General features: G+C 63.3%; 58 protein-coding genes (1 of these 58 only partly in view). 24 read left to right on the top strand and 34 right to left on the bottom strand.

Annotated elements, in window-relative coordinates; translation table 11 throughout:
- The 7 genes from L630_RS0112285 to rpsF all read right to left on the bottom strand — a co-directional run.
- Window positions 1-206 carry the start of a CvpA family protein gene (locus L630_RS0112285; RefSeq protein ID WP_024848553.1) on the bottom strand. 334 nt of this gene lie to the left of the window's left edge, so only the first 206 of its 540 coding nucleotides appear in the window; it begins with the start codon at window positions 204-206; its stop codon lies off the left edge, out of view.
- 42 nt (window positions 207-248) lie between these two features.
- Entirely contained in the window at window positions 249-1646 is a 1398-nt protein-coding gene (radA, locus tag L630_RS0112280) for a DNA repair protein RadA (protein ID WP_024848552.1), read from the bottom strand.
- Between the two features lie 38 nt (window positions 1647-1684).
- Window positions 1685-3175 (bottom strand): replicative DNA helicase, encoded by a 1491-nt coding sequence (locus L630_RS0112275; RefSeq protein ID WP_024848551.1) that lies wholly within the window; start codon window positions 3173-3175, stop codon window positions 1685-1687.
- A 240-nt stretch (window positions 3176-3415) separates the two neighbouring features.
- Window positions 3416-4711 (bottom strand): cyclopropane-fatty-acyl-phospholipid synthase family protein, encoded by a 1296-nt coding sequence (locus L630_RS0112270; RefSeq protein ID WP_024848550.1) that lies wholly within the window; start codon window positions 4709-4711, stop codon window positions 3416-3418.
- A gap of 123 nt (window positions 4712-4834) precedes the next feature.
- On the bottom strand, window positions 4835-5413 hold the full coding sequence (rplI, locus tag L630_RS0112265) for a 50S ribosomal protein L9 (protein ID WP_024848549.1): 579 nt from the start codon (window positions 5411-5413) through the stop codon (window positions 4835-4837).
- 190 nt (window positions 5414-5603) lie between these two features.
- Window positions 5604-5852 (bottom strand): 30S ribosomal protein S18, encoded by a 249-nt coding sequence (gene rpsR, locus L630_RS0112260; protein ID WP_019170551.1) that lies wholly within the window; start codon window positions 5850-5852, stop codon window positions 5604-5606.
- Window positions 5852-6277 (bottom strand): 30S ribosomal protein S6, encoded by a 426-nt coding sequence (gene rpsF, locus L630_RS0112255; RefSeq protein WP_024848548.1) that lies wholly within the window; start codon window positions 6275-6277, stop codon window positions 5852-5854. Before rpsF ends, rpsR begins: the two co-directional genes overlap by 1 nt.
- Window positions 6278-6699: 422 nt before the next feature.
- On the opposite strand from rpsF, the gene fabD reads away from it, so the two are divergent.
- From fabD to gmk, 7 genes are all read left to right on the top strand, one after another.
- On the top strand, window positions 6700-7641 hold the full coding sequence (gene fabD, locus L630_RS0112250; protein ID WP_024848547.1) for an ACP S-malonyltransferase: 942 nt from the start codon (window positions 6700-6702) through the stop codon (window positions 7639-7641).
- 59 nt (window positions 7642-7700) lie between these two features.
- Window positions 7701-8438 (top strand): 3-oxoacyl-[acyl-carrier-protein] reductase, encoded by a 738-nt coding sequence (fabG, locus tag L630_RS0112245; RefSeq protein WP_024848546.1) that lies wholly within the window; start codon window positions 7701-7703, stop codon window positions 8436-8438.
- 237 nt (window positions 8439-8675) lie between these two features.
- Window positions 8676-8912: an acyl carrier protein gene (locus L630_RS0112240; RefSeq protein WP_024848545.1), complete on the top strand. Its 237-nt coding sequence runs from the start codon at window positions 8676-8678 to the stop codon at window positions 8910-8912.
- Between the two features lie 43 nt (window positions 8913-8955).
- On the top strand, window positions 8956-10215 hold the full coding sequence (gene fabF, locus L630_RS0112235) for a beta-ketoacyl-ACP synthase II (protein ID WP_024848544.1): 1260 nt from the start codon (window positions 8956-8958) through the stop codon (window positions 10213-10215).
- Window positions 10216-10314: 99 nt separating this feature from the next.
- Entirely contained in the window at window positions 10315-11490 is a 1176-nt protein-coding gene (gene mltG / locus L630_RS0112230) for an endolytic transglycosylase MltG (protein ID WP_024848543.1), read from the top strand.
- 29 nt (window positions 11491-11519) lie between these two features.
- Window positions 11520-12407 (top strand): YicC/YloC family endoribonuclease, encoded by an 888-nt coding sequence (locus L630_RS0112225; RefSeq protein ID WP_024848542.1) that lies wholly within the window; start codon window positions 11520-11522, stop codon window positions 12405-12407.
- A 3-nt stretch (window positions 12408-12410) separates the two neighbouring features.
- Window positions 12411-13067 carry a guanylate kinase gene (gene gmk / locus L630_RS0112220; RefSeq protein WP_024848541.1) on the top strand — a complete coding sequence of 219 codons (657 nt, stop codon included), beginning with the start codon at window positions 12411-12413 and terminating at the stop codon, window positions 13065-13067.
- 19 nt (window positions 13068-13086) lie between these two features.
- Here the strand turns inward: gmk and blaOXA are convergent, their stop codons facing one another.
- From blaOXA to lptF, 7 genes are all read right to left on the bottom strand, one after another.
- Window positions 13087-13896, bottom strand: a complete 810-nt coding sequence (gene blaOXA, locus L630_RS0112215; protein ID WP_024848540.1) for a class D beta-lactamase — start codon at window positions 13894-13896, stop codon at window positions 13087-13089.
- Entirely contained in the window at window positions 13893-14738 is an 846-nt protein-coding gene (gene rsmA, locus L630_RS0112210) for a 16S rRNA (adenine(1518)-N(6)/adenine(1519)-N(6))-dimethyltransferase RsmA (RefSeq protein WP_024848539.1), read from the bottom strand. The genes blaOXA and rsmA overlap by 4 nt, the downstream gene beginning before the upstream one ends.
- Window positions 14735-15730, bottom strand: coding sequence for a 4-hydroxythreonine-4-phosphate dehydrogenase PdxA (gene pdxA / locus L630_RS0112205; RefSeq protein WP_024848538.1), 996 nt, complete (start codon window positions 15728-15730; stop codon window positions 14735-14737). The genes rsmA and pdxA overlap by 4 nt, the downstream gene beginning before the upstream one ends.
- Before the next feature lie 36 nt (window positions 15731-15766).
- Window positions 15767-16699, bottom strand: a complete 933-nt coding sequence (locus L630_RS0112200; protein WP_024848537.1) for a peptidylprolyl isomerase — start codon at window positions 16697-16699, stop codon at window positions 15767-15769.
- A gap of 92 nt (window positions 16700-16791) precedes the next feature.
- A complete protein-coding gene (locus L630_RS0112195) occupies window positions 16792-19137 on the bottom strand; it encodes an LPS-assembly protein LptD (RefSeq protein ID WP_084465969.1) in 2346 nt (781 codons plus the stop codon).
- Window positions 19138-19214: 77 nt separating this feature from the next.
- Complete coding sequence (gene lptG / locus L630_RS0112190) at window positions 19215-20297, bottom strand: LPS export ABC transporter permease LptG (protein ID WP_024848535.1); 1083 nt, start codon at window positions 20295-20297, stop codon at window positions 19215-19217.
- Entirely contained in the window at window positions 20294-21490 is a 1197-nt protein-coding gene (lptF, locus tag L630_RS0112185) for an LPS export ABC transporter permease LptF (protein WP_024848534.1), read from the bottom strand. Before lptF ends, lptG begins: the two co-directional genes overlap by 4 nt.
- Before the next feature lie 294 nt (window positions 21491-21784).
- Here lptF and L630_RS0112180 point away from each other — a divergent pair, with 294 nt between their 5' ends.
- Genes L630_RS0112180 through L630_RS22210 form a run of 3 tightly spaced genes read left to right on the top strand, consistent with a single transcriptional unit; the run spans window position 21785 to window position 24343 of the window.
- The gene (locus tag L630_RS0112180) at window positions 21785-23275 is read left to right on the top strand and encodes a leucyl aminopeptidase (protein ID WP_024848533.1); all 1491 of its coding nucleotides are present in this window, start codon (window positions 21785-21787) and stop codon (window positions 23273-23275) included.
- A 16-nt stretch (window positions 23276-23291) separates the two neighbouring features.
- Complete coding sequence (locus L630_RS0112175; RefSeq protein ID WP_024848532.1) at window positions 23292-23741, top strand: DNA polymerase III subunit chi; 450 nt, start codon at window positions 23292-23294, stop codon at window positions 23739-23741.
- Window positions 23738-24343, top strand: a complete 606-nt coding sequence (locus L630_RS22210) for a hypothetical protein (protein WP_024848531.1) — start codon at window positions 23738-23740, stop codon at window positions 24341-24343. Before L630_RS0112175 ends, L630_RS22210 begins: the two co-directional genes overlap by 4 nt.
- A gap of 23 nt (window positions 24344-24366) precedes the next feature.
- Here L630_RS22210 and L630_RS0112165 read toward each other — a convergent pair whose 3' ends face one another.
- Both L630_RS0112165 and L630_RS0112160 read right to left on the bottom strand, forming a co-directional pair.
- Window positions 24367-26253 (bottom strand): ABC-F family ATP-binding cassette domain-containing protein, encoded by a 1887-nt coding sequence (locus L630_RS0112165; RefSeq protein ID WP_024848530.1) that lies wholly within the window; start codon window positions 26251-26253, stop codon window positions 24367-24369.
- A 42-nt stretch (window positions 26254-26295) separates the two neighbouring features.
- The gene (locus tag L630_RS0112160) at window positions 26296-26763 is read right to left on the bottom strand and encodes a MarR family winged helix-turn-helix transcriptional regulator (protein ID WP_024848529.1); all 468 of its coding nucleotides are present in this window, start codon (window positions 26761-26763) and stop codon (window positions 26296-26298) included.
- Between the two features lie 93 nt (window positions 26764-26856).
- Here L630_RS0112160 and L630_RS0112155 point away from each other — a divergent pair, with 93 nt between their 5' ends.
- Together L630_RS0112155 and L630_RS0112150 are read left to right on the top strand one after the other, a co-directional pair.
- On the top strand, window positions 26857-27939 hold the full coding sequence (locus L630_RS0112155; RefSeq protein WP_024848528.1) for a sialidase family protein: 1083 nt from the start codon (window positions 26857-26859) through the stop codon (window positions 27937-27939).
- Window positions 27939-28205: a MoaD/ThiS family protein gene (locus tag L630_RS0112150; RefSeq protein ID WP_024848527.1), complete on the top strand. Its 267-nt coding sequence runs from the start codon at window positions 27939-27941 to the stop codon at window positions 28203-28205. The genes L630_RS0112155 and L630_RS0112150 overlap by 1 nt, the downstream gene beginning before the upstream one ends.
- A gap of 4 nt (window positions 28206-28209) precedes the next feature.
- Here the strand turns inward: L630_RS0112150 and L630_RS0112145 are convergent, their stop codons facing one another.
- On the bottom strand, window positions 28210-28722 hold the full coding sequence (locus L630_RS0112145) for a DinB family protein (protein ID WP_024848526.1): 513 nt from the start codon (window positions 28720-28722) through the stop codon (window positions 28210-28212).
- A gap of 117 nt (window positions 28723-28839) precedes the next feature.
- Between L630_RS0112145 and ndk the strand changes: the two genes are divergently transcribed.
- Window positions 28840-29262, top strand: coding sequence for a nucleoside-diphosphate kinase (gene ndk / locus L630_RS0112140; RefSeq protein WP_024848525.1), 423 nt, complete (start codon window positions 28840-28842; stop codon window positions 29260-29262).
- Window positions 29263-29396: 134 nt separating this feature from the next.
- Here ndk and L630_RS0112135 read toward each other — a convergent pair whose 3' ends face one another.
- The 4 genes from L630_RS0112135 to uvrC form a co-directional block, all read right to left on the bottom strand.
- Window positions 29397-29864 carry a molybdenum cofactor biosynthesis protein MoaE gene (locus L630_RS0112135; RefSeq protein ID WP_024848524.1) on the bottom strand — a complete coding sequence of 156 codons (468 nt, stop codon included), beginning with the start codon at window positions 29862-29864 and terminating at the stop codon, window positions 29397-29399.
- A 1-nt stretch (window position 29865) separates the two neighbouring features.
- Window positions 29866-30120, bottom strand: coding sequence for a molybdopterin converting factor subunit 1 (gene moaD, locus L630_RS0112130; RefSeq protein WP_024848523.1), 255 nt, complete (start codon window positions 30118-30120; stop codon window positions 29866-29868).
- Window positions 30121-30122: 2 nt separating this feature from the next.
- The gene (gene pgsA, locus L630_RS0112125) at window positions 30123-30704 is read right to left on the bottom strand and encodes a CDP-diacylglycerol--glycerol-3-phosphate 3-phosphatidyltransferase (RefSeq protein WP_024848522.1); all 582 of its coding nucleotides are present in this window, start codon (window positions 30702-30704) and stop codon (window positions 30123-30125) included.
- A 95-nt stretch (window positions 30705-30799) separates the two neighbouring features.
- Complete coding sequence (gene uvrC / locus L630_RS0112120) at window positions 30800-32830, bottom strand: excinuclease ABC subunit UvrC (protein ID WP_034330194.1); 2031 nt, start codon at window positions 32828-32830, stop codon at window positions 30800-30802.
- Between the two features lie 144 nt (window positions 32831-32974).
- On the opposite strand from uvrC, the gene L630_RS0112115 reads away from it, so the two are divergent.
- From L630_RS0112115 to L630_RS0112105, 3 genes are all read left to right on the top strand, one after another.
- Window positions 32975-33742 (top strand): SDR family NAD(P)-dependent oxidoreductase, encoded by a 768-nt coding sequence (locus tag L630_RS0112115; protein WP_024848520.1) that lies wholly within the window; start codon window positions 32975-32977, stop codon window positions 33740-33742.
- Window positions 33739-34104: a dihydroneopterin aldolase gene (gene folB, locus L630_RS0112110; RefSeq protein WP_024848519.1), complete on the top strand. Its 366-nt coding sequence runs from the start codon at window positions 33739-33741 to the stop codon at window positions 34102-34104. Before L630_RS0112115 ends, folB begins: the two co-directional genes overlap by 4 nt.
- Window positions 34105-34312: 208 nt before the next feature.
- Window positions 34313-34969, top strand: a complete 657-nt coding sequence (locus L630_RS0112105; RefSeq protein ID WP_024848518.1) for an outer membrane protein — start codon at window positions 34313-34315, stop codon at window positions 34967-34969.
- Between the two features lie 77 nt (window positions 34970-35046).
- Here the strand turns inward: L630_RS0112105 and L630_RS0112100 are convergent, their stop codons facing one another.
- From L630_RS0112100 to L630_RS0112085, 4 genes are all read right to left on the bottom strand, one after another.
- Window positions 35047-35646 carry a glutathione S-transferase family protein gene (locus tag L630_RS0112100; RefSeq protein ID WP_024848517.1) on the bottom strand — a complete coding sequence of 200 codons (600 nt, stop codon included), beginning with the start codon at window positions 35644-35646 and terminating at the stop codon, window positions 35047-35049.
- 57 nt (window positions 35647-35703) lie between these two features.
- The gene (locus L630_RS0112095; RefSeq protein WP_024848516.1) at window positions 35704-36360 is read right to left on the bottom strand and encodes a hypothetical protein; all 657 of its coding nucleotides are present in this window, start codon (window positions 36358-36360) and stop codon (window positions 35704-35706) included.
- A 12-nt stretch (window positions 36361-36372) separates the two neighbouring features.
- Complete coding sequence (locus L630_RS0112090) at window positions 36373-36807, bottom strand: hypothetical protein (protein WP_024848515.1); 435 nt, start codon at window positions 36805-36807, stop codon at window positions 36373-36375.
- A gap of 97 nt (window positions 36808-36904) precedes the next feature.
- Window positions 36905-37756, bottom strand: coding sequence for a 23S rRNA (adenine(2030)-N(6))-methyltransferase RlmJ (locus L630_RS0112085; RefSeq protein ID WP_024848514.1), 852 nt, complete (start codon window positions 37754-37756; stop codon window positions 36905-36907).
- Between the two features lie 73 nt (window positions 37757-37829).
- Between L630_RS0112085 and L630_RS0112080 the strand changes: the two genes are divergently transcribed.
- A complete protein-coding gene (locus tag L630_RS0112080) occupies window positions 37830-39983 on the top strand; it encodes a molybdopterin oxidoreductase family protein (RefSeq protein WP_024848513.1) in 2154 nt (717 codons plus the stop codon).
- A gap of 40 nt (window positions 39984-40023) precedes the next feature.
- Here L630_RS0112080 and purN read toward each other — a convergent pair whose 3' ends face one another.
- Together purN and purM are read right to left on the bottom strand one after the other, a co-directional pair.
- Window positions 40024-40722 (bottom strand): phosphoribosylglycinamide formyltransferase, encoded by a 699-nt coding sequence (purN, locus tag L630_RS0112075; RefSeq protein ID WP_024848512.1) that lies wholly within the window; start codon window positions 40720-40722, stop codon window positions 40024-40026.
- A complete protein-coding gene (gene purM, locus L630_RS0112070) occupies window positions 40719-41783 on the bottom strand; it encodes a phosphoribosylformylglycinamidine cyclo-ligase (RefSeq protein WP_024848511.1) in 1065 nt (354 codons plus the stop codon). Before purM ends, purN begins: the two co-directional genes overlap by 4 nt.
- A gap of 193 nt (window positions 41784-41976) precedes the next feature.
- Between purM and L630_RS0112065 the strand changes: the two genes are divergently transcribed.
- Genes L630_RS0112065 through hdaA form a run of 3 tightly spaced genes read left to right on the top strand, consistent with a single transcriptional unit; the run spans window position 41977 to window position 44342 of the window.
- Complete coding sequence (locus tag L630_RS0112065; RefSeq protein WP_024848510.1) at window positions 41977-42525, top strand: CDP-alcohol phosphatidyltransferase family protein; 549 nt, start codon at window positions 41977-41979, stop codon at window positions 42523-42525.
- Window positions 42506-43636 carry an AI-2E family transporter gene (locus L630_RS0112060; RefSeq protein WP_024848509.1) on the top strand — a complete coding sequence of 377 codons (1131 nt, stop codon included), beginning with the start codon at window positions 42506-42508 and terminating at the stop codon, window positions 43634-43636. Before L630_RS0112065 ends, L630_RS0112060 begins: the two co-directional genes overlap by 20 nt.
- Window positions 43637-43649: 13 nt before the next feature.
- Entirely contained in the window at window positions 43650-44342 is a 693-nt protein-coding gene (gene hdaA, locus L630_RS0112055; RefSeq protein WP_024848508.1) for a DnaA regulatory inactivator HdaA, read from the top strand.
- Window positions 44343-44344: 2 nt separating this feature from the next.
- Here the strand turns inward: hdaA and L630_RS0112050 are convergent, their stop codons facing one another.
- From L630_RS0112050 to L630_RS0112025, 6 genes are all read right to left on the bottom strand, one after another.
- A complete protein-coding gene (locus tag L630_RS0112050) occupies window positions 44345-47119 on the bottom strand; it encodes a sensor histidine kinase (protein ID WP_024848507.1) in 2775 nt (924 codons plus the stop codon).
- Window positions 47116-47352, bottom strand: a complete 237-nt coding sequence (locus tag L630_RS0112045) for a hypothetical protein (RefSeq protein ID WP_024848506.1) — start codon at window positions 47350-47352, stop codon at window positions 47116-47118. Before L630_RS0112045 ends, L630_RS0112050 begins: the two co-directional genes overlap by 4 nt.
- 18 nt (window positions 47353-47370) lie before the next feature.
- Window positions 47371-47760 carry a response regulator gene (locus L630_RS0112040; protein WP_024848505.1) on the bottom strand — a complete coding sequence of 130 codons (390 nt, stop codon included), beginning with the start codon at window positions 47758-47760 and terminating at the stop codon, window positions 47371-47373.
- Between the two features lie 203 nt (window positions 47761-47963).
- Window positions 47964-48344: a hypothetical protein gene (locus tag L630_RS0112035; protein ID WP_186441264.1), complete on the bottom strand. Its 381-nt coding sequence runs from the start codon at window positions 48342-48344 to the stop codon at window positions 47964-47966.
- A 65-nt stretch (window positions 48345-48409) separates the two neighbouring features.
- Window positions 48410-50542 carry a histidine kinase dimerization/phosphoacceptor domain -containing protein gene (locus L630_RS0112030; RefSeq protein WP_034330212.1) on the bottom strand — a complete coding sequence of 711 codons (2133 nt, stop codon included), beginning with the start codon at window positions 50540-50542 and terminating at the stop codon, window positions 48410-48412.
- A complete protein-coding gene (locus L630_RS0112025) occupies window positions 50523-51104 on the bottom strand; it encodes a biliverdin-producing heme oxygenase (RefSeq protein ID WP_144708651.1) in 582 nt (193 codons plus the stop codon). Before L630_RS0112025 ends, L630_RS0112030 begins: the two co-directional genes overlap by 20 nt.
- A gap of 143 nt (window positions 51105-51247) precedes the next feature.
- Between L630_RS0112025 and L630_RS21400 the strand changes: the two genes are divergently transcribed.
- Together L630_RS21400 and L630_RS0112015 are read left to right on the top strand one after the other, a co-directional pair.
- Complete coding sequence (locus L630_RS21400; protein ID WP_034330191.1) at window positions 51248-51586, top strand: hypothetical protein; 339 nt, start codon at window positions 51248-51250, stop codon at window positions 51584-51586.
- Between the two features lie 41 nt (window positions 51587-51627).
- Window positions 51628-52596, top strand: a complete 969-nt coding sequence (locus L630_RS0112015) for a YihY/virulence factor BrkB family protein (protein ID WP_024848501.1) — start codon at window positions 51628-51630, stop codon at window positions 52594-52596.
- A gap of 67 nt (window positions 52597-52663) precedes the next feature.
- On the opposite strand, the gene L630_RS0112010 is transcribed toward L630_RS0112015, so the two are convergent.
- Window positions 52664-53677 (bottom strand): ROK family protein, encoded by a 1014-nt coding sequence (locus L630_RS0112010; RefSeq protein WP_186441262.1) that lies wholly within the window; start codon window positions 53675-53677, stop codon window positions 52664-52666.
- Window positions 53678-53896: 219 nt separating this feature from the next.
- Here L630_RS0112010 and L630_RS0112000 point away from each other — a divergent pair, with 219 nt between their 5' ends.
- Entirely contained in the window at window positions 53897-54193 is a 297-nt protein-coding gene (locus L630_RS0112000; RefSeq protein WP_024848499.1) for a SemiSWEET transporter, read from the top strand.
- 234 nt (window positions 54194-54427) lie between these two features.
- Window positions 54428-54702 (top strand): helix-turn-helix domain-containing protein (locus L630_RS21395; protein ID WP_156941761.1); only part of this gene is annotated, 275 nt, incomplete at its 3' end.

The raw sequence follows: 54702 nt of genomic DNA, 5'->3' as shown, positions 1-54702 counted from the left end.
GCCGCGACGGCGAGCTGTACCTGTGCGTGGTCTATGTAGGGCTGAACGTAAGGCAGAACAATGGGGTGGAAGAAATATGCCGCAGCGGCCGCAGCCACCCATGACGCGATCGACAGAACCTCGCGGGAAAATCCGCGGACCATCGCCAGCATGGCGGAAACCAGCGTGAAGCCGACGAGGATACCGTCCAGCAGGGTGATTGGCATTCGAGCTGTCACTCCATCATGGCGCATGCGCCGCCAGTTTCATCAACCATCTGCGTCCCGCGCACGCGCTCCGGCGATCCGCGCGACGAGTTCCGAAAGCGTAGACGGCTGAAAGTTTCCCCGCGCGCCGCCACCTGGCTCGTCACCATTCGAGGGCGGCATCACCGCCCTTGCGAAACCCAGCTTTTCCGCCTCTTTCAGGCGCTGCTGGGCGTGTGCGACTGGCCGTATCGCCCCCGAAAGGCTGATTTCGCCGAAATAAACGCAATCGGCTGGAAGGGCAAGACCGGTGAGCGACGAAACCAGAGCTGCCGCAACGGCAAGATCCGCTGCCGGCTCGGTGATCCGGTAGCCGCCTGCGACATTGAGGTAGACGTCGTGCTGCGAGAAGCGGACGCCACAATGGGCTTCCAGCACCGCCAGCACCATCGACAGGCGCGAGGAATCCCAGCCAACCACGGCTCGGCGCGGCGTGCCGAGCGGCGAGGGGGCAACCAGCGCCTGGATTTCCACCAGCACCGGCCGCGTGCCTTCCATGCCGGCGAAGACTGCTGCGCCGGGCGCGGCTGCACTGCGCTCGCCAAGGAAGAGTTCAGACGGGTTGGCGACTTCACGCAGGCCTCGGTCGGACATCTCGAAGACGCCGATTTCGTCGGTTGGGCCGAAGCGGTTCTTCACCGTCCGCAGGATGCGATAGTGGTGGCCGCCTTCGCCCTCGAAATAGAGCACGCCGTCGACCATGTGCTCGACCACGCGCGGGCCGGCGATCTGGCCTTCCTTGGTGACGTGGCCGACGAGAACGACCGCGGCACCGGTCGATTTTGCATAGCGGATCATCGCCTGCGATGCCGCGCGCACCTGCGTCACTGTGCCAGGGGCGGAATCGGCCATGTCGGTCCACAGGGTCTGGATCGAGTCGAGGATCAGGAGGTCCGGGCGCTTGCCTTCGGCAACCGTCGCCAGAATGTCCTCGACATTCGTCTCCGCCGCGAGTTCGACCGGCGTTTTGTCGGCGCCGAGCCGCTGCGCGCGCAGACGGATCTGCGCTACCGCCTCCTCACCGGAGACGTAGACGACGCGATGACCGCGCAATGCGAGCGCAGCCGCGGCCTGCGTCAGCAGGGTCGACTTGCCAATACCTGGATCGCCGCCGATCAGCAGCGCCGAACCGCGCACGAAGCCGCCTCCCGTCGCGCGGTCCAGCTCGCTGATACCGGAGACGATGCGTGGCGCTTCCTCGATCTCGCCCGAGAGGGTTGTGAGTGCTACCGGCCGGCCCTTGCGCGCACTACGCAGGCTTGAAGGCCCGGCGCCGATGCCACTGGACGTGCCTTCCTCGATCAGCGTGTTCCATTCGCCGCACGCGTCGCACTTTCCAGCCCAGCGGGCGTGAACCGTGCCGCAGTTCTGGCAGATGAATTGCGTGCGCGACTTAGCCATGGGCGCGCGTCGACTGGAACGACCAGCTTCTCAAGGCACTACTCAAAGCGCTCGGGCAGACGGTCTTCGTCCGCCAGATCCGAGAAGCGGGTGTACTGGCCCTCGAAGGCGAGTTCGACGGTGCCCGTAGGACCGTGACGCTGCTTGGCGATGATGACTTCCGCCTTGCCCTTGGCGCGCTCGTACTTGAGGCGCCATTCCTCGTATTCGGGGGTGCCTTCCTCGGGCTGCTTGTTCTGCAGGTAGTACTCGTCGCGATACACGAACAGCACGACGTCCGCGTCCTGCTCGATCGAGCCCGATTCACGAAGGTCGGAGAGCTGCGGGCGCTTATCGTCACGCGATTCCACCTGACGCGACAGCTGGGAGAGCGCGATGATCGGAACCGACAGCTCCTTCGCCAGCGCCTTGAGGCCGGTGGTGATTTCAGTGATTTCCTGCACGCGGTTCTGCGAGGCTCGCGCGGACGAGCCCTGCATGAGCTGAATATAGTCGATCACCAGGACGTCGAGGCCGCGCTGGCGCTTGAGGCGGCGCGAACGTGCCGCAAGCTGCGCGATGGAGATGCCACCGGTCGAGTCGATGTAGAGCGGGATCTTCTGCAGCGTCTGGGTGCAACTGACCAGCTTCTCGAAGTCGGCCTCGGTGAGATCACCGCGGCGAATCTTCGACGAAGGCACTTCCGCCTGCTCGGAAATGATACGCGTTGCCAGCTGCTCTGCCGACATTTCCAGCGAGAAGAAGCCGATCACGCCGCCGTTCTTGGCCTTGAACGAGCCGTCTGCCTGCTGCTCCGGCTCATAGGCCGCAGCAATGTTGAAGGCGATGTTGGTCGCAAGCGACGTCTTACCCATACCCGGACGGCCGGCGAGGACAATAAGGTCCGAAGGCTGCAGGCCGCCCATGCGGGCGTCGAGGTCATGCAGGCCGGTCGAGATGCCCGACAGATGGCCGTCGCGCATGTAGGCCGCGCTTGCCATATCAATCGCGGTCTTGAGCGCGTCGGAGAAGCTTTCAAAGCCGCCGTCATAGCGTCCGCTTTCGGCGAGCTCGAACAGGCGGCGTTCCGCGTCCTGGATCTGGTCGGACGGGGACATGTCGACAGGCGCATCATAGGCGATGTTGACCATGTCCTCGCCAACCTGGATCAGCGCGCGGCGCGTTGCGAGGTCGTAGATCGCACGACCATAATCGCTCGCATTGATGACGGTGACGGCCTCTGCCGCGAGGCGTGCAAGGTACTGCGCGACTGTCATGTCGCCGACCTTCTCGTCGGCGGGCAGGAACGTCTTGATCGTCACCGGATTGGCCATCTTGCCCATCCGGATCAGGTCCGAGACGACTTCGTAGATCTTGCGGTGAAGCGGCTCGTAGAAGTGAGTCGGCTTCAGGAAGTCCGAGACGCGATAGAACGCGTCGTTGTTGACAAGGATAGCACCGAGGAGAGCCTGCTCGGCTTCGATGTTATTGGGCGCCTCACGATAGAGAGGCGTCTCCGCTGAGCTGAATTTGCGTGCTGCTTCCGCCATGCCGGTTCCAATTGCCATTGTCGGGCCGGCACGCGAGACTGGCTCCGGCATCATCTCCGAAACAGTCCTAGACCGCATGGGCGGACATTCAAAGCACCAAGCTACCGGAGCTTTGGACACGCCCCAGATCGCTACCGTGATCCACAGAAGTTCACAGCTCGATGGAGCGAGTCACTGATTCGCGCTTGACCCGTTTGCGGCGGGAGCATAGCCGCGCAGCCCGTCCCGGTTAAGGGGCGATCAGCCCTTTCCCGTCACCTTTTTCCCCTTCGCCGAAGATGCCGCAGCCGGGGCTCCCCCGCTTGGGGCAGCGCCATCGCGCTTGGCGATCTCCTTCTCGGCGAGGGTGATGTAGTCGCGTGTCAGCGGCAGGGTGTCGTTGCGTGGCGAAAGCTGCAGCTGGAACACCATCATGTCCTGCCAGCGGAACGCGGCCTCGGAGCCTGCGAGGTAGAATTCCCACATCCGAGCGAAGCGCTCGTCATAGATCTCGATCACCTTGTCGCGGTTCGCCATGAAGCGCTCGCGCCAGTGACGCAGCGTCTCGGCGTAGTGGATCCGCAGGATCTCCGTGTCGGTGACGAACAGGCCGGCCTTTTCGATGTGTGGCAGCACCTCGGAAAGGGCAGGGATATAGCCGCCCGGGAAGATGTGCTTGCGGATAAAGGCATTGGTCGCGGCGGGCGGGCCGGCGCGACCGATCGAGTGCAGCACCATCACGCCGTCGGGCTTGAGCAGCGACGCGCATTTCTCGAAGAAGGTGCGGTAGTGATTGACACCGACATGCTCGAACATGCCGACCGAAACGATGCGGTCGAACCGCTCCTGCAGGCTGCGATAGTCGCGAAGCTCGAAATGGACGTGGCGATCAAGGCCGAGGTCGTGCGCGCGATCGGTGGCCACCGCGTGCTGTTCGGTGGAGAGCGTGACGCCAAGGACGTCGACGTCGAAATTCTGGGCAAGGTAGAGGCCAAGGCCGCCCCAGCCCGAACCGATGTCGAGTACTTGCTGGCCGGGTTTCAGGTCGAGCTTCGCTGCCAGGTGGCGCTTCTTGGCGAGCTGCGCTTCCTCGAGCGTCATGTCGGGCCGCTCGAAATAGGCGCAGGAGTATTGCATATCCTCGTCGAGGAAGAGGCGGTAGAACTCGCGCGACAGGTCGTAGTGGTGTTCGACGTTCTTGCGTGACCGGTGCGCGGTGTTGATCTGGTGGAAGCGGCGCAGGGCGACACGGACGCTTTCCAGCGCCTTGGCCCACGCGTTGCCGTAACTCCACGGCCCCATGTTCTCATAGGCGATCTTCAGGAACGAGAGGACGTCGCCCTCTAGGATTTCCAGTTCGCCGTCCATGTAGGCTTCAGGCACCGCGAGCCAGGGATCGAACAAGATCGCGCGCTGTGCGTGCTTGGTCTTGATGGCAACGTGGATACGCTGGCCGGTGCCGTCCCCAAAGTGTTCAGTCGTACCGTCCGGATACGTGAGAGAAAGATTTCCGGTACGAACCAGCCGCTCGACGACACCATGAAGTAAACGGTTCATGTCCTCCGCCTCCGAACAACAAGCTCCATGCTTGCACAACTTCGGCGGAGAAAAAAGGTTCGAAAACAAAAGGCCCGCCCGGTTACCCGGACGAGCCTGCACTCACCGCCAAGCGGCGAATTCTTATTCTTCGTCTTCGAAGCCTTCGGCGTTCGGATCGAAGAACGACTCAGGACGTGCGTTCTCGTTGATGTCCTCGCCGTAGATGGCCTCAGCCGAATCGAGCTTCTCGCCGGCTGCCTGACGCTCGGCTTCCTCAGCCGTACGGGCGATGTTCAGCTGGATCGTGACCTGGACTTCCGGGTGCAGCGAAACGACGATGTCGGAGATGCCGATCGCCTTGATCGGGTGGTTCAGCTCAACCTGGTTGCGCGAAACGTTGAAGCCCTCGGCGACCAGCAGGTCGGCGATGTCGCGGGTCGAGACCGAGCCGTAAAGCTGGCCGGTTTCACCAGCCGAGCGGATGATGACGAAGCTCTTGCCGTCGAGACCTTCGGCGACCTTGGAAGCCTCGGCCTTGCGCTCCTGGTTGCGGGCTTCGAGCTGGGCACGCTGAGCCTCGAACTTCTTCATGTTGGCTTCGGTCGCACGGAGCGCCTTGCCCTGCGGCAGAAGGTAGTTGCGTGCAAAACCGTCCTTGACGCGGACGGTGTCGCCCATCTGACCAAGGCGTGCGATACGCTCGAGAAGAATAACCTGCATTGTCTTGCTCCTTCATGGCCGCTTGCGGCCAGGACATGAAAGGCAGGACATCAAGTGGGGCAGGGTGCCCGGGTCGCTGTCCTGCCGCGTTGGCAGTTAGGGCCATGCGGCCCAACTCGGATTTTGAGGATCACACCGACGCGCCGACCGCGAGGGTGGAAGCCGGGGCGGAGAGCCGCCCCGGAAAGTCTTACTTCACGACGTACGGAAGCAGGCCGAGGAAGCGGGCGCGCTTGATCGCCTTGGCGAGCTCGCGCTGCTTCTTCTGGCTGACAGCCGTGATGCGGGACGGAACGATCTTGCCGCGCTCCGAGATGTAGCGCTGCAGCAGACGGACGTCCTTGTAGTCGATCTTCGGTGCGTTCGCGCCGGAGAACGGGCAGGTCTTGCGGCGGCGGTGGAACGGACGCCGAGTCGGGATCTGGTTGATGTCGACCATTATTCCGCTGCTCCTTCAGCCTGTTCGCGCGGACGGCGCGGACCACGATCACGATCGCCGAAGCGAGGACGGTCGCCAAAGCGTCCTTCACGCTCACGGTCATCGCGCTTCTGCATCATTGCCGACGGGCCTTCCTCGTGCGCTTCGACGCGGACGGTCAGGAAGCGGAGGACGTCTTCCGACAGACGCTCCTGGCGCTCGAGCTCCTGGATGGCAGCGGCCGGAGCCGAGATGTCCATGAGCGTGTAGTGCGCCTTGCGGTTCTTGTTGATGCGGTAAGTGAGGGACTTCAGTCCCCAGTTCTCAACCCGGCCAACCGTGCCGCCCAGCGATTCGATCACTGCCTTGTACTGCTCGACAAGGGCTTCGACCTGCTGCGCGGAGAGATCCTGCCGGGCAAGGAACGTGTGTTCGTAAAGAGCCATATTCTCTTGCCTTTCTTCGTTTCTCTGTCGGGCCCGGCGGCTAAGCCTCTGCAACTTCTCTTGTCCGCGAAGCGGCCGAAGAAAGGAGCATGACGAGACGGTCGAGAGCGGAGACACGGGAGGCGGAGAGACTTGCCCTCACATGTGGCCGCCTCTATTCGAAACGGCAACAGCCCTCCGTTCAGCCCCCAGCTGGGACCGGCAGATTGCGGGCGTCTATACAGGTTTTTGCGCCGAACGCAAGTTTGCCCCGCCATCGAAAGGGACATCTGCGTCAATAAACAGCCAGAAAACTCATCCAAAGGGAACCTGCGGAGGCGAAATGCGCTGGGACAAGCCGCGCCGACGTTGCATTGCGGCCTTGACCTCACTGGCTCCTTGCGCCACACGCTCGCTCGACAACAGGCTGGAGAAACGCCGTCATGACGATCGCCTTTACCTTTCCGGGCCAGGGTAGCCAGGCCGTGGGGATGGGCAAGGATCTTGCCGATGCCTTCCCGGAAGCCCGTGCCGTATTCGCCGAAGTTGACGATGCGCTGGGCCAGAAGCTTTCCACGCTGATGTGGGAAGGTCCTGAAGATGAGCTGACGCTGACTGCCAACGCGCAGCCGGCGCTGATGGCTGTTTCGCTGGCCGCGATCCGCGTGCTTGAAGCGCGCGGCTTCTCGCTGAAGGACAAGGTCACCTACGTTGCCGGCCACTCGCTTGGCGAATACTCGGCGCTCGCCGCTGCCGGTGCGTTCTCGATCGGCGATACCGCGCGTCTCCTGCGCATCCGCGGTAATGCCATGCAGGCAGCTGTTCCGGTGGGCGAGGGCGCGATGGCCGCGATCATCGGCCTCGAGCAGGATCAGGTCGAGGCCGCGTGTGCCGAGGCCGCGCAGGGCTCTGTTTGCCAGATCGCCAACGACAATGGCGGTGGCCAGCTGGTGATCTCCGGCGCGAAGCCTGCCGTCGAGCACGCCGCTCGCATCTGCACCGAAAAGGGCGCCAAGCGCGCGCTGATGCTGCAGGTCTCCGCGCCCTTCCATTCGGCGCTGATGCAGACGGCCGCAGACGCAATGCGCGAAGCCCTGTCGAAGGTAACGGTAAACGCGCCGGTCGTTCCGGTTGTGGCAAACGTGACCGTTTCGCCGATCACCGACCCGCAGGACATCGTCGCCCGTCTTGTTGAGCAGGTCACCGGCCGCGTGCGCTGGCGCGAGACCGTCGAGTGGTTCGGCGCCAACGGCGTGACCACGCTTTATGAAGTCGGCTCCGGCAAGGTCCTGACGGGCCTCGCGCGGCGTATTGACCGCAACATCGCGACCGCCAATATCGGCACGGCGAGCGATATCGACGCCGTTCTCGCCGAACTGGCCTGATGCTTCCGGCGGCGCTCCCTTAGCAGGGGAGTGGGCCCGATCACGAAGGGATTAGAAAGATGTTCGATCTGACCGGCCGCAAGGCGCTCATTACCGGTGCAACCGGCGGCATTGGCGAAGCCGTTGCACGTGTGCTCCATTCCGCTGGCGCGACCGTCGGCCTGCACGGCACCCGCGTCGAGAAGCTCGAGGCGCTGGCTTCAGAGCTCGGCGACCGCGTGAAGATCTTCCCGGCAAACCTCTCCGATAAGGATGAGGTCAAAGCACTCGGTCAGAAGGCCGAGGCTGAGCTTGAGGGCGTCGACATCCTCGTCAACAACGCGGGAATCACCCGCGACGGCCTGTTCGTCCGGATGTCGGACGATGACTGGGACGCGGTAATCAACGTCAATTTGAGCGCCGTCTTCCGTCTGACCCGCGAGCTGACCCACCCGATGATGCGCCGCCGCTTCGGCCGCATCATCAACATCTCCTCGGTGGTCGGCGTGACCGGCAATCCAGGCCAGGCGAACTACTGCGCCTCCAAGGCCGGCCTGATCGGCTTCTCGAAGTCGCTGGCCCAGGAAATCGCGACCCGCAACGTCACCGTGAACTGCGTTGCGCCGGGTTTCATCGAATCGGCCATGACCGACAAGCTCAATGAGAAGCAGAAGGAGGCGATCATGGGCGCCATCCCGATGCGCAAGATGGGCACGGGCGAGGACATCGCCGCCTCAGTGCTGTATCTTGCCTCCAACGAGGCCGGCTACGTCACCGGTCAGACGCTTCACGTCAACGGTGGCATGGCGATGATCTGAGGATCAGCACGGAGGGACGTCTTTTTGCCTTGGTTCCCGTTACCGTTTCTGGTATCGGGCGCCGCAGCAGAGGGTAGATAACCATCTCCAGGAGCAGTCTGGCAGCAGCCTGATCGGCGGAACTAACCACAAGAAAACGGGTTTATGGGCCGCCTCTGCTCCGATCTTTCATCTTGATTACCGGCAATCGTGCCGTTAACGAAGTTCCATCAACTTTCAGAAGTCGAGGGTTTGCAAATGAGCGATACCGCAGAACGCGTCAAGAAAATCGTTGTCGAGCATCTGGGCGTCGATGCCGACAAGGTCACCGAAGGCGCGAGCTTCATCGACGACCTCGGCGCAGACAGCCTCGACACCGTCGAGCTGGTCATGGCTTTCGAAGAAGAGTTCGGCGTTGAGATCCCGGACGATGCCGCTGAGACGATCCTGACCGTCGGCGACGCCGTCAAGTTCATCGAGAAGGCCTCGGCCTGATCTCGCGTCCGCGCCGCACTGAAACAGACCTGAGCGTCGAGCTATGAGACGAGTTGTCGTCACTGGCGTGGGCCTGCTGTCGCCTTTTGGCGTCGGAGCAGAGCACACTTGGAAAGAGCTTCTGGCCGGAAAGAGCGCGGCGCGTCGCGTTGAGACATTTGAGGTGGACGATCTTGCTTGCAAGATCGCCCACGTCATTCCTCGCGACGGCGGGGAGAATGCGTTCAATCCTGACGACTTCATGGAGCCGAAGGAGCAGCGCAAGGTTGGCGACTACATCATCTACGGTATCGCCGCCGCAGACATGGCGCTGGCCGATTCGGGCTGGAAGCCGCAGACCACGGAAGAGCAGGAGGCTACCGGCGTCCTGATCGGTTCCGGCATCGGCGGCATCGAGGGCATCGCCGAGAATGCGATGATCCTGAAGGAAAAGGGTCCGCGCCGCATCAGCCCGTTCTTCATTCCGGGCAACATCATCAATCTGGTCTCCGGCCACGTCTCGATCCGCCACGGATTGAAGGGCCCGAACCACGCAGTCGTCACCGCCTGCTCGACCGGCGCGCATGCCATCGGAGATGCCGCACGCCTCATCATGTTCGGCGACGCAGACGTCATGGTGGCTGGTGGTGCGGAAGCTCCGGTGACCCGTCTGTCGCTGGCTGGCTTCGCTGCCTGCCGCGCACTGTCCACCGAGCGCAACGACGAGCCCACCAGGGCTTCCCGTCCTTACGACCGCGACCGTGACGGTTTCGTCATGGGCGAGGGCGCAGGCGTCGTGGTTCTCGAGGAACTCGAGCACGCCAAGGCACGCGGCGCGAAGATCTACGCCGAGGTCGTCGGTTACGGTCTGTCGGGCGACGCCTACCACATCACCGCTCCGTCCGAGGATGGCGACGGTGCGTTCCGCTGCATGACCAACGCGCTGAAGCGGGCAGGGCTTGCTCCGTCGGATATCGATTACATTAACGCCCATGGCACTTCGACCATGGCCGACACCATCGAGCTCGGCGCAGTCGAGCGGCTGGTGGGTGATGCGGCGTCGAAGATCTCGATGTCGTCGACAAAGTCGGCGATCGGCCACCTGCTCGGTGCTGCCGGTGCAGCGGAAGCGATCTTCTCGGTCCTCGCAATCCGCGACAACATCGCTCCGCCGACGATCAATCTCGATAATCCGGAGCGTGAAACGGCCATCGATCTGGTTCCTCACAAGCCGCGCCAGCGGCAGATCGATGTGGCGCTGTCCAACTCGTTTGGCTTTGGTGGCACCAACGCGTCTCTGGTGTTCCGTCGTTACATTGCGTAACGTCTTCGGCGGCGCGGTGCGCCGCCATTTCTGCCACATTCGGGCTTAGGTTCGGGAACCGACTCGGACCTTATTTTTCAATGGAGAGCCGCAAGGCCTATGACGACCGATTCCGCGGATCAGGGTACCTCGCCAGCGACTCCTTCGCCCGCGTCGGCGAAGCCGATAGTGCCCAAAACCGCAAGCGAAGCGCTGCGGCCGCAGGCCGGTACGCCGCCGCCGGTACGGTCGCGCCGCTCGCGCAGCCAGTTCGTCGTCTTCATGAACTTCGTCATGTCGGTGATCGTCTTCGTGGCGATCGCGGCATTCGCGGCCGTCTGGTACGGTAAGGCCGAATTTGAAGGCCCTGGCCCGCTCGCTGCCGCCGACACGATTCTGATCCGTCCTTCGACGGGCGTCGGTGAGATCGCCGATTTGCTTGAGCGCAAGGGCATTATCTCCGATGCGCGCATCTTCCGCCTTGGCCTGCGTGCCTACGGCAATGACGGCAAGCTGAAGGCTGGCGAATACGCCATTCCGGCAGCGGCTTCGATGCACGACATCATGGACCTGCTGGTGAGTGGGCGCTCGATCCTGCATTCGGTGACCGTTCCCGAGGGGCTTACCGTCAAGCAGGCGCTCAAGCGCATCGCCGAGGTCGAGGAGCTTGAGGGCGATCTTCCTGCCGAACTGCCGGGAGAGGGGTGGATTGCTGCCGACACCATCCGCTTCACGCGCGGCATGAAGCGCGAGGAAGTCGTCAAGCGCCTTATGGCCGACCAGAAAGCGCTGGTGGAAAGCATCTGGGCGCGCCGTGCCGAGGGCTTGCCGATCAACGACATCAACGAGTTCGTCACGCTCGCCTCGATCGTCGAGAAGGAGACGGCCCGCGGCGACGAGCGCTCGCGCGTGGCAGCGGTGTTCATCAACCGCCTCAAGAAGGGCATGCGGCTCCAGTCCGATCCGACCATCGTCTATGGTTTGTTCGGTGGCGACGGCAAGCCGTCAGACCGTCCGATCTATCGCTCGGACATCGAGAAGCCGACGCCCTATAACACCTACGTCATCGATCGCCTGCCGCCCGGACCGATCGCGATCCCCGGTCGCGCGTCGCTGGAGGCGGTCGCCAATCCATCGAAGACCAACGATCTTTATTTTGTGGCGGACGGGTCGGGTGGACACGTCTTTGCCGAGACACTGGAAGAGCACAACGAAAACGTCGCGCGCTGGCGCCGTATCGAACGCGAGCGGGCTGCAGCTTCTCAGTCGTCGGGAGGAGAAACTCCGGCACAGTAAGCTAGTCGGCGGGGACAGGGGGTAGCGTTATGAGTTTGCAGAGTATGACCGGCTTCGGCCGGGCCGCCGGAGAGCACAACGGTGCTGTTTTCGTCTGGGAACTGAAGTCGGTCAACGGCAAAGGGCTCGAGGTTCGCTTGCGCCTGCCCGCCGGTCTTGAGCGGCTCGAACAGGCGGTTCGTCCCGCTATCCAGAAGCGATTTTCACGCGGCAACATTCAGGCTTCGCTGAACCTCACTCGCACCGGCTCGCTGGCGCAGCCGGTTGTGAACGAGGATTTTCTCAAGGACCTCGCTGGTCTCGCCAGGCGGCTGGAAGAGCAGTTCGGCGTGGCGCCCGCGACTGCCGATGGCCTGCTCGCGCTGCGCGGAGTGTTGGATTCGCCGGAGACGCTTGAAGACGAGGAAAGCAGAGCCGCACTCGATGCCGCGATTCTCGCTTCGCTGGATGAAGCTCTCGACGGCCTGCAGCAGGCTCGAGAAAACGAGGGCCAGGCACTCGCGAAAGTGCTCCTTGCCCACCTCGATACCATCGAGGCGCTGACGCTGCGTGCCGAGGCAGACCCCTCGCGCGAGCCTGCTTCCATCCGCAAGCGTTTGGCCGAGCAGGTAGCACTGCTGCTTGAGACGAACGCACCACTTGATGAGGCGCGGCTCCATATGGAGGCGGCGTTTCTCGCGACCAAGGCCGACATCCGCGAGGAGATCGACCGGCTCAAGACGCATATTGCGGCTGGCCGCGCGCACATCGCCGGCGGCGGAGCGATCGGCAGGAAGCTCGACTTCCTGTCCCAGGAATTCAATCGTGAAACGAACACGCTTTGCTCGAAATCGAACGCAGCTTCTGTTACGGCCATCGGCCTGGAGCTGAAGGCGGTCGTCGATCAGTTTCGCGAGCAAGTGCAGAATTTGGAGTAGATCATGGCCGATACGCCGCTCAACGCAACAATCCGCAGGCGCGGGTTGATGCTGGTGCTGTCGTCGCCGTCGGGCGCGGGCAAGTCCACCATTGCGCGCAGCCTGCTTGAAGAGGACAAGGGCTTCGAGCTGTCGGTCAGCGTCACCACGCGCGCGCGCCGCGGCAGCGAGATCGATGGCCATCACTATCATTTCCGCACCAAGCGCGAATTCGAGCTGATGCGCGACAATGATGAGTTGCTGGAGTGGGCCGAGGTCCACGGCAACTACTACGCTACGCCACGCGCGCCGGCCGAGCGCGCGCTCGCGGAAGGCCGCGACATGCTGTTCGACATCGACTGGCAGGGAGCAGAGCAGCTGCGCGAGAAGATGCGCGGCGATGTCGTCTCGATCTTCATCCTGCCGCCGTCGATGCGTGAACTGAAGGAGCGCCTGCGTCGGCGCGCTGAGGATGCGGAAGAGGTGATTGAGGCGCGCCTCAAGAACGCACGCACCGAAATCGAGCACTGGCTCGACTACGACTACATCGTCATCAACGAGGATCTGCAGAAGGCGTTTGCCGAGGTGCGGGCAATCGTCACCGCCGAACGCCTGCGCCGCGACCGCCGTCCGGGCCTGTTCGACTTCGTCACCGGCCTGCTGGACGAGAAGCTCGGTTAGCGACTGGGAGGCTGCCTGTTCAGTCGGGCAGCCGCTTCACAAGCTGGTCCCAGCCTTCCAGGAATTCTTTTCGCGCCCTCAGGCCGCCCGGCGCGCGGATCAGCGTCTCGTCCTGATTTAGCCGGGCAAAGACCAGCGTGCGGCCATTCTTCTTGGCCCAGCCGACATACCAGCCCCAACCGCGCGCGCGGTCGAGAGATCCGTCGCGCTTGCGCGGGAATGCCGAGCCGGTTTTCCCGGCGACCGTCCAGCCGGCCGCGGTCGAACGTTCGATGATCCGGTCCGTCTTGTCCATGGCGTCCCTGGAAACCGGCAGCTGCCGGTTCATGAGTTGCCGAAGGAACTCGACCTGTTCCGCCGGTGAGATCTTCAGCGACGAGCCGATCCAGGCGCGGTCGAGCGCGTTGTCCTTTCCCTTGTCGCCGGACCAGTCGGAATTGCCGTAGCCGAATGCAGCCGTGTAGGCAGCAAGCCTTTCCTTGCCAAGAGCGTGCGAAATCTGCTGCGAGTACCAGACGACCGAATGTTTCAGCCAGCGCGCCGGCGTGGTGGTCTGCTTCCAGTCCGGCCCGCCCCAGTCCGCATAACCCTTTTTGAAGGGCAGGGCAGGGTTGTTCTCGTCCTTGAGGAAGCCAGAGTCAAACCCGATCACCGCAAGGGGGATCTTGAAGGTGGAGGCAGGCGTCACGCGCGTGCGGCAGTCGCCTTCTTCGAGCAGGACTTTTCCGGAGGTTCCGTCCGCGATCACGGTGCAGAGGGTAGCGGCGCTGGCTGCTGCGGGAACGAGGAAACCCAGAACGGCAACGACAATCCCGCAGATCAACTTCATGTGCCGGTTTTCCCATCCACCAGTCGCGACAACGCAACGAATTCCTCGACGCTTAGAGTCTCGGCGCGCCGGGTCGGCTCGATATCCGCCTGTTGCAGCAGCGCCTCGCCGCCGAGCGACTTCAGGCTTTGCCGCAGCATTTTCCGGCGCTGGCCGAAAGCGGCCTCTGTAACCTTCGCAAGAGTGCGCTCGTTGGCCTCAAGAGGCTTTTCCCGCGGTTCGAGGTGCACAACGGCGGAATTGACCTTCGGCGGCGGCGAGAAGGCCTGCGGCGGCAGGTCAAAGACGATGTTGGCGCGCGTGCGCCAGCCCGCTAGTACCCCCAGCCGACCATAAGCGTCATCGCCGGGTTTCGCCACGATGCGCTGCGCGACTTCCTTTTGGAACATCAGCGTCATTGAGGTCCAGAACGGTGGCCATTGCGGACCGGTTAGCCAGCGGATCAGTAGTTCGGTGCCGATGTTGTAGGGCAGGTTCGCGACGATCCGCACGTTCTCTGCGCCGCTTGCCAGCGCCGCAAAATCCGTCTCCATCGCATCGCCCGCAATCACCTCAAGTCGGCCGGGATAGTGCGCGGAAATTTCCTCCAGCGCCGGCAGGCAGCGTTCGTCACGCTCGACAGCGACGACGCGATGAGCGCCGTTGGCGAGAAGCGCGCGGGTCAGGCCGCCCGGGCCGGGACCGACCTCAATGACGGTGCTCTTCGTCAGGTCCCCGGCCGAGCGGGCGATCTTGTTGGTGATGTTGAGGTCGAACAGAAAGTTCTGGCCAAGGTTCTTCTTGGCGCGCAGTTCGAACCGGTCGACTACGTCCTTGAGCGGGGGCAATCCGTCGAAGCTCATGCGCGTGCCGCCTTCCTGTCGGCCATGAAACGGGCGAGCCTCAGCGCTGCGACGAGGCTGTCTGGCCGCGCGATGCCCTTGCCGGCGATGTCGAACGCCGTGCCGTGGTCGGGCGACGTGCGGATGAAGGGTAAGCCAAGGGTGACGTTGACCGTCTCGTCGAAGGCGAGCGCCTTGGCCGGGATCAGCGCCTGGTCGTGATACATGCAGACGGCCGCATCGTACGACGCGCGCGCTTGCGGATGGAACATCGTGTCGGCGGGCAGCGGCCCGCGCACATTGATGCCGCGACGGCGCAGCTCATCTATCGCCGGCTGGATGATCTCTATTTCCTCGCGCCCCATGGCCCCGCCTTCGCCCGCGTGGGGGTTAAGACCGGAAATCGCGACGCGCGGCTCGTCTATACCGAACTTCTCGCGCAGGTCGGCTGCGGTTACAGCGGCCGTCTCGACGATTTCCTCTGTCTTGAGGATCTGTGGAACCTCGGAAAGCGCAATGTGGATCGTCACCGGCACTGCGCGCAGCTCTGGTCCTGCAAGCATCATCACCGGCTTCACGCCGCCCGCGAGATGGCCGAGGAATTCGGTGTGCCCAGGATAGCGGAAACCGGCGTCGTAGAGCGGCTTCTTTGCGATCGGGCAGGTGACGAGGGCATCGGCGCGACCGGCGTTGACGTGTTCTACCGCGCGCTCGATCGACTCGATGATGCCAGCGGCATTGTTCGCGCTCGGTGCGCCCGGCTCGTTCTCATAGCGTGCCTTGAGCGGAACGACCGGAAGCGCCCTGGCGAAGACATCGGCGGCGCTTTCAGGCGTCGTCGTCTCGACAGGCACCTTCAGGCCAAGCTTGGCAGCCTGCGCCTGCAGAGCGTCCGGATCGGTGAGGAGATAGAATGCAGGAGTGTTCAGCTCCTCCCGCTCAAGCCATGCCTTGAGGGCGATCTCCGGCCCGATGCCGGCCGGATCGCCCGATGTGAGCGCTAGCAAGCCCAAACTGCGCCTCCTTGCAGACGACCGGCCGAAAGCCGATCAGCGACGGACGATCTGCGCCTTGGCGCGGAGTTCCTCAGTCAGCTTCTTCGACTGGTCGTCCTGGCTGCCGCCACCGCCCTTTTCGGATTGGAACACCATCTGGGCGACGCTATCGTCCGAAACCTCGCGGGCGCTGCAGACGCCGATGAACTCGACCCCGCGCTCGGTTTCACGCACGCGCGTGGCCTGGCCCGGCTTGGTCTGCTTGATGTGCTCTGCCCAGTCGGGGGGCAGCTGCGGCTCCAAAATGCGGCCGAGGTCGCGGACGGTGACGTCGATCAAGCCCTTGGCAAATTCGCGCGTCGTGGCGCAGTTCTGGAAGCGCTGGCGCAGTGCCTCAGCCTCGCGTTTGCGCACGCCCAATTTGCCGCGCTCCTTGGCCGGAACGACGAAGATCACCTGCTGCAGCATGTACTCGGTCGCCGACGGCTTGTTGCCGCCCTGCTGCAACATGCGCTGCACGGCGTCCTGCTCGCTGACGCGGCCAGCTTGCGAGCGCTGCTGCAGAACCTGCGACCATGCCATCTGAGCGCGAATGTATTCGCGGAAGTGAGCCTTGGTTACGCCGGCCTGATTGAGGATCTGGTCCATCTGCTTGGCCGACATGTTGTTCGACTTGGCGAAGCGCTCGTAGGCGCCGGCGACCATGTCGTCGGAGATGTTGATGCGCATGCGCTTGGCTTCCGCCATACGCACCGCCTGGTCGATCATTTCCTCGGCAGCCGCAGTCTGAACGTTGCCGCGACGGTTCTGCAACCGCAGGAAGGCGGCGCGGCGCTGGATGTCGTAGCTTGTGATGGGCTGGTTGTTGACGATGTACTTGATCTCGCTGGCATGAGCGACAGGCGCCATGAGCGGAACTGCGGCCCCGGCGAGCGCAAGGCTCAAGGCGAGAGTGGTGCTGCGCAGGACGCTGCCGAACGTTTTCATCCGAAAAGTCTCCTGTGGTGCCAGACGCAAGGATCGTGACGATCCCTGCCTCCTTTGTGCGGCGAAAGCGTGACGCCCGCGCACAAAGGGGGTCAGTTCTGGCTGATAGAGGTGGATGTCGCAAAATCCCCGAGCGTACGCAAGGAAATCTGGAAACCCAACGTGCGTCGCTTGTCGCTCGTGTTGTCGCGATTGATGTATTCGGCCGCGCTGATCGTGTACGAGAAGCACTCATCGTCGTAGGCGAAGCCGATCGCCTTCCTGACCATCACCTCGTTGGTGATGTCGTAGGTGCCGCTGCCGAAAACGCGCCAGTTCTCGTGGAGGCGAACCGACGCCGAACCACGAACCTCGTGACGGTCCGCGGCAAAGCCGTAGTCAGGCTGCTTCTCGATGAACGAGTAGGCGGCCGAGACCGAAACCGGACGCGATGCGTAACCCGCAGTCAGATCCGTGCGGCGAACTTCGAAGCTTTCCTCATCGAAGCGGGCGCCGATGCTGGCGTTGAAGCCAATCGGGCTGACGACGCCGAAGGAGCCGACATAGTCCGAGCGGGCCGTCTCGAGGCCGGAGGCTGCGCCAACATTCACGTAGTCCAGCTGCGCGTAAGGATTGCGGCCGGCGAGGTGGAACGACTGGCCGAACAGGCCGTGCGCCGACCAGCCATTGTCGAAGTTGCCCGAGTAGCGCAGACCGACATTGGCGCGCACGCCGCCCTCAATGCGGTCGTAGCCGGAGAACTTGTCGCGCTCGAAGAGGTTCGACGCGTCGAAGACCATGCTCTGCGCATCCTCATTCGGGATGCCGAGGCTGGTGCCGTGCGGCTCGTTCGGACGGGCAAAGATCTGCGCCATCGGCTCGAGTACGTGGGTGGAGCTGGTGGTCGAGAACAGCACCGGCCAGCGTGCCTCGAGGCCAGCAGTCGCCATAGCGCGATAGTAGGCGGAGCGGATGTCGGATGCGACGCCAAGATCGTTGATGCGATCAAGTGAGTCGCCCTGGAAGTCGACACCGATTGCATCGCCGCGCGCATGCAGCAGCGGGGTCAGCATCAGGCCGCCCGGCGCAATGAGCGAACGCTTCCATTCGGCTTCGGCCGTCACGCGGCCAGACCAGCCTTCAATGCCAGGAAGGCGGCCATTGTTCGCTGCGGGATCCTTGTCCGGGAAATCGGCAAGACGGCGATAGAGGCTCTGCGAGTTGACGTCGATCGACAACTCGCCCCCGGCAATGCTCTGATCCGGAATGTACGAATAGTCGAAGGAGGGCAGGACCCACGGCTGGCGAGCGTCACGCGCATTACGCGCGTCCGGGTTCTGCACCCCCGTTGCGCGACTGAAGTTGGTCTCCTGTTCCTGCACGTCGAACTTATAGCCGCGCAGGTCGAAATAGTTCCGGTCGTTTAGTCCGGTCAGGTAGATCTGGTTCGTCCGGCTGTGCTGGTCGTAGCCGTCGATGCCATAGCGATAGGCAAAGTTCTTGTCAGACTGGGCAAGAATGTCCCATCCGGCCGTCCAGCGCGAATTGATCTGGAACCGGCCCTTTGTGCCGATCATCGCGCGGGTCTTCTCGTTGTCCGACCTAAAGAGACCGGTCGGGTCATTCGAGGTATAAAACTCCTCCGGGCTGCGCTGGCGGATGCCGGCAACCGTGATCGAGTACTCGCCATTGTCGAACTTCTGGCGCCACTCGGCGTTCGCGAGGAAGCCTTGCTTCGAATACCAGGCCGGCTTGAAGGTCAGGTCCGCCGTCGGCGACACTGCCCAGTAATACGGAACCTCAGCGCCATAGCCGAGACGGCTGCCGGACTTGTAGCGCGGGAACAGGAAGCCGGACTTCTGCTTGACCGTCGGATCAGCAATCTCGAATGCCGGCAGGAAGGCCAGCGGCATGCCGAACATCTCGAAGCGCGACTTCTCGAAGCGGACGGTCTTTGCCTTGCCGTTCCAGATGATCTTCTGCGCCTTGATGCGCCAGATCGGCGGCTGGTCGGGCTTTTCCTCACAAGGCTCGCAGGCGGTGTAGACGCCGCGGGTGAAGGTCGTGATGTTGCCTTCGCGTCGATCCGCGTTCTCCGCGGCGAAATAGGTGTTGTCGGCTGTCTGCACGCGCAGCGCGTTGACGAAGCCGTCCCGGAAGTCGTCGGTGATGTCGATCTCTTCCGAGTAGATCTTGGTGCCGTCCGGGGAGACGATCTCGACCCGACCGCTGGCGATCAGGCGCGACGTGTTCTGGTTGTAGGCAACGCGCTGCGCCACGAGGCGATAGCCGTCGTAGTCGATCTGCACGCCGCCAACTGCGGTGACGGTGGCCTGGTCGTGGTCATAGACGATCGTGTCCGCCTCGAGCAGCATTTCGCTGTCGGTCGACACCCCGGTCGCGGCGACCAGGTCAATGTCCTGCGCAAAGGACACGCCCGGAAGGACGACGCATGACATGATGCAGGCCAGTGCGGTCGCTCCCCAAAGGTGCAACCTGCGGGCCGAGCTGCGTTGTGCCGCCAGCGCCCCCCTCACTAGCCGTCCTCCCTGTACAAGAGAAATGTCACCCCGAAGAAACCCGCAACTATCACCGGAAACCACGCCGCAGCGATGGGCGGCACGAATCCGGCGCTTCCAAATGCCTGTACTAAAACAGAAACGACATAAAGCAGAAAGCCGGCGAGGACGCCACCCAGAATAATCGTTACGGACTGGCCCATCCGCGCAAAACGCATGGAAACAGTGGCTGCAATCAGAGTCATGGTTACCAGCAGGGCGGGCAGTGCCGCGAGTGAGTGGAAGTGCATGGCGAACGCGTCGGCGCTGAGGCCAAACGAGCGCGCCGCCGCGATCTTGCGCGGCAGTTCATAGAACGGAATCGACTCCGGATTCGCGAGCCGCTCGAGCACGTACTCCGGTGTGAGGTTGGTCGGAACCTGGAGCATGTCCACATGCTCAGGCAGTCCGCCTTCGCCATAACGGGTGGCTTCAAGCAGCTCCCAGTGGCCTTCGCGCAGGTGGGCGACGCGCGCGTCGATTCGCTCGCCGATCTCGCCGTTCTGGTTGATACGCAGGAAGGTCGCGCCGTGCAGTTCAAGACCGAGGTTGAGCGCAGACTGCGCGCCGATGATCGTCTCGCCTTCGCTGGTGCGCTGCTTGATCCACGGCGTGTCCGGCATCGCCTTCGGCTGATTGCCGCGCAAGTTGGTCTCGATGCTCTCGCTGCGCTCGACGCCGTAGGCCGCGAACGGATTGAGAGCGGCAAGCGCCAGGACCCCGCAGAAGAACGCAGCGAGGCAGATCGGGAACAGGAACTGCCAGGCCGAAATGCCTGCCGAGCGCGTCACGACCAGTTCGTAGCGGCGGTTGAGTGACACCAGGGTCACGATGCCGGAGATCAGGCAGATGAACGGGACTGCCTGCTGCATGATCATCGGCGTCTGCAGCGCGGCGAATGCTAACGCGTAGCCCGCGCTGTAGTTCGGCAGACCGCCGGCGCGGCCGGCAAATTCGGTGAAGCTGATGATGAAGACGAGACCAGCGACACCGAGGAAGAACCAGAAGGTGATCGAGAGGTAGCGCATGAAGAAGTAGCGCCCCAGGGTGAAGCCGATCATGGTTGGCCCTCCGTGCGCGCGGCGGGCACGCCCGAGCGCAGGGAAAGAGTTCGCCTCCGCGCGCGGCTCCACAGGTTGCCGATCTTTTCGATGACTGAGGTGGGCAACTCCAACACCCTGTTGGTGGCGATGAAGTAGGCCGCAACCGCGATCGCCAGCGCCGGCACGATATAGATGCCTGCGGTGACCGATGCGTCCTTGGAGATTCGGTTCTCGAAATAGAAGCCGCCCCAGCGCACGAACATGGCGATCGTCATTGTCGTCAGCAGCGGGTGGATGCGCGCCTCGCGGAAGGATCGGGAATCGCCGGCGACGGCGAGGCCGATCAGCGCAAAGACGAGCGGATAGAGCCATTCCGTCAGGCGGCGGTGCAGCTCGGCGCTGAATGAGAGCGGCTTGCCCTGGAAATATGGGTCGTTGGGATCGGGCGAGAGCAGGTAGGGCAGGGAGCGATCCTTTGGCGACAGGATCGGCTCGGAATTGCTGCTTGCCTTGAACTCCGACAGGTCGAATGCGTAGGACTTGTAGCGGATCACCGAAACGCCATCGGCGGTTTTGCGGTGGATGACGCCGTCCTGCATCACCAGCACTTGTTCGTCGCCCAGTTCCACCATCACGCCGTTCTTGGCGTAGTAGATGAGTTCGAGCCCTTCCTCGCGACTGTCGGCAACGAAGATGCCACCAAGCAGTCCGCCCGGCAGGCGCTCGCCGATCTGGATGTAGAGGCCGTCATCGACCTTCTGGAACGTGCCTTCCTGAATGATGGTCGAGATCAGGTCCGCGCGCGCCTCGGCGACGAGATAGCGGATGCGCTCGCGGGCCGGCGGAACGACGACGTTCTGGATGGCGAAAGATGCGATGCAGGCGAAGATCGCGAGGATCAGCATCGGCCGCATCACCGTGATGCGCGGGGCACCCGCTGCACTGATCACGATGAGTTCAGAATCGGTGTTCATCGTCGAGAGTGTCTGCGCCACGGCGATGCCGACGGCGAACGGCAGCACGATCGGAATGACTGACGGAAGCACCAGTGCGGCGAGTTCAAGGAAGGTGGCCGCGGACTGGCCGCTGGTGGTGACGATGTTCAGGCGGGCGAGGATCTGCGTGGTCCAGACGATCGCGAGCACCCAGACCAGGGTGGCGACGAAATACGCTGTGGCGCGGCGCAATATGTAGAACTCGACGACTTTCATGCGTCGCGATAATCCAGTCCATGCTGGCGGAAACGCGGCCGACTGCGAGCAATTTCATGTTCCCGCAGCAGCCGATTTCGCCGAGATAACGCCCGACACCCTGTTTGCAGGCCAAGGTGATCGACTTTGGCGAATAAATCGCCAACAAACAAGGTTAACGAAACGACACGCCCTCTGTGCAACGCGAGGCTTGAGCCGGGCTTGTCAAACGTGCTCAAAAGGCGACTATCGCCCTCCGCGCCGAACCCACCTTCGGGAGGCGCAGCCAGTTCAAGTATCCAGACAGGAACTCAAATGTCCATCCGACCGACAATTTCCTTCGCAAAGACTGAAACGCCGAAAAAGGGCAGCGTCGTCGTGCTGGCGACGGACGGTGGCACACTTTCCGCTGCTGCAAAGGCGGCCGATTCTTCTGGGGTTCTGGCGCGTGCCTTTGAAGTCGCGGAGTTCAACGGCAAGATCGCGTCGAGCGTCGAGGTGCTGGCGCCGGCTGGGACCGAGTATGACCGCATCGCCGCTGTCGGCCTCGGCAAGACCGAGGAGCTCGACGCCAAGGCGTGGACCCGAATTGGCGGTGCAGTCTACGGCGCGGTGAAGAAAGCGCAGGACGTTTCCGTGATTGTCGATGCCGAAGGCGTGCAGCTGTCCGGCGACGATGTCGCCGCGCTGGCGCAGGGCATCCTGCTCGGCTCCTACACCTTCGACAAGTACAAGACGAAGAAGGACAACGGTAAGCCGGCACAGGACAAGGCCGCCAACATTACAATCCTCTGCGCCGATCCGGATGCGGCAAAGAAGGCGTTCGGCGATGCGGAGGCCATCGTCAACGGCGTCTTTCTCGCCCGCGACCTGGTCAACGAGCCGGCCAACATCCTCGGGACCGAGGAGTTCGCGGCGAAGGCGAAGGAACTCGAGGCGCTTGGCGTCGAGGTCGAGGTGCTCCGCCGCGAGGAAATGACTAAGCTCGGCATGGGCGCGCTGCTCGGCGTGGCGCAGGGTTCCGTCCGTCCGCCACAGCTCGTCGTCATGCAGTGGAAGGGCGGCAAGGAAGGCGATCAGCCCGTCGCGTTCGTCGGCAAGGGCGTCGTCTTCGACTCGGGCGGCGTGTCGATCAAGCCGGCTGCCGGTATGGAGGACATGAAGGGCGACATGGGCGGCGCCGCTGCGGTGACGGGACTCATGCACGCGCTTGCTTCGCGCAAGGCTAGGGCTAATGTCGTTGGCATCATCGGTCTCGTAGAGAACATGGTGGACGGCAACGCGCAGCGTCCGGGCGATATCGTCACCTCTATGTCGGGCCAGACCATCGAGGTTCTGAACACCGACGCGGAAGGCCGTCTCGTGCTCGCCGACGCGCTCTACTACTGCAATGACCGCTTCAAGCCGCGCTTCATGGTCAACCTCGCGACCCTGACCGGCGCGATCATCGTCGCACTCGGCACCGAGCATGCCGGCCTATTCTCGAACGACGACGAGCTGGCAGGCCGCATCACGGCAGCCGGCCTCGCGACCGCCGAGAAGGTTTGGCGCATGCCGCTCGATCCGGCCTACGACAAGCTGATCGATTCCAAGAACGCCGACATGAAGAACATCGGCGGCCGCAATGGCGGCTCGATCACGGCCGCGCAGTTCCTGAAGCGCTTCGTCGGCGAGACGCCGTGGGCGCATCTCGACATTGCCGGCACCGCGATGGGCTCGCCGGAGTCGGAGATCAACAAGTCGTGGGGTTCGGGCTTCGGCGTCCGCTTGCTGGAACGTCTCGTCCGCGACCACTACGAAGGCTGAGCCGCAGCATCCAGCCATGACGGAAGTGCTCTTCTATCATCTGACCGAGTCGACGCTCGAAGAGGCGCTTCCTGCCTTGCTGGAAAAGAGCCTGGAACGGGGGTGGCGCGCGGTGGTGCAGCTTGGCACCCCCGAGCGCCGCGATTCCCTCGACCAGCATCTTTGGGCCTACCGCGACGACTCGTTCCTCGCGCACGGGTCAGAGCACGACAATTTTCCCGAGCGTCAGCCGGTGCTGCTGACGACCGGGCCAATCAATCCGAACGCGGCGCAGATCCGCTTTCTCGCCGATGGCGCGGAGCCGCCGGATCTGTCGCCCTATGCTCGCGCGGTCTTCATGTTCGACGGCCATGACGCCTTTCAGCTGCAGCAGGCGCGTGAGCACTGGAAGCTGATGAAGGCCGCCGGGCATCAGGTCACCTACTGGCAGCAGGGGCCAGACCGGCGCTGGGAGAAGAAGGCGTGAGGCGCATCTTCAGCATCCTCCTGCTGCTGATGGCGATCGCGGGCGCGGTGGTCGCCTATCAGAACTCGTCACTGGGCAAGGAAACGGCGGCCGTCACCAGCCATGAGCTGCAGCTTTATTCACGCGAGGCTGGCTTTGCGCCGGTGCAGCTGCCGCAGACCACCGCATCGCTAACTCTTTCGCTATCGATGACCATCGATGGCCGCTTCCAGGCAGTTGCCGGCGAGCCGGTGCTGGAACTGATCGTTACCGGCGACGATACGGTCGTCCTTCATCAGAGCGTCGATTTCGCGCGGGCGCGGGAAATCCTGGCGAGCCCGCAGGCACTGTCAGCAACCTATCGCGCCGATGTCGGAAAGTTCGGGCCGACGGGCGCGCGCGCCTATCTTGCTTCGCTGACGCCGCTGAAGACGGATGGGCTGTCGATCGAGTCGATCGACCTGATCGTGACGGAAGCGGCAGAGGGTGGTGACGACGGGCTGATGGTCACCGGCCTGATGATGACGGTCGTGGGTGTCATCGGCTTTGCGCTGACCGCGCGCCGCCGCCGCGAGCGCAACCCGAACTCGCAGCCGCCACCGCCTCGCTGGGGCAGGGGCTGACCTGACCTTATGGGAGCCGGCGGCTATTCCGCCGCCATACCCTCTTCATATTGAGCCGAAAGCTCCAGCCACTTGTCCTCCTGCTCGGCGACGGTGTCGACGAGGTCGGACCGTTCCTTAGCAAGCTGCGCCGCTTTGGCCGGGTTCTTTTCGTAGAGGGCTGGATCGGCAAGCTGCTGCTCGATCGCCTCGATGCGCTTGCGCGCCTTGTCGATCAGCGCCTCGGCGGCCTTGATCTGCTTGGCGATCGGCTCAAGCGCGGCGCGGCGGGCCGCCGCCTCGCGGCGCTTGTCAGCCTTCGAGTTGGTTTTCTCGGCTTCCTTCTTCTCGCGCTTGTCGGAGCCGTTGCTGCCGGTGACGTACTGGTAGTAGTCGGCAAGGTCGCCGTCATACGGCTTCACCGTCCCGTCGCGTACGATCCAGAGCCGGTCCGCTGTTGCCTCGATCAGGTGGCGGTCGTGGCTGATCAGGATAACCGCGCCGGGGAACTCGTTCAGCGCGACCATCAGATGCTCGCGGCTGTCGATGTCGAGGTGGTTTGTCGGCTCGTCGAGGATAAACAGGTTCGGGCCGTCGAAGGTGGCAAGGCCCATCAAGAGGCGCGCCTTCTCGCCACCTGAAAGGTCTTTCGCCTTCGTGTCCATCTTCTCGGTGGTCAGGCCCATCTGCGCAACGCGCGCGCGGACCTTCGCTTCCGGCGCATCCGGCATCAGGCGGCGAACATGCTCGACCGGCGTCTCTTCGGGGCGCAGGTCGTCCATCTGGTGCTGCGCGAACATCGACACTTTCAGGCCCGGCGCAATGGTCATCGTGCCGGTTTCGAGCGACAGACGCCCCGCGATCAGCTTGGCGAAGGTTGACTTGCCGTTGCCGTTGGCGCCGAGCAGCGCGATGCGGTCGTCCTCGTCGATGCGAACGGTGAGGTTTTTCAGGATGGGCTTGCCCGGCTGGTAGCCGACTGTGCCGCCCTGCATGGTGATGATCGGCGAGGCGACCGTCTTCGCCGGCTCCGGGAAGGAGAATGGCCGCACGCTCTCCTCTACCGCCGCGGAGATCGGCTTCAGCTTTTCCAGCGCCTTCAGGCGCGACTGCGCCTGCCGCGCCTTGGAGGCCTTGGCGCGGAAACGCTCAACGAAGCTCTCCATGTGCTTGCGGTGCGCTTCCTGCTTCACGCGCGCCTTTTCCTGGTGCTCAAGCTGCTCGGCGCGCTGGCGCTCGAACTGGTCGTAGCCGCCGCGCCAGAAGGTGAGCTTCTTCTGGTCGAGGTGGACGATGTTGTTGACCGCCTTGTTGAGCAGGTCACGATCGTGGCTGATCAGCAGCACGGTGTGCGGATAGCGTGCGACATAGCTCTCCAGCCACATCGTACCTTCGAGATCGAGATAGTTGGTCGGCTCGTCAAGGAGCAGCAGGTCCGGCTCGGAGAACAGCACCGCCGCGAGTGCGACGCGCATGCGCCAGCCGCCCGAAAAGGAGGACGCCGGCCGTCTCTGCGCCTCGGCATCGAAGCCAAGACCCGAGAGGATCGTTGCCGCGCGGGCTTCCGCTGAATGCGCGCCGATATCGGCAAGCCGCGTCTGGATCTCGGCGATGCGGTTCGGGTCCGTCGCCGTCTCGGCTTCGGCCAGCAGCGCCAGGCGCTCTTTGTCGGCCTTCAGCACGATCTCGATCAGAGGCTCCTCCGTGCCCGGCGCTTCCTGGGCGACCTGTCCGATGCGGGTGTTCTTCGGGAAGCTGATGGAGCCGGTCTCGGTCGGCAGTTCGCCGGTGATCGCCTTGAAGAGGGTGGTCTTGCCGGTGCCGTTGCGTCCGACAATACCTGCCTTGGTCCCCGCCGGAATGGTCAGGGACGCGTGGTCGAGAAGGAGACGGCCTGCGATCCGCAGCGAAATGTCGTCGATGATGAGCATGGTGCGGCCTTATTGACCGAGCGGCGAGGGGAACGCAAGGGATCAGCCGAGCGACTTCAGGTCCGCGCGCAGCCTGTCCGCGTCGCTATCTGGTGGCAGCAGCGCCTCGATCTTCACGTGGGTGCCCTTCCAGATCGTCAGGGCCTGCGCCAGAAGCGCGCGTCCTTGGCTCGTAATGATGAGGCGTCGGCCGCGCCGGTCGTCCTTGTCGGGCGTCACTTCCACCAGCCCGCGCCGTTCCAGCGGCTTCAGCATTGCCGTCAGCGTGGTGCGATCCATGGCCAGCAGGCCCGTCAGATCGCGCATGAGAGGCGGCTCCGGCCGGTTGAGCGACATCAGCAGGGAAAACTGCCCGTTGGTGAGGCCGACAGGACGCAGCGCATTGTCGAATAGGCGGGCCGCCGAACGCGCGGCCCGTTGCAGATGCAGGCACAGGCATGTGTCGCGCACATAGGGCGTGACCTCGAATGGCAGGAGCTCGGACTGGGCAGCTGATACGTGCTTTGACATGCTTCCTTTATGTTGATATCAACATATTTGTCCAGCAAAGTTTGCTGCGCGAGGAGGGGTCTAGACGAAATCTATTCCGGAGGGAGAAAACCGATGCCGGAGCGCGTACTCGTACTAATCGGCACCAAGAAGGGCGTCTTCATCGCCGAGAGCGATGCGGACCGGCGTAAGTGGGACCTGCGCGGGCCATACTGCGAGACCTGGCCGATGCAGCATGTCATCGCCGACCAGAACACGGGAACGATCTACGGCGCGGGCGGCAACGAATGGTTCGGCCCGGCGGTGTGGAAGTCGGATGATCTCGGCCATAGCTGGACCCATTCCAGCGCGGGCCTCGCCTACAAGGAAGGCGAGGAGCCGGTTAAGTCGGTGTGGAGCCTGGCTGCTCGCAACGGCACGCTCTACGCGGGCGTCGAACCCGCCGGCCTGTTTGCCAGCGACGATCGCGGGGAAAGCTGGAGCCATGTGGAGGGCCTGCGCAACCACCCGTCCCGGACGGAATGGAACCCGGGCGGTGCGGGTCTGATTCTGCACTCACTCGTACCCGATCCGGCCGACGAATCCCGCATCTGGGTCGGCATCTCTTCGGCCGGCGTCTTCTATACTGAGGACGGTGGTCGGACGTGGGAGCCGCGCAACAAAGGCACCCGTGCCGATTTCATGCCAGAGGACCAACGCTATCCCGAATTCGGCCAGTGCGTGCACTGCCTCGTGCAGGCGCCGGGCGGCGGCGATCTTCTCTACCAGCAGAACCACTGCGGCATGTACCGCAGCGAGGACGGCGGCAGGACATGGCAGAGCATAGAGGAGGGGCTGCCTTCCACCTTCGGCTTCCCGGCGGCAGTCCATCCGCGCGAGCGCGAGACGCTCTACCTCTTGCCGCTCAACGGTGACATTTACGGCCGCTTTGTGCCTGACGCGAAGGCAGCCGTCTGGCGCACCCGCGATGGCGGTCGCACGTGGGAGGATCTGCGCGAAGGTCTGCCGCAGGAAAACGCCTTCTTCGGCGTGCTGCGACAGGCAATGGCGACTGACAGGATGGAGCCCGCGGGCGTCTATTTCGGCACATCCGGCGGCGCTTTGTTCGCTTCTGGCGATGAGGGCGAGAGCTGGAGCTGCATCGCAGAGCACCTGCCGTCGATCTCTTCTGTCGAGACCCTGGTCATTGAGGGCTGATGACGGTCACGGTTAAATTGTCGCCGTTGCTGGTCGACCTGTTTCCGGGCTCGTCCCGCCGCGTCGAGCTGGAGGCGGCAAGCGTCCGGGAGGTGATTGACGAGCTTGACCGGCGCTGGCCGGGCATGCGCGACCGCATCTGCGACACGCGCCCGGCGATCCGCAAGCACATGAACGTCTTCGTCGATGGCGAGCGCTCGACGCTCTCGACGCCGCTGAAGCACGGCGCCGACGTGTTCATCATCACCGCGATCAGCGGCGGTTAGAGGATTATGCGAAGGCGCGGCCATCCTCGGTGCGCTGGAAGTAGATCAGGTCGAGCGGCGGCGCGTCCTTGCCGAGCGCGGTGAGGATCGTGTGCGCCTGACCGCGGTGGTGTGTCTGGTGGTTGAACAGATGCGCGAGCGCCGGAGCCAGCCGCTGCGAGATCGTGCGCATGTCGGTGACCGTCAGGTACGTGAAGCGACCGGCAAACGCCTTGTCCGGAAGAGATTCGATCCAGTCGACGATGCGGGCGTCCTCGGCGGCACGCGCCTCTGCGAGCGACGGCAGATCCGGATGCAGGATGGCGTTGAGTTCGCTCGGGGCGGAACCCTGGCCGGTGAACCGCTTCATCCAGATGCGGTCGGCGACGAGGATGTGGTTGAGCGTTCCGATCATCGACCGGAAGAACGCGCCGACATCGCGATTGAGTTCCTCCACCGTGAGTTGCGACGCAGCTTCATAGAGCCTCGCATTGGCCCATCGGTTGTAGGCTGCGAACATACGGAAGTGTTGCCTCATGGATAACGTCTTTCAAAAATGCCGCGCGCTTGGGCCCCAAGCCGCCTCTTCACAACATCGCGCGTCACCTGTATAGACCCGCAACCCAATCAACCAAAAGATACCGAAGGACGAGCAATGGCGATCGAACGCACCTTTTCGATGATCAAGCCCGACGCAACCCGGCGCAACCTGACCGGCGCGATCACCAAGATGCTGGAAGACGCGGGCCTCCGCGTGGTCGCTTCCAAGCGCGTGTGGATGAGCCGCCGCGAGGCCGAGGGTTTCTACGCCGTGCACAAGGAACGTCCGTTCTTCGGCGAGCTGGTCGAGTTCATGTCGTCGGGCCCGACCATCGTGCAGGTTCTCGAGGGCGAGAACGCAATCGCCAAGAACCGTGAAGTGATGGGCGCCACCAATCCGGAGCAGGCTGCCGAGGGCACGATCCGCAAGACCTTCGCGCTGTCGATCGGCGAGAACTCGGTCCACGGTTCGGACGGCCCGGAGACGGCTGCCGAGGAGATCCGCTACTGGTTCTCCGAGACCGAGATCGTCGGCTGAATCAAATTGGCAGCAAGCGGCACTAACGCGTTGTAGCTGTTAAGGAATAAGGGCCGGAGCTCAGCTCCGGCTTTTTCGTTTTCCGGCTTTCGACGGAAGGCCGTGATTGTTTCGAGGGATTCAAGAAAAGGCGGTTAGCGCCAGCGCGCCTGCGCGGCGTCGTCTTCTTCCTTCGCGGCGACCCATTCGCCGGGCGTGCCGTCGGCGCGATGCTCCCGCTTCCAGAACGGTGCCCGGGTCTTCAGAAAATCCATCAGGAACGATGCGGCCTCGAATGCCGCCTGCCGGTGGCTGGACGCGGCGACCACCAGCACGATGTTGTCACCCGGCCGCATCATGCCGTAGCGGTGGATGACGGTGAGGCCGGTCAGCGGCCAGCGCTCGGTGGCCTCATTGGCGATACGAGAAATCTCCGCCTCCGCCATGCCGGGATAATGCTCGAGCTCGAGCGCGGAGAGAGCACCGTTTTCATCACGGCAGAGGCCGGAGAAGGTGACCACGGCGCCGATGTCGGTGCGTCCCGCGGTCAGCCGCGCGATCTCCTGCGCGGCGTCGAAATCCTCGGCCTGCACCCGGACGATCGGCTCGATCCGCGCGGACATCTCAGCCCCCGGTCATCGGCGGGAAGAGGGCGATCTCCCGCGCGCTGCCGACCGGCTCGTTGTGGTCGGCGTGCTCCTGGTTGATGGCAACGCGGATTGCCTCGGGATGTTGCAGCGCGTTGGCATAGCCCTCGTCACGCTCCTTCAGCCACAGCAGCAGGTCGCGCACCGACATCACTTCCGCCGGAAGGACGATGTCCTCCTCGGCCTTCCCGATCCGCTCGCGCACCCACGCGAAGTATCTGAGCTTGACCATCCCTAGTCCTCGAAATGCTTCATGCCGGCGCGGAAATAGTCGTAGCCGGTGTAGAGCGTGACCAGCGCCGAGACCCACAGCAGGCCGCTGCCGATTTCCGTGACATACGGGAACATCTGGTCGCCGGCTGGGCCCGCAAGCAGGAATCCGATCGCGATCAGCTGCAGGGTGGTCTTCCACTTGGCCAGTTTCGTGACCGGCACCGACACTTTCAGCCCGGCGAGGTATTCGCGCAGGCCCGAGACGAGGATCTCGCGGCAAAGAATGATGATCGCCGCCCACAGCGTCCATTTGTCGATGGTGCGGTCGTAGGCAAGCAACAGAAGCACCGCCGAGACGAGAAGCTTGTCGGCAATTGGGTCGAGCATGCGGCCGATATTGGACGTCTGCTTCCAGATGCGGGCGATGTAGCCGTCGAAATAGTCGGTAACGCTCGCCGCCACGAACAGCCAGAACGACACCCATCGCCACCATTCGGTCGGACGAATCCTGCCCTCGAGATAAAAGCACAGCACGATTGCCGGAACTGCGAGGATCCGGGCATAGGTGAGCATGTTGGGCAGGTTGAACGCGCGCTTCGACATGGCTTTTCGCAAAGATTCTTTCGTCTAGTAATCAGGACGGACGGGGCGGGGTCAACCTCGCGAAGCGCGGCAAGACGCCCGGAGCCGCCTCTGGCTCATCCATTCTCGTGGAAATGGCCATAGATCAGCTTCGCCACGCGCTCGGAAATGCCTTCGACCTGCATGAGATCTTCGATCGCCGCGCGGCTCACCGCCTTCGCGGTCCCGAAATGGTGCAGCAGCGCGCGTTTGCGGGTCGGGCCGATACCCGCGATCTCGTCGAGCGGATTGCGCACCATCTCCTTCTTGCGGCGGGCGCGGTGGGAGCCGATTGCGAAGCGGTGGGCCTCGTCGCGCAGGCGCTGGATGAAGTAGAGCACCGGATCGCGCAGCGGCAGCATGAAGGGTTCGCGGCCTTCGATAAAGAAGCGCTCGCGCCCTGCATCGCGATCAACGCCCTTGGCGATGCCGATCGCCTTGACCTTATCTGCGATGCCGAGCTCGTTGAGGATGGCGCGTACGGCGGTCATCTGACCTTGGCCGCCGTCGATGAGGATGAGGTCAGGCCATGCCGGGAAGGCGTCGGATTCGGGTTCGTCCTCGGCAAGCTCGGGCCGCTCCTGATCCGGGGTCGTATGTTCCTTGATGAGGCGCGAGAAGCGGCGCTGCATCACCTCGCGCATCATGCCGAAGTCGTCGCCGGGCGTGGTGTCCGGCGACTTGATGTTGAACTTGCGGTACTGGTTCTTCACGAAGCCTTCCGGCCCCGCGACGATCATCGCGCCGACCGCGTTTGTGCCCATGATGTGCGAGTTATCGTAGACCTCGATACGGCGGGGGGCTCGTTCGAGCCCGAAGGTGTCAGCCAGCCCCTGCAGCAGCCGCGCCTGTGACGACGTCTCGGCCAGCCGTCTGCCGAGCGCCTGCTTCGCATTTTGCAGCGCGTGGTCGGTGAGGTCCTTCTTTTCGCCGCGGCGCGGCACCGAAATGGACACGCGGCGGCCGGCCCGGGTCGACAGCGCTTCCTCGAGCAGCTCCTGCTCCTCGACTGCGTGCGACAGCAGGATCGTGCGCGGCAGCGGCTTGTCGTCATAGAACTGCGCCAGGAACGCGCCCAGCACCTCGGCCGGCTCCAGCAGCGGGTCGGCCTTCGGGAAATAGGTGCGGTTGCCCCAGTTCTGGCCGGTGCGGAAGAAGAACACCTCGATGCAGTTCTGCCCGCCTTCGTGGTGAATGGCGAAGACGTCCGCTTCGTCGACCGACTGCGGGTTGATGCCCTGGTGGCTCTGGATGTGGCTGAGCGCGGCAAGGCGGTCGCGGTAGATCGCGGCACGTTCGAAATCGAGTTCGTCTGATGCCCGCTGCATCGCGACGGCGATCTCTTCCTTGATCTTGCCGGAGCGGCCCGACAGGAATGCCTTACCTTCGGCTACCAGCTCGGCGTAGTCCTCGCGCGAGATCTCGCCGGTGCAGGGACCCGAGCAGCGCTTGATCTGGTAGAGCAGGCACGGCCGCGTCCGGTTCTCGAAGAAGGAATCGGTGCAGGAGCGCAACAGGAACGCGCGCTGCAGCGCGTTGATGGTGCGATCGACCGCGCCTGCCGAGGCAAACGGGCCGAAATAGTCGCCCTTGCGGGTGCGCGCGCCGCGGTGCTTGAAGATGCCGGGCGCGGAATGGTCACCGGTGATCAGGATGTAGGGGAACGACTTGTCGTCCCGCATCAGCACGTTAAAGCGCGGCCGCAACCTCTTGATGAGATTCGCTTCCAGCAGGAGCGCTTCGGTCTCCGTGCGGGTGACGACGAATTCCATCGCGCAGGTCTCGCGCACCATCCGGCCGATGCGGTTCGTGTGGTAGCGGCCCTGGGCGTAGGCGGTTACGCGCTTCTTGAGGCTGCGCGCCTTGCCGACATAGAGCACGTCGCCATTGGCATCCATCATGCGATAGACGCCTGGTGCGTTGGGCAGGCGCTTGACCAGCGCCTGGATAAGTTCCGGCCCTTTTAGTCCCTCATGCTCGCCCTTGACGCCATCCCAGTCGACAGCCGGCGCCGCAGCCTCGGCGCCCTCATTGAGCACCTCTGCTTCCGTGTCGTCTTCGAGGATGTCTTCCGGCGCGTCGGGGGACTGGTTCAGGTGGCGACTCATCAAGTTCCGGCTCATATCCAGCTGATGCTGATCCCGATATGGGCATGCATCCTTATATAGGGTAGCCTTGCCGGGATAGCGTCAGTATGTGCATTCCTCAATTGCGTCGCCGTCGTGGCGCGGGGCTTTCCCAGGAGAACACACTTGCCGGCAAAGGATGAAGCACGTCCCCTCTGTCTTGTGACGGGCGGCGCGCGCCGTCTTGGCGCGGCGATGGTGCGCCACCTTGCTGCGAGTTTCAACGTCGCCATCCACCACAACTTGTCCGAAGCCGACGCGAAAGCCCTTGCGGCTGAAGTGACCGCGATGGGTGCGCGGGCCGAAACGTTCAGGGCCGACCTTGCCGACGATGCCCAGGCGGCAGCGCTCGTCCAGCGGGTCGCGGCGCGGATGGGGCCAATCGACCTCCTGGTCAACAGCGCCTCGACCTTCAAGTACGATTCGCCGTCCGAATTCGATGCCGCCATGATGAAAGACCTGCTGGCGGTGAACCTCGTCGCACCAATGGTGATCGCGCGCGAGTTTGCGAAGGTGGCGAGTCCAAGGGCGGTACTCGTCAACATGCTCGACAACAAGGTCTTCGCGCCGAATCCCGACTTCTTCAGCTACAGCCTCGCCAAATTCGCTTTGAAGGGTGCGGTCGATATGCTCGCGATGCACTATCGCGGTCGTATGCGCGTGGCTGGAATCGCGCCGGGGGTGACCCTCATCAGCGGCAATCAGAGCGAGGAGAACTTCCGCAAAAGCTGGCGGCACAGCCTAACGGGGACAGGTGCCACACCCGAAGAGATAGCTCGAACCGTCGAATTCATCTGGCGCACGGCGTCGATCAATGGTGAGATCATCGTGCTCGACGGAGGCCAGCACCTCATGTCGCTCCAGCGTGACGTCGCATTTGTGGTGCAGGAATGATTGTTACCCGAAGGACGATTGTCGTCCGCAATCTCGAAATCAGCCTCTCGATCGGCATCCATCCGCACGAGAAGGCCGCGCCTCAGCGCTTTCTCGTCAGCGTCGAACTCGAGCTTGACACAGGCCCTGCGGGGGCCAGCGACAGCATCCGGTCGACGGTCGACTACGACGCGATCTGCGATTTCATCCGGGGCCTCCAGAACGAGCCGCACATCCAGCTGCAGGAGACCGTAGCGCAGCGCGTGTTGGAATTTGTTCTTTCAATTCCGGGAGTTGCGGCCGCCACGGTCGAGACGCGCAAGCCCGACGTCTTCGACGACTGCGAGTATGTCGGGGTTACAATCACCGCACTTAAGAGCTGACGCAGGCAGCACCTGTTGCTGAATCGCAACGCCAAAATCCTGCCTTAATCCCGCCAGCGAATGACCCAATTTCAGGTCAGGTTACGCCGCATTCAAGCATCAGATAGGAAACATGCAGACGCAAACGGCCGCTACCTCCCAGTGGTCGGCGCGGCTCTGCGAAGGGGGAAGCGCGAGTACGGCTTCCTTGCGGCAAAGGAGTACCAACATGAATACCACTTCGAGATTCGCTCTCGCCTCTGTGGCCGGCCTTGCAGCTCTGGTCGCTGTTCCGGCTTTCGCGGCAGACGTTGTTTATCAGGAGCCGCCGGCACCTGCTCCGGTTTACGAGCCGGCCCCGGTTGCCACTTGGGCAGGCCCCTACGCAGGTGTTCAGCTCGGCTACGGCTTCAGCGGTAGCGTCGAGACCCCGGGCAACGACATCGAGACCGATGGTTTCCTTGGCGGCGTCTTCGGCGGCTACAACTTCCAGAGCGGCCAGTTCGTCTACGGTCTTGAGGGCGACATCAACTACAACGACGCTGACGGCTCCAACGCTGGCGTCCGCGCCCGTTCGCGCTACGACGGCTCGATCCGCGCTCGCGCCGGTATGGCTGTAACCGACGACGTCCTCGTCTACGGTACGTTCGGTGGCGCTGCCGAGAAGCTGCGCGTCAGCGACGACGCGGGCAACCGCGACTCGAACACCATGCTCGGCTACACGGTCGGCGCCGGTGTTGACGCTCGCCTGACCGAGAAGGTCTTCGCCCGCGGCGAATACCGCTACACCGACTACGGTTCTGAAGGCTTTAACCTCGGCGGCACCGTCTCCGAGTACGACTCCAGCAACCATCGCGTTACGCTGGGCGTTGGTTACAAGTTCTGAGTTCGCGTAACCACCTCCAGTAAAAAAGGCCCGGAGCAATCCGGGCCTTTTTCCATGTGGTCACCTGAAAAAGGGGGTCACTTCGGCAGTACCGTGAGCAGTTCGGGGAAGCGCTCGTCGAAGCGCTTGATCCAGCGAGCAAGCTTCGGCCGGCCGCGACGCCAGTTGCTGTCGGCAAAGCGCAGGTCGAGATAGCCGAGCGCGATTCGAAGGGCGATCTGGCCGCCGTCGGTCTTGGAGGTCACGCGCGGAGCGTTCTCATTGAGGTGGTCAAGCACGCGAACGGCCTTGCTCCACTGCTTGTCGAGCCACGGCTGGTGCACCTTTTCCTCCGGACGGAAGCGGCGCTCGTAGACGTGCGCCAGCAGGCAGTCGCACAGGCCGTCTGCAAGAGCTTCCAGACGTTCGGCGTCAAGCCGCTTCGCCGCGTTGCGCGGGAAGAGGGCGTTGCCCGAGATCCGGTTGAGGTACTGGGTGATGGCGCGGCTGTCGAAGATCGCGCCGCTGTCCTCGGTGAGGAGGACAGGGATCTTACCGAGCGGATTTGCCGAGATCAGCTCTTCCGGCTCGTCACTGGTGTTGACCGCCTTCGCCTCGAGATCGACCTTGCACCAAAGCGCCGCCATGCGGACCTTCGCGCTGAACGGCGATGAAGGCGAATAAAGTACGACCGGCATGAAACTCTCCTGAAATTCGGTCACAAGCGCTCGCTGGAGCGCAGAGCCGATTGTTGTCTATCGTGCAGATGCCGGAAGCGAAGCGCGGGGCATCTTGCAGCCCTTGGCGTCTATCTCGGTGCAGGAGCGAAATTCCAGCGATGTCGTCATGCAGATCCGTACTTCGCTGATCATCTGGTTCTCGCAGGTTACCGCAATGCCATCAGCGGGCAGGGAAGGATTGGCACTGCGGAAAGCATTTTCGACCTCCACCGGCGAGACCGTCAGGTCGCGGCCGGTATCCTCGAACACCCGCGGGATCTTCACTTTCTCCCAGGCGGCACGCACCAGCGAGAAATAGTCGCGCTGGTTGAGGCCCGCGCAGGAACCGTGCTTGCGCCACTGGTGTCCTACGAGACCTGCCGACGGCATGATGTCGGCCACTTCGCGGACGAGATCGTTTGGCACGCGGGATGGCTCGCGCGACTGGCAGAATTCTGGCCAGCCGCGTTCAAACTGCGGCCACAGGCCGTGGACGATGAAGTCGAAGCTCTCGCGGCTGCCGCATTGCTGGCGGCTTGCCCGGTCGCCCTCGATTTCGCAATAGGTCGGCGACCAGGCTAGCGACAGCACGAAGAAGTCGTATCCGTCGCCTTGCGGCAGGCTGCCGGCAGAATCAGGCTGGCAGGCACTCAGGAGAACCCCAAGTGCCAGCGTGGCTATGCGTCTCGACATGGATTGCTGCGCTTAGCGGACGGTGCGGCAGCGTCCGCCGTAGACGTGCCAGCGATCGAAGCCGGAGACGCAGAATTCGACGTTGCTGCCGATGCCGGCGAAGCCTAGCGGCTTCTCGATCAGGTACCAGACGTCACGGGTGCGGCCATCCGAAAGCTGCGCCTTGGCGAAGCAGTAGCGGCGGTCGATCGGACGTACGTCCTTGATGCGCGGCAGGTGACGGCTCTCGCCGATGCCGTAATAGTCGACGATCGAGACCTGCGGCAGGTTAGGCACGTGCCGTACCTGGTAGGAGAAGCGATTGGTGATGCGGTTCAACACCGCCGGCTGTGCGCAGATGCCGGGATCCGAATAGTTCACCATCACCATGTCGGCCGCCGACGCGCTGACGCTTCCGCCGCCGACCGCGAGCATCGATGCCAGCAGCATTTTGGCGATACGGTTCATATGTGGCCTCCGAGTGATGATCCGATTGATGAAGATTCGTCCGACGTTTTTGCGGTGCGCCAGTGTGATCATAGACTTACCGCCGGTCAAGCGCTGATCAAGGCTTGCCCGTCAGCCAGGTTGCTCCTGCATAGGCGCCGTTTTCTTCAGCGAGAACCTTGGTCAATGCCGGAAGAACGGCCTTCATTTCATCTTCGAGCACGTAAGGCGGATTGACGACGACCATGCCGCTGCCGTCGAAGGTTGCTTCGTCGCCGGGCTTGCGGATCTCGAAGGCTATGTCGAGCATTTTCGGGATGCCGGTTTCCTTGAGTGCTTCCCGGAATGCCGCCACCGCTTTGCGGTTCTTAATCGGATACCACAGCGCATAGGTGCCGCCCGGCCAGCGCTTGTGTGCCTTGACGAGTCCGGAGACGAGCCGCTCGAACTCGCCCTCCTGTTCGAAGGGCGGATCGACCAGCGCCATGCCGCGTCTTTCCTTTGGCGGCAGATGCGCCCCAAGCGCCAGCCAGCCGTCGAGCTCCAGCACCCGCACCTGACAATCGCCGGCAAAGCGCTGCTTGAGGGCGGCGCTGTCCTGCGGATGCAGTTCGATCGCGGTGAGCCGGTCGATGTGGCGCATCAGGTAGCGCGTTACCATCGGCGAGCCAGGATAGTGGCGCACGCCACCTTCCTCGTTCACGCTCCTCACCGCGTCGAGATACGGCGAGACAAGTTCGGCAACGTCCGTCGGCAAATCTGCTTCAAGCAGCGGGCCGATACCGCCCAGCCATTCGCCGGTCTTCTGCGCTTCCTCGGAGGTGAGGTCATAGAGGCCGATGCCGGCGTGCGTGTCGATGACGCGGAACGCACCTTCCTTGCGCTTCAGATATTCGAGGATGCGGGCGAGCACGATGTGCTTCATCACGTCGGCAAAATTCCCCGCGTGATAGGCGTGGCGGTAGTTCATCGTCTCTCCGTGCAAACCTGATTGAGCAAGACTGGCTCTACTCCGTGGCCGCGAATTCCGCTAGTTTGCAATGATGAACATAGCCTCCGAGATCCGCGTCGGGCACTCTGCGTGCCCGCATGACTGCCCTTCGACCTGTGCGCTCGACGTCGAGATCATCGACAAGCGCACCATCGGTCGCATCCATGGCGCCAAGGGCAACGACTACACGGCCGGCGTCATCTGCGCCAAGGTCGCGCGCTATGCCGAGCGGGTTCATCATCCCGACCGGCTGCTGAAGCCGCTGATCCGCGCCGGCGCCAAGGGCGAGGGCAACTGGAAGGAAGCGAGCTGGGAAGCCGCACTCGACCTCGTTGCCGAGAAGTTTCTCGAGGCGGAGGCTCGCTACGGCTCCGAAACCGTCTGGCCCTACTACTACGCCGGCACGATGGGCCTCGTGCAGCGCGATTCGATCAATCGGCTGCGGCACGCGAAGAAGTATTCAGGCTTCTTCAGCACGATCTGCACCAACCTCGCCTGGACCGGCTACGTGATGGGCACGGGTCGGCTTGCTGGCCCTGATCCGCGCGAGATGGCAAAGTCGGACTGCGTCGTCATCTGGGGCACCAATGCGGTGGCGACCCAGGTCAACGTGATGACCCATGCCATCCGCGCCCGCAAGGAACGTGGCGCGAAGATTGTCGTCATCGACATCTACGACAACGCCACGATGAAGCAGGCCGACATGGGCCTGATCTTGAAGCCCGGCACCGACGGCGCGCTCGCTTGCGCAGTAATGCATGTGCTCTTCCGCGATGGCTACGCCGACTGGGAGTATCTCGAAAAGTACACCGACGATCCGCGTGGGCTGGAAGCACATCTGCGCACCCGCACCCCGGAATGGGCGTCGGCGATAACCGGCCTGTCGGTCCAGGAGATCGAAGATTTTGCCCGTCTCGTCGGAACGACCAAGCGCACCTTCTTCCGTCTTGGCTATGGCTTTGCCCGCCAGCGTAACGGCGCGGTGAACATGCATGCGGCGGCTTCAATCGCCGCGGTCACCGGCTGCTGGCAGTACGAGGGCGGCGGCGCCTTCCACAATAACGGCGCGATCTACCGCCTCGACCTGTCGACGGTCGAGGGTATCAAGATGAAGGACCCGCGCGTCCGCCATCTCGACCAGTCGCAGATCGGCCGGGTGCTCACCGGCGATTCCGAGGCACTGCATGGCGGGCCCCCGGTGACGGCATTGCTCATCCAGAACACCAATCCCGCCAATGTCTGCCCCGAGCAGCGGCTGGTGAAACAGGGTTTTCTCCGCGACGACCTCTTCACCTGCGTGCACGAACAGTTCATAACCGACACGGCGAAGCTCGCTGATGTCGTCCTGCCGGCCACGATGTTCCTGGAGCACGACGACATCTACAAGGGCGGTGGCCACCAGTACATTGTGCTTGGGCCCAAGCTGATCGATCCGCCGGAAGGCCCGCGCACGAACCTCTATGTCATCGAGGAACTGGCGAAGCGCCTTGGCGTCGCCGATCAGCCGGGCTTCGGCCTCACCGAGCGCGAGCACATCGACCGCATTCTCGGGCGCCACAACTACGGCACCTACGAGTCGCTGAAGGAAAACCGTTGGGTCGACGTCCAGCCGGAATTCGAGACAGCGCACTACATCAACGGCTTCGGCCATCCCGATGGAAAGTTCCGCTTCCGCCCGCAGTGGGAGAGCACCGCGGTTCCGAACACGCCGCCGCGCTCGATCGGCCTTCAGGGGCCATTTAAGGCGCTGCCGGAGTTCCCGGACCATGTCGACCTGATCGAGGTTGCCGACGAGGAGCATCCGTTCCGGCTGGCGACGTCGCCAGCGCGCACCTTCCTCAACTCGACCTTCACCGAGACGCCCGGCTCCTTCAAGCGGGAAGGGCGCCCCGAGCTGATGCTTCACCCGGAGGACGCGGCCCGGCTCCGTATTGCCGACGGCGCGCGCGTCGAGATCGGCAACACGCGCGGAGAAGTCGTGCTGCATGCGAAGCTGTTCGACGGCGTCAAGCGCGGCGTCGTGATTGCGGAAGGCATCTGGCCGAACTCGGCCCACGAGCGCGGGGAGGGTATCAACGTGCTTACCGGCGCGGATGCGGCTGCACCTTGTGGCGGTGCGGCCTTCCACGACAACCGGGTCTGGGTGCGTGCGCTGGATGTGGCGGCCGAGCTGGAAGAACCGGCCATCAGCCTTGTGAGCGGCTGAAACGAAAAAGGAGCAGTCCGGGGACCGCTCCTTTGAAACTTTACGGCGTCATCCGCGCTAGGCTTTCGATGTCGACGTCGTCCGGGGCTGAACCCGGAGACATCAGCGCGCCTTCGGCCGCAACGCCCGTCAGGACCGCCTTGTCGTTCTCCATCCGCGCCTTGCCGAGAGCAAGCAGCCTCACGGCCAGCGGATAGAGCTTGTGCTCGACGGTCAGCACGCGCGCCGCGAGGCTGTCCGCGTTGTCGGTCGGCAGGATTGGGACGACTGCCTGCGCGATCACCGGGCCGTCATCCAGCTCGGGCGTGACGAAGTGGATCGAGCAGCCATGCACGCGCATGCCGCTCTCGATGGCGCGGTTGTGCGTGTCGAGGCCCTTGAATAGCGGCAGCAGCGACGGATGGATGTTCACCATCTTGCCTGCCCACTTGCGCGCAAAGCCCGGCGTGAGCAGCCGCATGTATCCGGCGAGGCAGACAATGTCCGCCTCAAGGCGCTCGAGCTCAGCGTCAATCGCCGCGTCGTGCGCTTCCTTGCTTGGATAGTCGCGGCGCGGGAAGGCAGCCGTCGAAATGCCATGCGCGGACGCGATGGCGAGCCCCTTTGCGTCCGGATTATCCGAAATCACGCCGACGATCTCCGCCGGGTAGTTCGGATCGCCTGCAGCCTCGAGCAGGGCCAGCATGTTGGAGCCGCGCCCTGAAATGAGAACCGCAACGCGTTTTTTCTGCGTGGTCAAAGCCCGATTTCTCCCCGGTAGACGACGCCGGCATCACGGCGCGGAAGGATCCGGCCGATGGTCGTGACGGTCTCGCCGGCCTGCGTCAGCACGGCGGCAACCTGTGCCGCCTGGCCGGCTGCCACGACGAGAACCATGCCGATGCCGCAGTTGAACGTGCGCATCATCTCATGGTGCGCGACACCGCCGGTGCTGGCAAGCCAGGAGAACACCTTCGGGACACTGATTGCCTCGAGATCGAGTTCCGCGGCATAGTCCTTCGGCAGCACGCGAGGCATGTTTTCGGGGAAGCCGCCGCCGGTGATGTGCGCCAGCGCCTTGATACCGTGGGTCGAGCGGATCGCCTGCAGGATCGACTTCACATAGATGCGCGTCGGCGTCAGCAGCGCCTCGCCGAGCGTCTTGTGCTTGTCGAACGGGGCAGGGTCGTTCCACGAAAGGCCGGAGCGCTCGACGATGCGGCGCACGAGCGAGAAGCCGTTCGAGTGGACCCCCGAGGAGGCGAGGCCGAGCAGCACGTCGCCCTCGACGATGTCGTTGGTCGGCAGCAGTGCGCCGCGCTCTGCCGCGCCCACCGCGAAGCCGGCGAGGTCATAGTCGCCTTCCGAGTACATACCCGGCATTTCGGCCGTCTCGCCGCCGATCAGCGCGCAACCAGCCTGGCGGCAGCCTTCCGCGATGCCGCCGACGATCGATGCGCCCTGCTCGGGGTCGAGCTTGCCGGTCGCAAAATAGTCGAGAAAGAACAGCGGCTCTGCGCCCTGGACGACGAGGTCGTTGACGCACATGGCGACGAGGTCGATGCCGACGGTGTCGTGCTTGTTGGCCTCGATCGCCACTTTCAGCTTGGTGCCGACGCCATCATTCGCAGCCACGAGAACCGGATCGTTGAAACCTGCTGCCCGCAGGTCGAACAGGCCGCCGAATCCGCCGATTTCGCCATCCGCACCCGGCCGTCTCGTCGACCGGACCATTGGCTTGATCTTCTCGACCAGCTCGTTTCCTGCGTCGATGTCGACGCCTGCCTGGCTGTAGGTGAGGCCGTTATTCTCGTCGCTCATGGCGCGTCCACCTTGATGGTATTGCCGATGCGGGCTCTTCGCATGATCCACCCGCTGCCGCAAGCGTCGGCTGTGTCGCGTGGCGGGTGAAAGCCGTGGAAAGCGGCCACCGTGGGCCGCACTTGATCCATATTGGCTACCACCTCATGTATATGCCATCGCGACCCCGCCGCGCGAGGAGCCAGTTGCCAGTTTGACCATAGCCAATCTGATCACGGTGTTTCGTTTCCTGCTGGTGCCGGCGGTGGTCTGGGCGCTGGCCAGCGACAACGTCGTCTGGGCGTTGATCTTTTTCGTCACCGCCGGCCTATCTGATGCAATCGATGGCTTCGTCGCGCGGCACTTCAACCAGCGCACCGAACTTGGCGCCTATCTCGACCCGATGGCCGACAAGATCCTGCTGGTGACTGTCTTCCTTGCCCTCGGCCTGATGAAGGAGCTGCCGCTGTGGTTCGTCATCGTGGTCGTCTCGCGCGATGCGCTGATCATCGCCGCCGTGCTGCTGTCCAGCGTCATGGGCCAGCCCGTCGACGTGAAGCCGCTGATGGTTTCCAAGGCAAACACCGCTGCCCAGATCGTACTGGCGATCGTGGTGCTGGCTGAGCTTGGCTTCGAAACCGCCTTTGGCCCACTGCGCCTCGGCCTTGTCATTGTCTGCGGCCTCTTGACCGTCGCTTCCGCAGCGGCCTATCTCGTGCAATGGCTGAGGCACATGGGTCACCATGAACAATCGCAACGGTGACATCGAAAACCAGATGGCGGAAGCAATGGTGGCGTCGGCCTGGCGCCGTCAGGTCATCTTCTGGCTGGTCGCTGCAACGATCTTCATCGGCTTTCTATACATCTTCTCGTCAGTCCTGCTGCCGTTCTTCGCCGGCATGATCCTGGCCTACTTCCTCGACCCGGTGGCGGACCGGCTGGAGCGCTGGGGCTTGTCGCGCATCGCCTCGGCGATCGTTATCCTGGTGATGTTCCTGATCCTGCTGGTGCTGGGGCTGATGCTGGTCATTCCGATCCTCGTCACCCAGCTCACCGACTTCCTCGCCAAGCTGCCGGAGTATCTGTCCAGCCTCCAGACACTGGTGACCAGCTTCGACGCGGAGTGGCTGAGCGAGCGCCTCGGGGTAAACCCGGCATCGCTGCGCGATGGCATCAACTCTTTACTCAACCAGGGCACGGGCTTTGTCAGCACGCTGTTCGGCTCGATCTGGAGCTCCGGCAAGACGCTGATCGACATTGCCGGCTTGTTCGTGATCACGCCGGTTGTTGCCTTCTACATGCTGATCGACTGGGACAAGATGGTGGCTCGCGTCGATAGCTGGGTGCCGCGCGATCACCTGCACACTGTGCGCGAGTTGGCCCTCGAGATCGACACGGCGGTCGCAGGCTTCGTGCGCGGGCAGGGCACCGTCTGCCTCATCTTGGGTGCCTTCTATGCGCTCGGGCTGACACTGGTTGGCCTCAACTTCGGCCTGCTGATCGGACTGTTTGCCGGCCTTATCAGTTTCATTCCGTATGTGGGCTCTCTCATCGGCCTGGTGCTGTCGCTCGGCGTCGCCGCCGTGCAGTTCTGGCCGGAGTGGCAGTGGATCGTGGCGGTCGCCGTGGTCTTCTTTGCGGGCCAGTTCTTCGAGGGTAACATCCTGCAGCCCAACCTGGTCGGAAAGAGTGTTGGCCTTCACCCGGTCTGGCTGATGTTCGCGCTGGTGGCCTTCGGTGCACTTTTTGGCTTCGTGGGCCTGTTGATAGCGGTACCAGCCGCGGCTGCGGTCGGTGTGATCGTTCGTTTCATGCTAAGGCGCTACCTGGAATCGCCCATGTATCGCGGTCACGGCGTGGCGCGCGAAAACTAAGAGCCAACTTGTCGTGCAAAAGCCATTACAACTTCCTCTGGATCTCGTTCTGGACGCCGCACACAATCGCGATGACCTCGTGGTGGGGCCATCGAACGAACAGGCTGTCGCTCTGATTGACCGCTGGCCCGACTGGCCAGCGCCCGTCGTCGTGCTTGCCGGGCCGCCCGGATCAGGCAAGACGCACCTTGCCGCCATTTGGCGCGAGGTCTCGGGAGCGCAGGCCATCAGCCCCGACCGGATCGGCGAGGAGGGCGTCGAGGCTGCCGAGCGGGGACCGGTGCTGGTCGACGACCTCGACAGCGCCCCGCTCGATGAGGTCGGGATGTTCCACCTGATCAATGCTGTCCGACAGAACGGGACCAGTCTGCTGATCGTCTCGCGCCGCTTTCCACAGGCCTGGGGCGTCAGGCTGCCGGACCTTGCCTCCCGCCTGAAGGCGGTGACGACCGTGGAGATCCACGAGCCGGACGACATGCTGATGATGGCGGTGGTGACGAAGCTTTTTGCAGACCGGCAGGTAGAGGTCGAACGGCATGTCGTTCAGTTCCTCGTCCGCCGCATCGAGCGATCGCTGTCGGCCGCGATGGAAGCAGTGGCCCGCCTCGACCGTGTCGCGCTTGAGCGCAAGTGCCGCGTCAGCCGTGCGCTGGCTGCCGAAATCGTCGCGCAGTGGGACGGCGGCCAGACCAATCTCGACGTCTAGGTTCAGGCGCTTGTCCGCAGGCGCTCTGAAGCCGGCTTGCGCGCTTCCTCTTCCGGCTCTGATGGCTTCTCATGCTCTGCTAGTGGCAGGGTGGCGCGGAAACATGCGCCGACGGTCGTTTTCGGCACCAGTTCGAGCGTGCCACGCATGCGCGCAATGATCTGCTGGCTGATCGGCAGGCCGAGGCCGGCACCCGCGTAGGACGTCGCCTCGCCATTTCGGCCGCGGTAGAACTTATCGAAGATGCGGCCGCGCTCCTCCTCCGGAATGCCGGATCCGTTGTCAGCCACTTCGATGATGTATTGTTCGCCGTCGATCCTGGAGCGGATCACCACCTCCGGATTCTCCGCGTCGTTGTACTTGATCGCATTGGAAATCAGGTTGATCAGCACCTGGCTGAGGCGGTCGGCGTCTGCCGAGACGATGGCCACACTGGCGCGGGGGCCACTCACCATCCGTGTCCGGTTCTGGCGGGCGAGGGCGTCGCACACGCGCATCGCCTGATCGAGTGTCTCTTCGGCATTGATCGGCCGGCTTTCCCACACCCGCTCGCCGCGTTCCAGCGCCGACAGGTCGAGGATTTCGTCGAGCAGCGAGGTGAGGCGCAGGCTCTCCTTGTGGATCGTGGAAATGAACTTCCGGCTGGCGGCCTGGTCAAGTTCGTCTTCCGAGAGCAGGATTTCCGAGAAGGCGCGGATCGCCGTCATCGGCGTGCGCACCTCATGGCTCACCTGACTCAAGAACTCGTCCTTCTGCTGGTCGACCAGCCGCAGTTGCCGGTTCGCGACTTCGAGCTTTTCAGCGGTGGCACGTAGCTGCGCAGAGGCGCGTTCCAGCGCCTGCGAATGCTCGATCGCCTGCTGCGTCTCGTCGGCCATCTGCATCACTTCTTCCAGCGAGATGACACCACCGGAAACCACCTTGGACAGCATCACGTGCGCGGAGGCCGCGCCAATCGAGCCTGCGAGCTCGCGTTCGAGGCGGTGGATGAAGTTCGGGCTCGGTTCGATGCTGGTCCAGGCCGTCCCCGTCTGTCGCGCTTCCTCCCGGAAAAGGTCAAAAGCGCGCTGGTGACCAAGCACGCGCCGCGCGACGAGGAATAGGTCGTCCGCGGTGGCCGAGCCGCGGAGCGGGTTCGGCTCGCCGGAGCCATGACGGGCGACATTGAGGAAGATCGCTGCCTGCACGTGCTCCAGCGCCGACTGGCTGGTGATGAGCGAGCCGACGATCAGCACCGTCGTGTTGAGGAACAGGCTCCAGAACACCGCGTGTGCGAGGGGATCGAGCCGGTCGAGGCCGAACAACGCTTGCGGGCGCAGCCAGGTGAGGCCGGCGGGGCCGTTCTGCATGATCTCGGCGACCATCGGCGACGAGGAGGCGAAGGACGGCAGGAAGCTCGACCAGAACCACACAATGAAGCCGATCGTCACGCCCGCCACTGCCGCCTTGGTCGACGCGTCGCGCCAGAACAGCGCGGCGAGGATGGCCGGCAGGAACTGCGCGACGCCGGCGAACGAGATCAGGCCGATCGGCGCCAGCGCATCGGACGTGCGGGTAAGCGAGAAATAACTGAAGCCGAGGAACAGGATCAGCAGGATCGACAACCGCCGCGCGTTGAGGATCAGGCGGCGCACGCCGAGCCCGTCGCCGGGGCTGTCGTCGGCGCTGAAGCGCAACATCACCGGCACGACGATATGGTTGGACACCATGATCGACAGGGCGATGGATTCAAGGATGATCATCGACGTCGCCGACGAGAAGCCACCGATGAAGGCAAACAGCGCCAGCCCTTCCTGCCCGGCTGCCAGCGGCAGCGTCAGCGTAAACATGTCGGGGTTGGAGCCCTCGGGCATCGTTGTCAGGCCATAGAGGGCGATCGGCACGATGAACAGGCTCATCGCCAGCATGTAGGCTGGGAACGCCCAGCTGGCGGTGCGCAGGTGGCTTTCGTCAGAATTCTCGACGACCGTGACCTGGAACTGGCGCGGCAGACAGATGATTGCGGAAGCCGCCAGCAGCATGGTGGCTATCCAGCGGTCACCGAACGTTTCGGTGGCGTGGATGTTGAGCCCCTGTTCGGCGGCGCGGGTGAAGATGTTTTCCAGCCCGCCGCCCGCATAGAGGACAAAGACGCCGACGGCGATGAGCGCGGTGAGCTTGACGACCGCCTCTAGCGCAATCGCCGCGACGACCCCGTGGTGCTGCTCCTTGGCGTCGACATTGCGCGTGCCGAACAGGATCGTGAACAGCGCCATGCCGGCGGCCACACCAAAGGCGAGGCCAACTTCGTCCCAGCCTTCGATGCTGCCGTGGCCGTATTCGGACGACCCCGCGATGGCCTGGATCGACGAAGTAACCGCCTTGAGCTGCAGGGCGATGTAGGGGGCGATGGCGATGACAGCGAGGATCGTCACCAGCACGCCGAGCGGGCTCGATTTGCCGAAGCGCGACGAAAGAAGGTCGGCGATCGAGGTGATGCGCTGGTCATGGCTGATGCGCACCAGCCGGCGCAGGATGAACCACCAGCCGATGAAGACCAGCGTGGGGCCCAGATAGATTGTCGTGAACTCAAGGCCGGTGCGCGCGGCGGTACCGACCGCGCCGTAAAACGTCCAGCTGGTGCAGTAGACGGAGATCGACAGCGTGTAGACGAAGGGCGAGCGCAGGAACCCGCCCTGGCGGTTGCGCGTGTGCCGGTCGCCGAGGAACGCCACCAGGAACAGGAGGCCGACATAGGCGACCGCAGTGGCGATGACGAAATCGGCGGTGAGCGTCATGGCTCGCGGTCCTGGGTGTGCCGCAGCAGCTGGTCGTCATCCGGCAGGACGCGGCTGAACCAGCGCGCGCCGATCACCAGGATCGCCCAAAGGACAAAGACATAGACCGTCTCCACCGGCACGCCGCCGATCCGCGCGTCAAAGCGGAACAGCAGCACCAGCGGTGGCAGCAGCGCGATGACGCCGAAAAGCGTGAAGAACAGCGCAGCGGCGATGAGCTTCCGGCGTGTCATCGATTCGCGTCCCTGGCGTTATGGGCCTGCCAGTGCCGTCGGCACATCGAGCAGGGTGCGGACCGCGTCCACGACGTCGGCATTGGAATAGGGCTTGGTGACGAACATGTCCGCCCCCAGTTCCTCTGCGATTCGTCGGTCCTGCTGCTGCCCCTTTGCCGTCAGGACAAGTACTGGCAGGTTTTGCGTTTGCGGATTTGCCCGGATCTGCTTCAGCACGTCGAAGCCAGACCGTTTGGGCAGCATGACATCGAGCACCAGCACGCGCGGTTGAGTCACAAGGACAGCCTCCATGACGGCTTCTCCGTCCGTCACGGAATGAACCGACCAGCCTGCTCTCTGCAGGACGAAACTCAGCGCCTCTAGGATGCTCGGCTCGTCTTCTGCAATGAGAATGTCCGTAGCCAAACCGTTTCCTCCACCCCCTTCCTCCCAAGGGGACCCCGCTGTCACTAAAGCGCAATCATCGCAGTTCGCCAAGTGGCAACAGCCAATATAGGCCCAGGAAACATTTTACCTATGGTGATGGGCGGCAAATACTTTCTTTAGTCTTGCTAGGTTCTCCCAGACGGTAGCAAGGAACTGCCGCGTGGGTGCTTGCCGGCAGCGCCTCAGGCCGCTGCAACAGCCGCCTTGAGCCGCTGGACAAACTGTTCCGCGCGCACCGTCATGAACCGAACTTGGGTATCTTTCGTCGAAAGCTCCAGCCGCTCGGATAACGTACCCGGCGTGAACGAAATGCCGGCGATGTCGCCAAGCGGAATCGACCAGCCCGGGGCGCCCTGAGCAGACTTAACCAGCCGTGCCTGTTCGAAGCGCAGCTTGTCGCTGTCGAGATGCAGCGTCCCATTTCGCCACACGCCTTTCTGGCGCTTCAGCATCAGCGCCGTTGCCGGCAACAGGATCCAGCGCCATATCGGGATCATGTAGCCTTCAGGCAGAGGCTGCAGCCAAGATACGGGGATGGAGTTCGCAGGCGTTATGTTGGTCAAGGCGCAATTCCGTAACAGTCGGCCCCTGCGATGCCACTGAAAGTGCGGGAAGACAAGCGCTCTGACTAGGCGCCTGTCCCCATCGGATCGATCGGCGCGGTCAGCGTCGCCAGCGTGCCGGGTTGATTGTCGCTGTAGTTGAGCGTGCCGGCGAGCTGGCTGACCAGAACATCCAGCATACGCGAGCCAAAACCGGTGCGCGTCGTGCCGCGACCGGCACCGTGGTCGCCGACGCTGACGATCACCCTGCTGCCGCTCTCCTTCATCGCCACGTGCAACGGTCCTGCCGCGCCGCCGTAGGCGTATTTTTGCGCGTTGATGAAAAGCTCGGTGACGATGAGGCCGAGGCTGATCGCCCGGTCATTCGGCAAAAGCACCGGGTCGAAGTCGCGCGTTATCTGCTGTTTCCATTCTTCGCCTGAGGCGGCCAGCAGATCCTCCAGAAGTTCATCGAGATAGCGCGCGCCCTCGACCGTGCGGATCGAATTGGCGCCATAGAGGCGGCGATGGACGAGGGAGACGGCCGATATACGCCGTCGGGCCTCCTCGAGTGCAGCCCGGGTCGACGGCTCCTCCGTCTCGCGCGACTGCAGCGACAGAAAGCTTGCAACCAGCGCCAGGCTGTTCTGGACGCGATGGTTGACCTCACCGAGCAGGAATTCACGTTGCTTCAGCAAAGTGTCCTTCTGCTCAAGGAGAGCGACGAGCTCCTTGTTGAGATCGCGGATCTGCCGCGTCTGCCAGACGCTGCGGATCGCGACAGACAGCCGCTCGGCCGCCTCGATTTCCGGCAGGCTCCAGCGCCGCGCCTTGCCGCGGATCGTCTCGCTCCATGCTTCGAAGCTTGCGCGCGGCCGCAGATTGCCGTCGCTGTCGAGGTTTGCAGCCTTGTGCGGATTGCCGGCCCAGTTGATCTCCTCAAGGATTTCGGCACGAAACCACATGACGATCCATGGCTCGGACGACAGCTTCATTGCCAGCAACCCGGCGGAGAGCGGAACGGCTTCGGGCGAAAGGAGCGATCGCGCCTCAAGTTCGTGGGTCGCGAATATCGGATCTCCATCCTTGCGCACCACCCAGTCAGCCAGGATCCGCACGTCTTCTTCGCCGGGGCAGGCCCCCTCCCGAACGACAGCCCCGCCGCGGATGACGGCAACACCATCAGCGTCGAGCATCTTCTGTACTTCGCGCAGATGTTTCGACAGCGCGACGTCGATCGCGCCCTCGCGGCTGAGGATTTCGACGATGCGGTCCTCGAAGGTACGAAGGCGAACACGCTCGCGATAAGTGTCGGTGTTGTTCCGCGCCTTGATTTGCCGCGCCAGGCTGACCGCCAGCGCGCGGCAGCCCGATCGTACATCGAGCGGAATCTGCAGCGGCGAAAAATTGTGGCAGGCGATCAGCCCCCACAGCGCGCCGTCTATGACGATCGAGAACGATGCGGAGGCGGCCACGCCCATGTTCCTGAGATATTGCAGGTGGATGGGCGAGACGCTGCGGAGCACGCAGTCGCTCATGTCGAGCGGATTTTCAAGCGGACGGGCGGGGCGCAGCGGCGCCGGCACGTAGTCCACCTGCGGAATGACGCGGACGAGGTTCTGCACGTAGAGGGCGCGCGCCTGTACTGGGATGTCGCTCGCCGGGAAATGGTGGTTGAGGAACGAGTCAGCTCCAGGGCCGGAGGCCTCCGCGATGACGCGTCCGGCGGCATCATCGAGGAAGCGGTACACCATCACCCGGTCATAGCCGGTCAGGCGCCGGAACTCCTGCGCAGCAGCGCGCGCGAGCGCGGTCAGGTCGCGAGCGCTGTCAAACGCCTGAACGGCGGCCTCCAGCCGGGGAAGAAGCGTCGAAAGCTCTTGCGTAGGGCCGGCCGGCTCCAGTTCGATGAGTAACTCGCCTTCTTGCCGGGCGACGCTGACATCGAACGCATCGGCCGCGTGCGGTGGCCTGATGCTGCGCGGCAAAAGCTCGCCCGGGTTCATGATAGACGCTGCGACATCTGCCCCGAGAAGATCGGCAAGTTGCGCGTCTGCCCATTCCGTAATGCCGAGCTTGCCTTCTACGTCCCCTGCGACGTGCGCGATCCGGCCCGAAGCCGCATTGCATACCAGCATGACGCCATGCGGCTGGATCGAGCCCGGGATGTGGATCGGCTCGCGGTCGCAGCTTGTGAGGTCAGGCGACTGGAAGTTCATGCGCATCTCCGCACAGCGTGTTTTCCGCATGGGTGAAGCCGCGAACGCCGCCGCGGCAGATGCTCTCAAGTTCTGCTGGGCCGGTCTGGCCCTCATGCTCGATGACCGTGAGCACCGCGCGCCACATGCGCGCCGAGTCATTGCCATACGGGTCGAGGAAGGACAGCGACCGATCGATGATCCCCTTTCGCGCTAGCGCCTTCAGGATCAGCCGCCCCCCAAGTGTCGATCCCTCGATGACATAGAGCAGCCCAAGCGCCTCGTGGGTATTGGTCGGCTTCGGGAAGGGACTTTCTGCTTCCTGCCCTATAAATCCTTCAGGCCAGCGCAGCGCCGCGCGCCGCTCCATTTCCAGGCCCGCGATGCTCGACAGCCACGGCATGAGGGTCTGAAAGGCTCCACTGTAGAGCCTCTGATAGCGGGCGACGATCTGCGGCCGTCGGTCCGGATCACCAAGCGCCATTACCGCGTCAAACCGATCTTCAAGGCGCCGATGAAGTTCTCCGGTCGCGAGCCTGAGATGGCTCAGGGCCGGCCGGTCCGTCAGTCGGGGCAATTCCATTCGCAGCCTCCCTCTCGGGGGCCACAATGCCGCAAAAGTCGCGGCGCGGATACCCCGTGGGGACAATCTTCCTACGACGCCCTGTCGCAAGGTGCGGGAACAAAAACATCTTCCGCTTGCTCGGTCTCAAAAAGGAAAGAGTCATGACTTCATCCGAAAGAGAAACGGCAGCGAACATTCGCGGCGACATCCAGCGCGGCAGGAGCGGCGACAAGAAGCCGGGTTTCGACCCGGCAGCAGCCCCGATGGAAACCGACGGTGAGGCGGGTGGCACACCCCTCGATGAAGAGAGTGTGCGGCTCGATCGCGCTGCCCAATACAATCCAGACCGGTCGGATCACCACGGCACCGATGCCACTGCGATGCGCATGTTTGAACCGGAAAGAGCCGCTCGGGAGAAGCGCCAGCGGCAGACATGGATCCTGGCGGCTGCAATCGCGTTTTCGCTGGTGGTGCTGGCCGTGATCATCGTTGCGGCGTGAAGCGCGCCAGCCATAACAAGATCCTGCTGCCGGAGTAATAGATGGTCTCTGACGCTTCCCTTGAACGCGACGCGCATGGGCGCGATGCCCACAGCCCCGGAGCGATACCGGTCAGAGGCTGGTGGTCGGTCATCAAACGGGTAGTAAGTGAGGTCTCTCAGGACCGGATCATGCTGACCGCGGCGGGTGTGACCTTCTACCTGCTTCTCGCGCTCTTTCCCGCGCTCGCGGCCTTCGTCTCGATCTACGGCTTTGTCGCTGACCCGCTGACCGTCGCAGAGCATCTCGACGTTTTGGACGGCGTTCTTCCAGCGGACGGCGCCGACCTCATCGAAACGCAGTTGCAGTCACTGGCGCGGCAGGATGCGGGCGCACTCAGCTTCGGTTTCATCTTCGGTCTGCTCGTCGCGCTGTGGAGCGCCAACAGCGGCATGAAGGCAATCTTCGACGCGATGAACGTGGTCTACGAGGAGGATGAGAAGCGCGGCTTCATCAAGTACAACCTGATGTCGCTGGCGTTCACGCTCGGTGGACTGGTTGCGGCGATCTTCTTCATCATCCTGATCGGCGTCGTGCCGGCGGTGCTTGCTTTTCTTCATCTCCAAGGCATCACCGAACTTCTGATCCGAATCCTGCGCTGGCCGCTGATGCTGGTGGCGGTGGCGCTCGTCTTCTCGCTCATCTACCGCTGGGCGCCGAGCCGCAGGAAGGCCAAATGGCGGTGGGTGAGTTGGGGCTCGGCACTTGCAGCCATCTTCTGGCTCGTCGTGTCGATCGGCTTCTCTTGGTACCTGGAGAACTTCGCCAACTATAACGCGACCTATGGCTCGCTGGGCGCCGTGATCGGTTTCATGATCTGGACGTGGATCTCCGTCATCATCTTGCTCGTCGGCGCGGAGCTTAATGCCGAGCTGGAACATCAGACCGCTATCGACACGACGCACGGTCCCGATCGGCCGATGGGCGAACGCGGAGCCGCCGTAGCGGATACCGTCGCGCCGATAGAATAGGCCGAACTCCCGATTGTTTGAGATCGGAGGGGGGCAGAAGCATACATTACTGGAGTGGACGAGCAGGCTAAGCGTCCCGGTTGCGGTAGACGGCGTTGCCAAGCCCGGTCCCGATCGTAATGACGGCCCAGCAGTTATTTTCTTGCATCTGGTCGGCTTCGCTCAGTCCCTGCACGACCGCATCGTTGTGCATGACGATTTCGAACTCGACGCCCAGATGCGCGGCGAGTGCTTCCGGCAGGCGGAAGTCATCGGCTTCCCAGTCGCCCGGCAGGTTCTGTGCGCCGTCGCGGATGCCTCCGTCATCGAGAATACAGCCGGGGCAGGCGAGGGTGAGGTAGGGGGCAAGCTTCTTGCCAGCTTTCGCCTTCAGCTCGCCCAGCATCTGCGCAAGACGCTCGACCGCCGCGTCGCAGCTCGGCTCCTCGTCCTCTTCCGCATACTTCCACTGGTCGAGCGCAATAACCGCGGCTTCGGACAGATCGTGCGGGGCCTTCGGTGAAAACTCGATCAGGCCGGCGCGAATGCTCGAGCCGCCGATATCGACGGCGAGCATCTGCGAGAAGCCATGCAGCTTTTCTTCCTCGATGAGGCGCAGTCCCCCGAGCAATGCGGCCTCGTCCGGGTCCTGTGTGATCGGCACGAGATCGACGGTGATCCCCTCGAACCGCAGGATGGCGGTGGTGCGGCCAATGGCAATCTCGCCAATGCGGCTATCGCGCAAGCCGCCGCCGACCGCGATGCGTCCGACCTTGGCCCAGTGCTCGTCAGCCAGGCGGTAGGCACGCACGACGCGCGCCAGACGCTGCGCAAACTCTTCCACCGCCGAAAACACCACGCCAGCCGCGAACACGTCACCTGCGTCCCATGCGGCGTCGATATCGTTGAGGGTCAGGTCCTCCGTCGCCCTGTTGTCGAACGGGTCGGTTCCCGCCTCGCAAAGCGGTTCACGCAGTTCGTCGAGGATCGAGAAGAAGGCGCGGTTGCTCGCGCGGTCGCCGATGAAACCGCTTCGGTCCTTCAGCGTCAGACTGTAGCCCAGAACTTCGAGGTGGGGGAGGATGGCGCGCCCGTGGGTCATCATGTCCTGCGTTTGGTGCAATCCGCACAGCAACATTCGGAGGGCGGGGGTGGTTCCGCAGGATGCGGAAAGAAGTTGATGCGGATGAACCGCACGTTCAAGGGGAACAACGGCGCGACAGGCCGGTTCGCCGAATATGACCCAGATGAAGCAGATGAGAATCAGCCTGCGACGGCTGCGTAAGGTCCTTGTGCGCCCAAGTGCCCCGGAGGCTACCGCATGGATCTGACCCTCGCGATTGGCTACCTCGCCTCTCTTTGCTCGATGACGAGCTTCGTTCCTCAGGCCTGGAAGGTGATCAAGACGCGCGACACGCACGCGATCTCCCGGCGCATGTATTCGGTGACGGTGGCAGGTTTTGCGCTGTGGACCGTCTTCGGCATCCTGCGCGTCGAATGGCCGATCATCCTCACCAACACGGTGTGCTTCTTCCTGTCAGCCTTCATCCTGACGATGACGCTGCTGCCGGCGCGACAGCGGGACAAAGTTGCCGATGTGCTGGATCCTGAGGCGTGATCCGAGAGGGAAGGTCAACGTTTCAGCAGAATGAGGCTCGCTTTCTGCGGGCTACTTCCCGAGAATCCTGCTGCCGCCCGTCACTAGGCGGGTAGCCTATGCAAGCTTCATCTGAGGGGGAAGAAGACCTGTTCGCCGGGCGGCGCGCTAAGACCTTTGCCCGACCTGAGAGATAGGTGACATTTCGTACCGGAGACATGGGTTACACTTTTCGGTTTGGGCCGGGAGGTGCCGATGCCGTGGAGAGAGACTTCGGTGATGGATGAGCGTCTTCGATTTGTCGCCCGCTTGCTGGAGGGCGAAGGGATGAGCGAGGTGTGTCGGGACTTCGGCATTTCGCGCAAGACCGGTTACAAGATCTTCAATCGCTACAAGGAGGATGGCATTGATGCGTTGACGGACCGGTCGCGGCGACCGGTGCGCTACGCCAATCAGTTGCCCGCTGCGGTCGAGGCGATGATCGTTCGCTGCAAGAAGGAGAAACCGCACTGGGGTGCGCGCAAGATCAG

The sequence above is a fragment of the Aminobacter sp. J41 genome (assembly GCF_000526635.1).
GTDB lineage: Bacteria > Pseudomonadota > Alphaproteobacteria > Rhizobiales > Rhizobiaceae > Aerobium.
Note: the sequence above shows the minus strand (reverse complement) of the source record. Positions and strands in the feature narration are given on the sequence as shown.

Excerpts from the sequence above, each read along its gene's own strand:
- L630_RS0112165 (WP_024848530.1), bottom strand. The coding sequence starts at position 26,253 with ATGCTCATCATCGACGACATTTCGCTGCGGATCGCAGGCCGTCTCCTT.
- moaD (WP_024848523.1), bottom strand. The coding sequence starts at position 30,120 with ATGGTCAAGCTCAGATACTTCGCGTGGGTGCGCGAGCGGATCGGGAAG.
- L630_RS0112200 (WP_024848537.1), bottom strand. The coding sequence starts at position 16,699 with ATGAAAACGTTCGGCAGCGTCCTGCGCAGCACCACTCTCGCCTTGAGC.
- L630_RS0112195 (WP_084465969.1), bottom strand. The coding sequence starts at position 19,137 with ATGTCATGCGTCGTCCTTCCGGGCGTGTCCTTTGCGCAGGACATTGAC.
- L630_RS21400 (WP_034330191.1), top strand. The coding sequence starts at position 51,248 with ATGACTTCATCCGAAAGAGAAACGGCAGCGAACATTCGCGGCGACATC.
- L630_RS0112275 (WP_024848551.1), bottom strand. The coding sequence starts at position 3,175 with ATGGCGGAAGCAGCACGCAAATTCAGCTCAGCGGAGACGCCTCTCTAT.
- pgsA (WP_024848522.1), bottom strand. The coding sequence starts at position 30,704 with ATGTCGAAGCGCGCGTTCAACCTGCCCAACATGCTCACCTATGCCCGG.
- uvrC (WP_034330194.1), bottom strand. The coding sequence starts at position 32,830 with ATGAGTCGCCACCTGAACCAGTCCCCCGACGCGCCGGAAGACATCCTC.
- purM (WP_024848511.1), bottom strand. The coding sequence starts at position 41,783 with ATGAGCGACGAGAATAACGGCCTCACCTACAGCCAGGCAGGCGTCGAC.
- L630_RS0112010 (WP_186441262.1), bottom strand. The coding sequence starts at position 53,677 with ATGACCCACGGGCGCGCCATCCTCCCCCACCTCGAAGTTCTGGGCTAC.
- L630_RS0112105 (WP_024848518.1), top strand. The coding sequence starts at position 34,313 with ATGAATACCACTTCGAGATTCGCTCTCGCCTCTGTGGCCGGCCTTGCA.
- L630_RS0112160 (WP_024848529.1), bottom strand. The coding sequence starts at position 26,763 with ATGTCAAAGCACGTATCAGCTGCCCAGTCCGAGCTCCTGCCATTCGAG.
- L630_RS0112100 (WP_024848517.1), bottom strand. The coding sequence starts at position 35,646 with ATGCCGGTCGTACTTTATTCGCCTTCATCGCCGTTCAGCGCGAAGGTC.
- rsmA (WP_024848539.1), bottom strand. The coding sequence starts at position 14,738 with ATGAGCTTCGACGGATTGCCCCCGCTCAAGGACGTAGTCGACCGGTTC.
- L630_RS0112015 (WP_024848501.1), top strand. The coding sequence starts at position 51,628 with ATGGTCTCTGACGCTTCCCTTGAACGCGACGCGCATGGGCGCGATGCC.
- L630_RS0112095 (WP_024848516.1), bottom strand. The coding sequence starts at position 36,360 with ATGTCGAGACGCATAGCCACGCTGGCACTTGGGGTTCTCCTGAGTGCC.
- L630_RS0112045 (WP_024848506.1), bottom strand. The coding sequence starts at position 47,352 with ATGACACGCCGGAAGCTCATCGCCGCTGCGCTGTTCTTCACGCTTTTC.
- L630_RS0112155 (WP_024848528.1), top strand. The coding sequence starts at position 26,857 with ATGCCGGAGCGCGTACTCGTACTAATCGGCACCAAGAAGGGCGTCTTC.
- folB (WP_024848519.1), top strand. The coding sequence starts at position 33,739 with ATGATTGTTACCCGAAGGACGATTGTCGTCCGCAATCTCGAAATCAGC.
- L630_RS0112180 (WP_024848533.1), top strand. The coding sequence starts at position 21,785 with ATGTCCATCCGACCGACAATTTCCTTCGCAAAGACTGAAACGCCGAAA.
- fabG (WP_024848546.1), top strand. The coding sequence starts at position 7,701 with ATGTTCGATCTGACCGGCCGCAAGGCGCTCATTACCGGTGCAACCGGC.
- L630_RS0112090 (WP_024848515.1), bottom strand. The coding sequence starts at position 36,807 with ATGAACCGTATCGCCAAAATGCTGCTGGCATCGATGCTCGCGGTCGGC.
- L630_RS0112050 (WP_024848507.1), bottom strand. The coding sequence starts at position 47,119 with ATGACGCTCACCGCCGATTTCGTCATCGCCACTGCGGTCGCCTATGTC.
- fabF (WP_024848544.1), top strand. The coding sequence starts at position 8,956 with ATGAGACGAGTTGTCGTCACTGGCGTGGGCCTGCTGTCGCCTTTTGGC.
- ndk (WP_024848525.1), top strand. The coding sequence starts at position 28,840 with ATGGCGATCGAACGCACCTTTTCGATGATCAAGCCCGACGCAACCCGG.
- blaOXA (WP_024848540.1), bottom strand. The coding sequence starts at position 13,896 with ATGAAGTTGATCTGCGGGATTGTCGTTGCCGTTCTGGGTTTCCTCGTT.
- radA (WP_024848552.1), bottom strand. The coding sequence starts at position 1,646 with ATGGCTAAGTCGCGCACGCAATTCATCTGCCAGAACTGCGGCACGGTT.
- L630_RS0112270 (WP_024848550.1), bottom strand. The coding sequence starts at position 4,711 with ATGAACCGTTTACTTCATGGTGTCGTCGAGCGGCTGGTTCGTACCGGA.
- mltG (WP_024848543.1), top strand. The coding sequence starts at position 10,315 with ATGACGACCGATTCCGCGGATCAGGGTACCTCGCCAGCGACTCCTTCG.
- rpsR (WP_019170551.1), bottom strand. The coding sequence starts at position 5,852 with ATGGTCGACATCAACCAGATCCCGACTCGGCGTCCGTTCCACCGCCGC.
- L630_RS0112150 (WP_024848527.1), top strand. The coding sequence starts at position 27,939 with ATGACGGTCACGGTTAAATTGTCGCCGTTGCTGGTCGACCTGTTTCCG.
- fabD (WP_024848547.1), top strand. The coding sequence starts at position 6,700 with ATGACGATCGCCTTTACCTTTCCGGGCCAGGGTAGCCAGGCCGTGGGG.
- L630_RS0112175 (WP_024848532.1), top strand. The coding sequence starts at position 23,292 with ATGACGGAAGTGCTCTTCTATCATCTGACCGAGTCGACGCTCGAAGAG.
- rpsF (WP_024848548.1), bottom strand. The coding sequence starts at position 6,277 with ATGGCTCTTTACGAACACACGTTCCTTGCCCGGCAGGATCTCTCCGCG.
- L630_RS0112060 (WP_024848509.1), top strand. The coding sequence starts at position 42,506 with ATGAACAATCGCAACGGTGACATCGAAAACCAGATGGCGGAAGCAATG.
- L630_RS0112080 (WP_024848513.1), top strand. The coding sequence starts at position 37,830 with ATGAACATAGCCTCCGAGATCCGCGTCGGGCACTCTGCGTGCCCGCAT.
- L630_RS0112025 (WP_144708651.1), bottom strand. The coding sequence starts at position 51,104 with ATGGAATTGCCCCGACTGACGGACCGGCCGGCCCTGAGCCATCTCAGG.
- L630_RS0112135 (WP_024848524.1), bottom strand. The coding sequence starts at position 29,864 with ATGTCCGCGCGGATCGAGCCGATCGTCCGGGTGCAGGCCGAGGATTTC.
- L630_RS0112000 (WP_024848499.1), top strand. The coding sequence starts at position 53,897 with ATGGATCTGACCCTCGCGATTGGCTACCTCGCCTCTCTTTGCTCGATG.
- L630_RS0112030 (WP_034330212.1), bottom strand. The coding sequence starts at position 50,542 with ATGAACTTCCAGTCGCCTGACCTCACAAGCTGCGACCGCGAGCCGATC.
- L630_RS0112145 (WP_024848526.1), bottom strand. The coding sequence starts at position 28,722 with ATGAGGCAACACTTCCGTATGTTCGCAGCCTACAACCGATGGGCCAAT.
- L630_RS0112225 (WP_024848542.1), top strand. The coding sequence starts at position 11,520 with ATGAGTTTGCAGAGTATGACCGGCTTCGGCCGGGCCGCCGGAGAGCAC.
- rplI (WP_024848549.1), bottom strand. The coding sequence starts at position 5,413 with ATGCAGGTTATTCTTCTCGAGCGTATCGCACGCCTTGGTCAGATGGGC.
- lptF (WP_024848534.1), bottom strand. The coding sequence starts at position 21,490 with ATGAAAGTCGTCGAGTTCTACATATTGCGCCGCGCCACAGCGTATTTC.
- gmk (WP_024848541.1), top strand. The coding sequence starts at position 12,411 with ATGGCCGATACGCCGCTCAACGCAACAATCCGCAGGCGCGGGTTGATG.
- lptG (WP_024848535.1), bottom strand. The coding sequence starts at position 20,297 with ATGATCGGCTTCACCCTGGGGCGCTACTTCTTCATGCGCTACCTCTCG.
- L630_RS0112085 (WP_024848514.1), bottom strand. The coding sequence starts at position 37,756 with ATGAACTACCGCCACGCCTATCACGCGGGGAATTTTGCCGACGTGATG.
- L630_RS0112240 (WP_024848545.1), top strand. The coding sequence starts at position 8,676 with ATGAGCGATACCGCAGAACGCGTCAAGAAAATCGTTGTCGAGCATCTG.